The 57,671-nt window shown below is 72.8% G+C and carries 41 protein-coding genes and 1 other RNA gene (2 of these 42 running past the window's edge); 13 read left to right on the top strand and 29 right to left on the bottom strand.

Annotated features, from left to right (window positions below; all coding sequences use genetic code 11):
- On the top strand, positions 1-842 hold the 3' portion of the coding sequence (murA, locus tag AC0VY3_RS05310) for a UDP-N-acetylglucosamine 1-carboxyvinyltransferase (RefSeq protein ID WP_007450559.1). 499 nt of this gene lie to the left of the window's left edge; the window shows 842 of its 1,341 coding nt (coding positions 500-1,341); its start codon lies off the left edge, out of view; it ends in the stop codon at positions 840-842.
- Positions 843-894: 52 nt separating this feature from the next.
- Here murA and AC0VY3_RS05305 read toward each other — a convergent pair whose 3' ends face one another.
- Positions 895-1,716: a helix-turn-helix transcriptional regulator gene (locus tag AC0VY3_RS05305; RefSeq protein ID WP_103506922.1), complete on the bottom strand. Its 822-nt coding sequence runs from the start codon at positions 1,714-1,716 to the stop codon at positions 895-897.
- A 49-nt stretch (positions 1,717-1,765) separates the two neighbouring features.
- Between AC0VY3_RS05305 and AC0VY3_RS05300 the strand changes: the two genes are divergently transcribed.
- Complete coding sequence (locus AC0VY3_RS05300; RefSeq protein ID WP_103506923.1) at positions 1,766-2,221, top strand: DUF2000 domain-containing protein; 456 nt, start codon at positions 1,766-1,768, stop codon at positions 2,219-2,221.
- A gap of 115 nt (positions 2,222-2,336) precedes the next feature.
- On the opposite strand, the gene AC0VY3_RS05295 is transcribed toward AC0VY3_RS05300, so the two are convergent.
- The 6 genes from AC0VY3_RS05295 to AC0VY3_RS05270 form a co-directional block, all read right to left on the bottom strand.
- Entirely contained in the window at positions 2,337-2,618 is a 282-nt protein-coding gene (locus tag AC0VY3_RS05295) for an HU family DNA-binding protein (RefSeq protein ID WP_003968811.1), read from the bottom strand.
- 376 nt (positions 2,619-2,994) lie between these two features.
- Positions 2,995-4,431, bottom strand: a complete 1,437-nt coding sequence (locus tag AC0VY3_RS05290) for an NAD-dependent malic enzyme (protein WP_103506924.1) — start codon at positions 4,429-4,431, stop codon at positions 2,995-2,997.
- 414 nt (positions 4,432-4,845) lie between these two features.
- Positions 4,846-7,227: a HelD family protein gene (locus AC0VY3_RS05285; protein WP_475549064.1), complete on the bottom strand. Its 2,382-nt coding sequence runs from the start codon at positions 7,225-7,227 to the stop codon at positions 4,846-4,848.
- A gap of 131 nt (positions 7,228-7,358) precedes the next feature.
- Positions 7,359-8,297 (bottom strand): anti-sigma factor family protein, encoded by a 939-nt coding sequence (locus AC0VY3_RS05280; RefSeq protein ID WP_103506926.1) that lies wholly within the window; start codon positions 8,295-8,297, stop codon positions 7,359-7,361.
- On the bottom strand, positions 8,294-8,881 hold the full coding sequence (locus tag AC0VY3_RS05275; protein WP_063751866.1) for a sigma-70 family RNA polymerase sigma factor: 588 nt from the start codon (positions 8,879-8,881) through the stop codon (positions 8,294-8,296). The genes AC0VY3_RS05280 and AC0VY3_RS05275 overlap by 4 nt, the downstream gene beginning before the upstream one ends.
- A 66-nt stretch (positions 8,882-8,947) precedes the next feature.
- A complete protein-coding gene (locus tag AC0VY3_RS05270; RefSeq protein ID WP_103506927.1) occupies positions 8,948-9,616 on the bottom strand; it encodes a CGNR zinc finger domain-containing protein in 669 nt (222 codons plus the stop codon).
- A 98-nt stretch (positions 9,617-9,714) separates the two neighbouring features.
- On the opposite strand from AC0VY3_RS05270, the gene AC0VY3_RS05265 reads away from it, so the two are divergent.
- Positions 9,715-10,368, top strand: a complete 654-nt coding sequence (locus AC0VY3_RS05265) for a GNAT family N-acetyltransferase (RefSeq protein WP_475549063.1) — start codon at positions 9,715-9,717, stop codon at positions 10,366-10,368.
- Here the strand turns inward: AC0VY3_RS05265 and AC0VY3_RS05260 are convergent.
- The 7 genes from AC0VY3_RS05260 to AC0VY3_RS05230 form a co-directional block, all read right to left on the bottom strand.
- Positions 10,301-10,864: a GNAT family N-acetyltransferase gene (locus tag AC0VY3_RS05260; RefSeq protein WP_103506928.1), complete on the bottom strand. Its 564-nt coding sequence runs from the start codon at positions 10,862-10,864 to the stop codon at positions 10,301-10,303. The two genes, AC0VY3_RS05265 and AC0VY3_RS05260, sit on opposite strands and share 68 nt — an antisense overlap.
- A gap of 49 nt (positions 10,865-10,913) precedes the next feature.
- Entirely contained in the window at positions 10,914-12,056 is a 1,143-nt protein-coding gene (locus AC0VY3_RS05255) for a uroporphyrinogen-III synthase (RefSeq protein WP_103506929.1), read from the bottom strand.
- A gap of 161 nt (positions 12,057-12,217) precedes the next feature.
- The gene (locus AC0VY3_RS05250) at positions 12,218-13,549 is read right to left on the bottom strand and encodes a nitrate/nitrite transporter (RefSeq protein WP_475549062.1); all 1,332 of its coding nucleotides are present in this window, start codon (positions 13,547-13,549) and stop codon (positions 12,218-12,220) included.
- Positions 13,550-13,680: 131 nt separating this feature from the next.
- Positions 13,681-14,844, bottom strand: a complete 1,164-nt coding sequence (locus tag AC0VY3_RS05245) for an acyltransferase family protein (RefSeq protein ID WP_103506931.1) — start codon at positions 14,842-14,844, stop codon at positions 13,681-13,683.
- Entirely contained in the window at positions 14,841-16,970 is a 2,130-nt protein-coding gene (locus AC0VY3_RS05240; RefSeq protein WP_475549061.1) for a bifunctional polysaccharide deacetylase/glycosyltransferase family 2 protein, read from the bottom strand. The genes AC0VY3_RS05245 and AC0VY3_RS05240 overlap by 4 nt, the downstream gene beginning before the upstream one ends.
- Positions 16,971-17,057: 87 nt before the next feature.
- A complete protein-coding gene (locus AC0VY3_RS05235; RefSeq protein WP_242742070.1) occupies positions 17,058-17,741 on the bottom strand; it encodes a hypothetical protein in 684 nt (227 codons plus the stop codon).
- Positions 17,742-17,903: 162 nt separating this feature from the next.
- The gene (locus AC0VY3_RS05230) at positions 17,904-18,875 is read right to left on the bottom strand and encodes a LysR family transcriptional regulator (protein WP_103507731.1); all 972 of its coding nucleotides are present in this window, start codon (positions 18,873-18,875) and stop codon (positions 17,904-17,906) included.
- 102 nt (positions 18,876-18,977) lie between these two features.
- Here AC0VY3_RS05230 and AC0VY3_RS05225 point away from each other — a divergent pair, with 102 nt between their 5' ends.
- Both AC0VY3_RS05225 and AC0VY3_RS05220 read left to right on the top strand, forming a co-directional pair.
- The gene (locus tag AC0VY3_RS05225; protein ID WP_475549060.1) at positions 18,978-20,330 is read left to right on the top strand and encodes an MFS transporter; all 1,353 of its coding nucleotides are present in this window, start codon (positions 18,978-18,980) and stop codon (positions 20,328-20,330) included.
- Between the two features lie 65 nt (positions 20,331-20,395).
- Positions 20,396-22,135, top strand: a complete 1,740-nt coding sequence (locus AC0VY3_RS05220) for a protein kinase domain-containing protein (RefSeq protein WP_475549059.1) — start codon at positions 20,396-20,398, stop codon at positions 22,133-22,135.
- An 81-nt stretch (positions 22,136-22,216) separates the two neighbouring features.
- Here AC0VY3_RS05220 and ssrA read toward each other — a convergent pair.
- The 5 genes from ssrA to ftsE all read right to left on the bottom strand — a co-directional run bounded on the left by ssrA (position 22,217) and on the right by ftsE (position 26,126).
- Positions 22,217-22,603, bottom strand: a transfer-messenger RNA (tmRNA) gene (ssrA, locus tag AC0VY3_RS05215).
- Positions 22,604-22,701: 98 nt separating this feature from the next.
- Positions 22,702-23,190, bottom strand: coding sequence for an SsrA-binding protein SmpB (gene smpB / locus AC0VY3_RS05210; RefSeq protein WP_026241535.1), 489 nt, complete (start codon positions 23,188-23,190; stop codon positions 22,702-22,704).
- A gap of 18 nt (positions 23,191-23,208) precedes the next feature.
- Entirely contained in the window at positions 23,209-24,396 is a 1,188-nt protein-coding gene (locus AC0VY3_RS05205) for a S41 family peptidase (protein ID WP_475549058.1), read from the bottom strand.
- Positions 24,397-24,464: 68 nt separating this feature from the next.
- Complete coding sequence (ftsX, locus tag AC0VY3_RS05200; RefSeq protein ID WP_006124948.1) at positions 24,465-25,382, bottom strand: permease-like cell division protein FtsX; 918 nt, start codon at positions 25,380-25,382, stop codon at positions 24,465-24,467.
- Positions 25,383-25,436: 54 nt separating this feature from the next.
- Positions 25,437-26,126: a cell division ATP-binding protein FtsE gene (ftsE, locus tag AC0VY3_RS05195; protein WP_003968787.1), complete on the bottom strand. Its 690-nt coding sequence runs from the start codon at positions 26,124-26,126 to the stop codon at positions 25,437-25,439.
- A gap of 260 nt (positions 26,127-26,386) precedes the next feature.
- On the opposite strand from ftsE, the gene AC0VY3_RS05190 reads away from it, so the two are divergent.
- Positions 26,387-26,587 carry a hypothetical protein gene (locus AC0VY3_RS05190; protein ID WP_030087514.1) on the top strand — a complete coding sequence of 67 codons (201 nt, stop codon included), beginning with the start codon at positions 26,387-26,389 and terminating at the stop codon, positions 26,585-26,587.
- Positions 26,588-26,823: 236 nt separating this feature from the next.
- On the opposite strand, the gene AC0VY3_RS05185 is transcribed toward AC0VY3_RS05190, so the two are convergent.
- The 4 genes from AC0VY3_RS05185 to AC0VY3_RS05170 form a co-directional block, all read right to left on the bottom strand.
- Complete coding sequence (locus AC0VY3_RS05185) at positions 26,824-27,717, bottom strand: LPXTG cell wall anchor domain-containing protein (RefSeq protein ID WP_475549057.1); 894 nt, start codon at positions 27,715-27,717, stop codon at positions 26,824-26,826.
- A gap of 330 nt (positions 27,718-28,047) precedes the next feature.
- Positions 28,048-29,154: a peptide chain release factor 2 gene (gene prfB / locus AC0VY3_RS05180; RefSeq protein WP_030075761.1), complete on the bottom strand. Its 1,107-nt coding sequence runs from the start codon at positions 29,152-29,154 to the stop codon at positions 28,048-28,050.
- A gap of 82 nt (positions 29,155-29,236) precedes the next feature.
- Positions 29,237-30,484 (bottom strand): serine/threonine-protein kinase, encoded by a 1,248-nt coding sequence (locus AC0VY3_RS05175; protein WP_218526235.1) that lies wholly within the window; start codon positions 30,482-30,484, stop codon positions 29,237-29,239.
- Between the two features lie 163 nt (positions 30,485-30,647).
- Positions 30,648-32,345, bottom strand: coding sequence for a serine/threonine-protein kinase (locus tag AC0VY3_RS05170; protein ID WP_475549056.1), 1,698 nt, complete (start codon positions 32,343-32,345; stop codon positions 30,648-30,650).
- Between the two features lie 477 nt (positions 32,346-32,822).
- On the opposite strand from AC0VY3_RS05170, the gene AC0VY3_RS05165 reads away from it, so the two are divergent.
- The 5 genes from AC0VY3_RS05165 to AC0VY3_RS05145 all read left to right on the top strand — a co-directional run bounded on the left by AC0VY3_RS05165 (position 32,823) and on the right by AC0VY3_RS05145 (position 43,017).
- Positions 32,823-36,539 (top strand): FHA domain-containing protein, encoded by a 3,717-nt coding sequence (locus tag AC0VY3_RS05165; protein WP_475549055.1) that lies wholly within the window; start codon positions 32,823-32,825, stop codon positions 36,537-36,539.
- A gap of 365 nt (positions 36,540-36,904) precedes the next feature.
- Positions 36,905-38,269 (top strand): ABC transporter substrate-binding protein, encoded by a 1,365-nt coding sequence (locus AC0VY3_RS05160; RefSeq protein ID WP_475549054.1) that lies wholly within the window; start codon positions 36,905-36,907, stop codon positions 38,267-38,269.
- Between the two features lie 106 nt (positions 38,270-38,375).
- The gene (locus tag AC0VY3_RS05155) at positions 38,376-39,662 is read left to right on the top strand and encodes a carbohydrate ABC transporter permease (protein WP_475551642.1); all 1,287 of its coding nucleotides are present in this window, start codon (positions 38,376-38,378) and stop codon (positions 39,660-39,662) included.
- Positions 39,659-40,600 carry a carbohydrate ABC transporter permease gene (locus AC0VY3_RS05150; protein ID WP_103512590.1) on the top strand — a complete coding sequence of 314 codons (942 nt, stop codon included), beginning with the start codon at positions 39,659-39,661 and terminating at the stop codon, positions 40,598-40,600. Before AC0VY3_RS05155 ends, AC0VY3_RS05150 begins: the two co-directional genes overlap by 4 nt.
- A gap of 185 nt (positions 40,601-40,785) precedes the next feature.
- Entirely contained in the window at positions 40,786-43,017 is a 2,232-nt protein-coding gene (locus tag AC0VY3_RS05145; RefSeq protein ID WP_475549053.1) for a CDP-glycerol glycerophosphotransferase family protein, read from the top strand.
- Between the two features lie 24 nt (positions 43,018-43,041).
- Here AC0VY3_RS05145 and AC0VY3_RS05140 read toward each other — a convergent pair whose 3' ends face one another.
- The 6 genes from AC0VY3_RS05140 to AC0VY3_RS05115 form a co-directional block, all read right to left on the bottom strand.
- The gene (locus AC0VY3_RS05140; RefSeq protein WP_475549052.1) at positions 43,042-44,184 is read right to left on the bottom strand and encodes a glycosyltransferase; all 1,143 of its coding nucleotides are present in this window, start codon (positions 44,182-44,184) and stop codon (positions 43,042-43,044) included.
- A complete protein-coding gene (locus AC0VY3_RS05135; RefSeq protein WP_475549051.1) occupies positions 44,181-47,087 on the bottom strand; it encodes a CDP-glycerol glycerophosphotransferase family protein in 2,907 nt (968 codons plus the stop codon). Before AC0VY3_RS05135 ends, AC0VY3_RS05140 begins: the two co-directional genes overlap by 4 nt.
- Complete coding sequence (locus tag AC0VY3_RS05130; protein ID WP_475549050.1) at positions 47,084-50,542, bottom strand: bifunctional glycosyltransferase/CDP-glycerol:glycerophosphate glycerophosphotransferase; 3,459 nt, start codon at positions 50,540-50,542, stop codon at positions 47,084-47,086. Before AC0VY3_RS05130 ends, AC0VY3_RS05135 begins: the two co-directional genes overlap by 4 nt.
- A gap of 242 nt (positions 50,543-50,784) precedes the next feature.
- The gene (locus AC0VY3_RS05125) at positions 50,785-51,687 is read right to left on the bottom strand and encodes a TylF/MycF/NovP-related O-methyltransferase (protein ID WP_475549049.1); all 903 of its coding nucleotides are present in this window, start codon (positions 51,685-51,687) and stop codon (positions 50,785-50,787) included.
- 11 nt (positions 51,688-51,698) lie between these two features.
- Positions 51,699-52,457, bottom strand: a complete 759-nt coding sequence (locus AC0VY3_RS05120; RefSeq protein ID WP_475549048.1) for a methyltransferase domain-containing protein — start codon at positions 52,455-52,457, stop codon at positions 51,699-51,701.
- 117 nt (positions 52,458-52,574) lie between these two features.
- Positions 52,575-53,750 (bottom strand): CDP-glycerol glycerophosphotransferase family protein, encoded by a 1,176-nt coding sequence (locus AC0VY3_RS05115; protein ID WP_475549047.1) that lies wholly within the window; start codon positions 53,748-53,750, stop codon positions 52,575-52,577.
- Positions 53,751-53,851: 101 nt separating this feature from the next.
- Here AC0VY3_RS05115 and AC0VY3_RS05110 point away from each other — a divergent pair, with 101 nt between their 5' ends.
- Both AC0VY3_RS05110 and AC0VY3_RS05105 read left to right on the top strand, forming a co-directional pair.
- Positions 53,852-57,478: a bifunctional glycosyltransferase/CDP-glycerol:glycerophosphate glycerophosphotransferase gene (locus AC0VY3_RS05110; RefSeq protein WP_103512582.1), complete on the top strand. Its 3,627-nt coding sequence runs from the start codon at positions 53,852-53,854 to the stop codon at positions 57,476-57,478.
- A 141-nt stretch (positions 57,479-57,619) separates the two neighbouring features.
- Positions 57,620-57,671, top strand: partial view of a hypothetical protein gene (locus AC0VY3_RS05105; RefSeq protein WP_475549046.1) — the beginning only. 1,187 nt of this gene lie beyond the right edge of the window; only the first 52 of its 1,239 coding nucleotides appear in the window; the start codon lies at positions 57,620-57,622; its stop codon lies beyond the right edge, outside the window.

Here is a 57,671-nt window from a genome sequence, read left to right as displayed (position 1 = left end):
TGCCGTACCCCTCGGTGGGCTCCACCGAGCAGGTGCTGCTCACCGCGGTGCTCGCCGAGGGCGTCACCGAGCTGTCCAACGCGGCCGTCGAGCCGGAGATCGAGGACCTCATCTGCGTACTGCAGAAGATGGGCGCGATCATCTCCATGGACACCGACCGGACCATCCGGATCACCGGTGTCGACAAGCTCGACGGTTACACCCACCGGGCGATCCCGGACCGTCTGGAGGCGGCCTCCTGGGCGTCGGCGGCGCTGGCGACCGAGGGCAACATCTATGTGCGCGGCGCCCAGCAGCGTTCGATGATGACCTTCCTGAACACCTTCCGCCGGGTCGGCGGCGCCTTCGAGATCGACGACGAGGGCATCCGCTTCTGGCACCCGGGCGGCGCGCTCAACGCCATCGCGCTGGAGACGGACGTGCACCCCGGCTTCCAGACCGACTGGCAGCAGCCGCTGGTCGTGGCGCTGACACAGGCCGCCGGCCTGTCGATCGTCCACGAGACGGTGTACGAGTCGCGGCTCGGCTTCACCTCGGCGCTCAACCAGATGGGTGCGCACATCCAGCTGTACCGCGAGTGCCTGGGCGGCTCCGACTGCCGCTTCGGCCAGCGCAACTTCCTGCACTCGGCGGTCGTCTCCGGACCGACCAAGCTGCAGGGCGCGGACCTGGTCATCCCGGACCTCCGGGGCGGCTTCTCGTACCTGATCGCGGCGCTGGCGGCGCAGGGCACCTCCCGGGTGCACGGCATCGACCTGATCAACCGCGGCTACGAGAACTTCATGGAGAAGCTGGAGAAGCTCGGCGCGAAGGTGGAGCTGCCGGGCGGTTCGCTCGTCTGACCCCGCACAGTGCTGCCGCACACAGCGCTGCGCACCCGGTGCCCCGGCCCTCTCACGGAGGGCCGGGGCGCCGTGCTTTTCCGGCGAAGCGGCCCGGGGTGGTGCCGGCGATCCGCTTGAAGTGCCGGGTGAGGTGGGACTGGTCGTGGAAGCCGACCGCGCCGGCAGCCTCCCCCGGGGACACGCCCTCCAGCAGCAGGCGGCGGGCGAGGTCGACCCGGCGGGCCGTCATGTACTGGTGCGGCGCGATGGCGTAGGCCGCGCTGAAGGCACGTACGAGATGGGTCGGGTGCGCGTGGACCAGCCGGGCGGCCTCGGCGAGCGTGACGCCCTCCCGCAGCCGCTCGTCAAGCAGCTCGCGCAGGTCCCGGGCGACGCCCGGCCCCGGCCGGGGCCGCTCCGGGGCCTCGGCGGGCCGCAGATGGCCGCGCAGCCGCTCCTCGACGAACGCCAGGCGGCTCTCCGCCTCCAGCGCGTCTCCCGGGTCGGCGAGGGCGGTGTGCAGCCGGGCGACGCGGGCGCGCAGCAGCGGGTCGGCCAGATCGGGGGTGTCGACGGCGGGGCCGATGAGGCTCGCGTCGAGCCGGCTCATGTCCAGATAGAGCACCCGTTTGCGGAAGCCGTCCGGGGTGGCGGGCGAACCGTTGTGCGGAACGTGCGGCGGCAGCAGGCTGACGGTGCCGTCCGGGGTGCCGTGCGGATGACGGTCCAGGTCGTAGCGGACGGCGCCGTCGTCGACGATCAGGAGCGTCCAGGCCTCGTGGACGTGCATGGGGTAGGCGTGCTCGGTGAAGCGGGCGTGGAAGACCTCCACGACGCCGGCGACGGAGGGCCGCCAGGCCGAGATCTCCTGCGGGCGGCTCACGCGGGTCACGCCAAGAACGTACAAGACGCTCCGGCAGGGCGGCGGTCAGTCTCGGAGCATGGGAAACACGCACGAGAAGACCGGCGGCGGCGAGGCCGCGCCCGTCCGCTTCGACACGAAGATCGCGGTGCTGCTCCGCGACGACCTGGAGACCTGGCAGCGGCTGAACGTGACCGCCTTCCTGGTGAGTGGCCTGGGTACCGCGGCGCCCGAGGTGATCGGCGAGCCCTACGAGGACGCCGACGCGACCGCGTACCTGCCGATGCTGCGGCAGCCGGTGCTGGTCTTCGCGGGGGCGAAGGAGACGCTGACCGCCGCGCACACGAAGGCGCTCTCCCGGCCGCTGACGGTGGCCGTGTTCACCTCGGACCTGTTCGGCACGGGGAACGACCGGGACAACCGGGCGGCCGTACGGGCGGTGGGGCGCGACGCGCTCGATCTGGTGGGGCTCGCGGTGTACGGGCCGCGCAACGCCGTGGACAGGGTCCTCAAGGGCGCGCGCATGCATCCCTGAGGTCCGGGGTCCCGGACCCACCGACAGGGGCTGTGCGGGGCGCATGTGCCCCTGGCATGCGCGAGGGCGGCCACTCCTGGTCGGGAGTGGCCGCCCTCTGTTGCGCCTTTGAGGGTTACTTACCCTTGGCGGCTTCCTTGAGCTTCGAGCCCGCGGAGACCTTCACGCTGTAGCCGGCGGGGATGTTGATCGGGTCGCCGGTCTGCGGGTTGCGAGCGGTGCGAGCGGCACGGTGGGTGCGCTCGAAGGTCAGGAAGCCGGGGATGGTGACCTTCTCGTCGCCCTTGGCGACGATCTCACCGACGGTCTCGGCGAGCGCGGCCAGCACGGCGTCGGCGTCCTTGCGAGTCACCTCGGCGCGGTCGGCCAGGGCGGCCACCAGCTCACTGCGGTTCATGTTGTTACTCCCGTGTTCTTCTTGCCTGTGAGGCGTGAGATCGAAGCCGATGCTGCCAGGGCCCTCTGACAGTCCCCGGACCCGGGTCTGATGTCAGACCCTCTCGCCCGATTACGCATCCTGCCCCCACCAGCGGCGGGAAAGCCAATCCGGAACCCTTCGGGGTCAATGAAAAGCGCCACGGTTTGCTCGTGGTGACGCTCCGTCGACTTGGCCGAGCGGTCCGCAGCGGATGCCGGGCCCCGCAGGGCCCACTGCCCGCCCACCCTAAAGGGGCGTTTGGGGCGCCGCGACCCGCGACGCGCCGTACGGCACGGGCGGGTGCGGCCCTGGGTACTTCGCGCGTACCCCCCGAAAGGACCCCGAAACGGCCGGGTCAGACGGTCGTGGAGGGGGTGGTCGCGGTGGCTCCGGCGGCCTTCGCGGCGGCCCGGACGGCTCCGGCGACCGCGCCCGCGACCTTGTCGTTGAAGACCGAGGGGATGATGTAGTTCGCGTTGACCTCGTCCTCGGCGACCACGTCGGCCAGCGCGCCGGCCGCGGCGAGCATCATCTCCGTGTTGACGGTGCGGGACTGAGCGTCCAGCAGACCGCGGAAGACACCCGGGAAGACCAGCACGTTGTTGATCTGGTTGGGGAAGTCGGAGCGGCCGGTGGCGACGACCGCGGCCGTCTGACGGGCGATCGCGGGGTCGACCTCGGGGTCCGGGTTCGCGAGCGCGAACACGATCGCGCCGTCGGCCATCGCGGCGACGTCGTCGCCGTTCAGGACGTTCGGGGCGGAGACGCCGATGAAGACGTCGGCGCCGACGACGGCCTGCTTGAGGGTGCCGGTGACGCCCTCGGGGTTGGTGTTGTCGGCGATCCAGCGCAGCGGCGAGTCCGGGTCGGCGGCGACCAGGTCCTCGCGTCCGGCGTGCACCACGCCGTGGATGTCGGCGACGACGGCGTGCTTGACGCCCGCGGCGATGAGCAGCTTCAGGATGGCAGTACCGGCCGCTCCGGCACCGGACATGACGACCCGTACGTCCCCGATGCCCTTGCCCACCACGCGCAGCGCGTTGGTGAGGGCGGCCAGCACGACGATCGCGGTGCCGTGCTGGTCGTCGTGGAAGACGGGGATGTCGAGGGCCTCGCGCAGCCGGGCCTCGATCTCGAAGCAGCGCGGCGCGGAGATGTCCTCCAGGTTGATGCCCGCGAAGCCGGGGGCGATGGCCTTGACGATCTCGACGATCGCATCGGTGTCCTGGGTGTCCAGGCAGATCGGCCAGGCATCGATGCCCGCGAAGCGCTTGAAGAGGGCCGCCTTGCCCTCCATGACGGGCAGCGCGGCCATCGGGCCGATGTTGCCGAGGCCGAGCACCGCGGAGCCGTCCGTCACAACTGCGACGGAGTTGCGCTTGATGGTGAGGCGGCGCGCGTCCTCGGGGTTCTCGGCGATGGCCATGCAGACCCGGGCGACGCCGGGGGTGTAGATCATCGACAGGTCGTCACGGTTGCGGATGGGGTGCTTGGACGCCATCTCGATCTTGCCGCCGAGGTGCATGAGGAACGTACGGTCGGAGACCTTGCCCAGCACGACGCCCTCGATGTCGCGCAGACCTTCGACGATCTCGTCCGCGTGCGAGGTGGAAGAGGCGGCGATGGTGACGTCGATCCGCAGCTTCTCGTGGCCGGAAGCGGTGACGTCGAGGCCGGTGACCGAGCCACCGGAGGACTCCACGGCCGTGGTGAGCTGGGAGACCGCGGTGCCGCTCGCGGGCACCTCCAGCCTGACCGTCATCGAGTACGAGACGCTGGGCGCCGTTGCCATGGCCGAGTCCTTCGCTTTCCTTAGCTTCATTGCCGCGCATCCGGAACCCTCGTTCCGGATGCGCTTCCCGATCGTCGCACCTACCGACTGGTAGCCGGTAATGACTGCCGCCTTTCGGAAAGTAGTTTCCACCATACGAGAGATCACCCGTTCGGCGGAACCCCCAACGGGCCGGAAAGCGGCCGACGGGACCCCTGCAACGAGAACAGACCCGCGCCACCGGGAGGTGACGCGGGTCTGTCTTCTGCGTTGAGATGGCACCGACCCGCCATGCTCGCCTCGCGGCAAGTGGTCGCTCGAAGCGACGAAGGTTGGGCCCGGGGGCTTGGATCGAGCCGGTGCCAGTACCAAGGTAACAAAGACCCCGGAAAAGTGATTCCCGTGCGCCGGGTTGACTCGCGGAACTCTGCCGCATCAGTCCCTGAGCAGGTCCGGCACCCCGTCCTCGTCCGGCAGGTCCCGCTCCCCGGAGACCACCGTGAGCTGCTGTGTCGCCCGGGTCAGCGCCACGTACAGCACCCGCAGACCGGCCGGGGACTCGTCAGCGATCTCCGCGGGCGAGACGACCACCGTGGCGTCGTACTCCAGGCCCTTGGCCTCGAGGCTGCCCAGCGCCACCACCCGCTCCCCCAGCTCCGCGAGCCACTCGCGGGCCTGGGCGCGGCGGTTCATCGCGACGACCACACCGACCGTGCCGTCCACCTCCGCGAGCAGCCGGGCGGCCTCCTCGCGGACCGTGGCGGCCAGCTCCCCCTCGCGCACCGGCTCGAAGCGGGGCACCACCCCGGTCGAGCGGACCGCCGCCGGGGACTCCATGCCGGGCATCGCCAGCGCCAGCACCTTCGCGGCCAGCTCCGCGATCTCCGCCGGGTTGCGGTAGTTGACGGTGAGGGTGAAGCGGCGGCGCGGCCGGGAGCCGAGCGCCTCGTCCCGGGCGGCGGCCGCCTCGTCCGGGTCGGACCAGGAGGACTGGGCCGGGTCGCCGACGACCGTCCAGGTGGCGTGCCGTCCCCGGCGGCCGACCATGCGCCACTGCATCGGGGTGAGGTCCTGCGCCTCGTCGACGATGACGTGGGCGTACTCGGTGCGCTCCGCCGCGAGCCGCTCGGCCCGCTCCCACTGGGTCTCCTCGCGCTGCGGCATCAGCTCCTCCAGACCGGTGAGCTGGTCCAGCGGATCGGCCTCGCGCTTGCGCTTGGGCCGGGCCGGGGTGCCCAGCAGCGCCTGGAGCTCGTCCAGGAGCGCCACGTCGTGGACGGAGAGCGGACCGTTGCCGTCCGCGTCCAGCCGCTTGAGGGACCGGGCCAGGCGGCGCACCTCGCCCTGGTTGAGGATGCGCCGGGACCAGCGGGCAAGCCGCCGTTCGTCGGCCATCGCGGCCAGCACCCGGCGCGGCGTCAATTCGGGCCACCAGGCGTCGAGGAACTCCAGGAACGGGGTCTCGGTCGAGACGTCCTCGTCGAACGAGGAGCGCAGCTCCGCGACCAGCTGGGGGTCGGTGTACCGGCCACGCCCGGAGGACTTGGTCCACAGGGCGTCCAGCAGCAGCTTGCGGGCGCGCGGGCGCAGCAGGTTGACCGGGGCGGTGCCGCCCAGGGCGTTGTGCCGGATGCGCTGGAGTTCGTCGGCCTCCAGCTCGACCCGGGCCCCGAAGGCGACCACGCGCAGCCGGTTCGGGGGCGTCGTCGCACCCCGCTGCCCGGGCTCCTCGCCGAAGGCGAGCTGGCCCGCCTCCTCGCGGGGCGCGGCGGGCCTGCCCTGTTCCAGCGCGCCCCGGGCGGCCTTGCGCAGCACATGGAGCATCCGGGAGGAGCCCTTGATCCGGGCCACGGCGGGTTCGTCGTAGGCGGTGGCCCCTTCGAGGCCCGCCGCGTCGTCGGAGAGCGAGCCGATCGCGCGGATGGCGACCTGGCCCTCCTCACCGAGGGAGGGCAGCACCCCTTCGGTGTACGCGACCAGGAGCGGGGTGGGCGAGACGATCAGGATGCCGCCCGCGTACCGCCGCCGGTCCTGGTAGAGCAGATACGCCGCCCGGTGCAGGGCGACGGCGGTCTTGCCGGTGCCGGGGCCGCCGGTGACCTCGGTGACGGAGGCGGCGGGGGCCCGGATGACCAGGTCCTGTTCGGCCTGGATGGAGGAGACGATGTCCCGCATGGTGTGGCTGCGGGCCTGGCCGAGCGCCGCCATCAGCGCGCCGTCCCCGATCACCGGCAGCTGCTCGCCGTCCAGATACGCCGTCAGCTCCGGGCGCATCAGGTCGTCCTCGACCCCGAGGACCTTGCGGCCCTTGGAGCGGATGACCCGGCGGCGTACGACACGGCCGGGCTCCTTCGGGGTGGAGCGGTAGAACGGGGCGGCCGCCGGAGCCCGCCAGTCGATCACCAGCGGGGCGTAGTCGGAGTCCAGCACCCCGATGCGGCCGATGTGGAGCGTCTCCGCGATGTCGGCGGTGGCGTCGTCCCGTACGGAGTCCTCGGCCGGCTCGACGGAGGTGTACGCGCCGTCCGGGCCGCGCTCCCCGTCCTTGCCGAGCAGGAGATCGATCCTGCCGAACAGGAAGTCCTCGAACTCGCTGTTCAGCCGGTTGAGGTGGATCCCCGCCCGGAACACCTGGGCGTCCCGCTCCGCGAGCGCGCCGGGCGTACCGACCTGGCCGCGCTTCACGGCGTCGTTCATAAGAAATTCCGCCTCGTGGATCTTCTCTTCGAGGCGGTGATAAACACGGTCGAGATGCTCCTGCTCGACACCGATTTCCCGGTCCCGCAGCGATTCGACAGCGGCATCCTGCGCGGCCACCGAGGCCCCCTTCTTAACGGCACTGGGCAGCCGTCAACCCTATGCGAAGGGGGGCCCGAGCGCACCTGCCGACCGCATCCCGATCGCGCGTCGCACCGGGTGGGGGCGCAGGGAAGCGCGGCGGGCGCGGTTCAGGCCCCGATCTCCACCAGCCGCTCCCCGTCGAAGGTCCGGACCTCGAAGCGGTCGATGTCCTTCCGGTCCATCGCCGCTCCGCCGTGCACATACAGCGGGGCCTTCGCCGTCGGATTCGTGGCGCCCTCGATGCCGTACCCCCACTGCGGGACGGACCAGGAGGTGACGACCTCCTCCTCACCGGTCTTGGAGACGGCGATCAGATTGCACTTCTGCGGCCCCTTGACGTTCTTCAGCTCCAGGACCGTGTGGGTGCCCCAGGCCTTCTCCTCCATGCCGACGGTCGCGCCGACCTGTGTGGTGGGGTCGGTCGCGGAGACCTTCTCCGTCATGTGCTGGAAGAAGGCGTCCTCGGCCGGGCTGGTGGGATGCGGATCGCCCGCGGCCACCGGACCGCCGCCGCGGTCGTCGCCCGCCGTGACCGCGAACGCGGCGACGGGGCCGCCGATGATCAGGGCGGCGGCCGCGGCGACCAGATAGCGGCTGCGCCGGGTACGGCGGTGCCGCTTGCGCGCGACCTCGTCCATCAGCCCGCCGAGCACCCGGGGCGCGGGCTTCTCGGGTACGTGCGGTACGGGGCGGGCGCCGGGCACGGCGGAGGGCGCTTCGGAGAGCATCGCGAGCATGGGCTCCATCGAGGCGAACTCGTCGAGATGCGCCGCGCACCGGGCGCAGCCCGCGAGGTGTGCCTCGAAGGCGCTCGCCTGCGGGTCGTCGAGGATGCCGAGGACGTACGCGGCGGCCGCGTCGTGCTCGGTCCCTTCGGGCTCCACGCCGAACGGGCCGCCGGGGCCGGTGGGGCCACCGGGGCCGGAGAGGTGCGCGGGCCCTGAGGGGTGTGCAGGACCCGCGGTATACGGGGGACGTGAGGGACCGGACGGCGTGCGGGGGCCGGGAGGCCGGGGCCCGAACGGCTGCCACTGCTGGTCGCTCATGCCGTGATCCCCCTCTCTTCGAGTGCGAGCTTCATCGAACGCAGTGCGTAGAACACCCGGGACCGCACGGTCCCGCTGGGAACGCCGAGCACTTCGGCGGCCTCGTTGACCGTACGTCCCTTGAAGTAGGTCTCGACCAATGCTTCCCGGTGCGCGGGTGTCAAATCTTCGAGCGCGTCGGAGAGCGTCATCAGCCACAGCGCCTTGTCGATCTCGTCCTCCGCGGGAATGACCTCCAGCGGCGACGGATCGACCTCGCGCGGCCGGGCCTGCCGGCTGCGGTGGTTGTCGATGACGATGCGCCGGGCGACCGTCACCAGCCAGGGTCGGACGGAGCCGGTGGCCCGGTTGAGCCGGCCGGCGTTCTTCCAGGCACGGATGAGCGTCTCCTGCACCACGTCCTCGGCCCGCTGGCGGTCGCCCGCCACGAGCCGGAGCACGTACGCGAGCAGCGGCCCGGCATGTTCGCGGTAGAGCGCCCGCATCAGCTCCTCGTCGGGTATCCCGGAGGAGGAAGGGGGCGGCTCACTGCGATGTCGAGCCCTGTGCGGACGGTCATCGGCCACGGCCGCATCCTTGCGCACCCGAACCTCCCGGTCGAGACCTCTGAAACGAGCTCTTGGACCATCGATACGGGGGCGGGGGCCGGTTCATTCAACGCCGGGCGGAATTTCTTTTTCCGGGCCGTACGCGCCCGGTGTCTCCCGGCCGTACGCGTCGGTCGTCCGCGAAGTCCTGCGCCGGTGCCGGGCGACCCGTTCGCGGTTGCCGCAGACCTCGCCGGAGCACCAGCGCCGCCGCCCGCCGCGCGAGGTGTCCAGGTAGAGCCGGTGGCAGGCCTCGCCCTGGCAGCGGCGCAGGGCCGCCCGCGCGACCGGGTCGGTGAGCAGGTCGACCGCGTCCCGGGCCACGACGGCGAGGAGCCCCGCGCAGTCGGGCACGGCGCTCAGAGCCCGCACCAGGTCGCCGTCCGCGCCGCGCACCGCGCGCGGCCCCGGAGGTGCGCCGGACGCCAGGGAGTTGAGCCGCTCCAGGGCGCCGTCGGCCTCGGGCCCGCCGAGCCTAGCCGCCATCAGACGGCTTATGGCAGAACGCAGTTCGTGGAAGCGCACCACCCAGGTGTCGTCCAGCCCCGTCAGCGCGGTGCCCGGCGGCACGAGCCCGGCAGCGGTCAGCCACTGGGCCAGGTGGCCGGGCCCGTCGAGCTGTTCACAGGTGCCGGGCACGCCGCCCGAGCGTTCCGTGGCCACCAGATCGAGGCAGATCCGGCCCGCGTCGAACCGCCACGTCCGCGCACTCCTGCCCGCTGCCTTGCTCACGCTCACCGCCCTGGATCACCCGGTGGAACGACCCTCCCCAGAGTGCTCCTGTCGGGGCCCGGCCGGAACCCCCGCCGCCGCCCCGTACCGTGACGGTCATGGAGTACGAGGGGGAGATACGCATGGACCGCACGGGCCTGTACGACGGGAGCCCCGTGATCGGCTCCGGGGGGCTGCGGCTGCGCCGGTGGCGCGAGGAGGATCTGCCCGCGCTGCTGCGGGCGTACGAGGATCCGGCGATGCGCCGCTGGCTGGCCACCCAGGTCACCGGGCCGGACGGGGCGGCCGACTGGCTGGAGGCGCAGCGTACGGGGTGGGCGTCGGGCACCCGCTTCGCCTTCGCCGTGACGGAGGGCGGGCAGGAGGACGAACCGCTCGGCAACGTCGTGCTGAAGCGGCCGGATCCGGTGAGCGACCGGGCGGAGGTGGGCTATTGGACGACGGCCTCCGCGCGCGGCCGGGGCGTGGCCCCGCGGGCGCTGGCGGCGCTCACCGGCTGGGCGTTCCCGACCTTCGCCGAACAGGGCCTGACCCGGCTGGAGTTGCTGCACCAGGTGGACAACGTGGCCTCGTGCCGGGTGGCGGAGAAGTGCGGATACCCGTTGGCGCGCGTGATCCCGGCGCTGCCGCCCGACTATCCGCTGGACGGCCATGTGCATGCGCGGGAGGCTCCGGGGGTGGCGGTCAGCCGGCCGGCGGATCGTCGTGGAGAAGCCGCTGGAACAGGTGGTGGTCGCGCCAGCGGGCGTTGATGTGCAGATAGCCGGGTGCGGTGCCGATCCGCTCGAACCCGGCCTTGGCGAGCACCTGTTGGGACGGGGCGTTGTCGGTGACGGTGGCCGCCTCGACGCGGTGCAGGCCCAGCCGGTCGCGGGCCGCCTCGCAGACCGCGCGGACGGCGGCGGTGGCAAGGCCGCGTCCGGTGTGGCCCTCGTCGACCCAGTAGCCGAGGCGGCCGTTGCGGAAGGGGCCCCGCTCGATGCCGGAGAGCGTGAAGGCGCCCACCACCTGGTCGTCGGCGTCCGCGAGCACCCAGGGCATGGAGCGCCCGGCGTCCCGGTCGGCCAGCAGCGCGTTGAGCCGGGCGGTCTGGCCCTCGACGGTGTAGAAGGCCTCGGGGCGTACGGGTTCCCAGCGGCGCATGTACGCGCGGTTGCGGGTGAGGGCGGTGGCGAAGGAGGGCGCGTCGGTGAGGTCGGCGGGCCGGAAGGCCACGTCCGGGGCGAGGAGGTGGGTGCGGTCGGTCATCCGGTCACGCTAGCCGGGACGGCCGGACGTTCCGTACACCCCCGGGCCCTCAGCGCCCGTACTTCGTGTCCGCCGACGGGTCCAGCGCCAGCCGGTAGCCGCGTTTGACGACCGTCTGGATCAGCCGGGGCACGCCCAGCGCCGTGCGCAGCCGGGCCATCGCGGTCTCCACCGCGTGCTCGTCGGTGCCGCTGCCGGGCAGCGCCCGCAGCAGGTCGGCGCGGGCCACCACCCAGCCGGGGCGACGGGCCAGCGCGCGCAGGAGGGCCATGCCCGCGGGCGGCACCGCGCGCAGCTCGTCGTCGACGAGGACGGCGTGGCCCCGGATCTCGACGCGGTGCCCGGCGACGGGCAGGATGCGGGCGGCCGCCGGGAGGTGGGCGCACATCAGCTGGACGAGGGGGCCGAGCCGGAAGCGTTCCGGCTGGAGGGTGTCGATGCCCCGGGCCTGGAGCGGCAGGGCGGTGACCGGTCCGACGCAGGCGACCAGCACGTCGTCGCGCAGCGCGCCGAGGACCTCGGGAAACAGTCCGCGGGTCTCGGCGCGGCCGAGGAAGGAGGCGGCGGCGGGGGCGCTGGTGAAGGTGATCGCGTCCAGGCCCCGGGCGGCCGTGACGTCGAGCATCCGGTCGAGCGGGGCGAGGTCCTGCGGCGGCATCCAGCGGTAGACGGGCACGACGACGACATCGGCGCCCGCGGCCGTCAGCGACTCGACGAAGCCGGGCAGCGGTTCGCCGTGCAGCTGGAGCGCGACCCGGCGTCCCGCGACGCCTTCGGCCAGGAGCCGGTCGAGGACCTCGGCCATCGATTCGGACCCGGGCGACCAGGTCTCGGTCAGCCCGGCGGCCCGGATGGCGCCCTTGACCTTGGGGCCGCGGGCGAGGAGTTCGACCCGGCCCAGCGTCTTCAGCAGTGCGTCGCCGATGCCCCAGCCGTCGGCCGCCTCGATCCAGCCGCGGAAGCCGATCGCGGTGGTGGCGACCGCGATGTCGGGCGCGTGGCCGATGAGTTCCTTGGTGGCGGCGAGGAGTTCGCTGTCGTCGGCGAGCTGCACGATCCGCAGGGCGGGGGCGTGCAGGACGGCGGCCCCGCGGCGTTTGAGGAGCGTGCCCAGCTCCTCGGCCCGGCGGGCGGCGGTCACTCCGACGGTGAAGCCCGCGAGGGGGCCGTGCGCTGTGTCGTCGTCCTGCATGGCGTGTTCCCGGCTCCTGTGTCCCGCTGGTACGCGATGGTTCCCGCTGGTACGCGATGTGCGGAGGCCCGAGACTGCCAACGGTGCGTGACAGGCTCGGTTCCTCCGTATTTCCCGGCCGTTACGTCGTACGACTCCGGGATGTCGTCCTACGGGCTCCCTCACACCTCCGCGTAACCGAGCTGGGCCCGTGCGGTCACGGGTGCGGGGCGGCGAAGGTATACCGCCCAGGTGAGGGTGAAACACACGCCGTAGAAGGCGAGGAAGGACCAGAAGGCCGCGGTTCCGGTGCCGGAGGTCTGGAAGGACTGGCGGAAGGCGAGGTTGATGGCCAGCCCGCCGAGCGCGCCGACGGCCCCGATGAGGCCCATGGCCGCGCCGGAGAGCCGCCGTCCGTGGGCGGCGGCCGCCTCGCCGTCGAGCCCCCGGCCCAGCGCCTTGGCGTGGAAGATGCCGGGGATCATCTTGTACGTCGATCCGTTGCCGAGGCCCGTCAGGACGAACAGGGCGGTGAAGCCGGTGAGGAAGACCGGCAGCGAGGCGGTTCGCGAGGCCTGGATGACGACACCGGTGGCGGCGGCCATCGCGGCGAAGGTGGCCAGGGTGATGCGCGCGCCGCCGTACCGGTCGGCGAGCCGGCCCCCGACGGGCCGGATCAGCGAGCCCAGCAGCGGGCCGATGAAGGTGAGCGAGGCGGCCTGGAGCGGGGTGCGGCCGAACTGGGTCTGGAGCACCAGGCCGAAGGCGAAGCTGTAGCCGATGAACGAGCCGAAGGTGCCGATGTAGAGGACCGACATGATCCAGGTGTGCGGGTCGCGGACGGCCTCCAGCGCGGCCCCGGTGTCGTTCTTCACGGGCCGCAGGTTGTCCATGTACAGGGCGGCGCAGACGGTGGACAGCACGATCAGCGGGATGTACACGCCGAGGACGGTCCGGGGGTGCGAGGCGCCCAGGGTGCCGATGACGAGCAGGCCGATGAGCTGGACGACGGGGACGCCGACGTTGCCGCCGCCTGCGTTGAGGCCGAGCGCCCAGCCCTTCTTGCGCAGCGGGAAGAAGGCGTTGATGTTGGTCATCGAGGAGGCGAAGTTCCCGCCGCCGATCCCGGTGAGCGCCGCGACCGCGACGAAGGTGGCGTACGAGGTGCCCGGTTCCATCACCCAGAACGCGGCCAGCGTCGGGACGAGCAGGCTCACCGCGCTGAAGACCGTCCAGTTGCGGCCGCCGAAGCGGGCGACGGCGAAGGTGTACGGCACCCGCACCAGCGCACCGACGAGGGTGGCGGTCGAGATGAGGAAGAACTTTCCGGCCGGGTCGATGCCGTACTCCGGTCCCATGAACAGGACCATCACCGACCACAGGGTCCAGATGGAGAATCCGATGTGTTCGGAGAGCACGGAGAACCAGAGGTTGCGGCGGGCGACGCGTTCGCCCTTCTCGCGCCAGAACGTCTCGTCCTCCGGCTCCCAGGTCTCGATCCAACGGCCTGCCATCACGCGCCTCCACAAGGGGTCGGGGTGTTGTTCCCGACGCTAGGGAGCCCGCGTTTCGGCGTGGTGCCGCGAGGTGACCGGTGCGCAACCTTGCTCTCACCGGGCCGTTCCCGGCCCGGTGAGATGGAGCTCTACCGTCTGCCGTCCGGCCAGAGCCGGGGCCGGCGTTCGGCGGCGACGTCCTCCACCCAGCCCACGGCGACGATCACGAGCGCGAGCAGCGGCCAGATCAGCAGGGTCATCAGCAGCGTGTACCCGGCCTCGACCGTCGATCCCAGGTGCGCGTCCACGTACGGGATCTTCCAGAGGAGGTCGATCAGCGGGATCGTCGCCAGGATCAGCAGGTTGTGCCAGAGGTAGATCGTCACGGCCCGGTTGTTGGCGAGCGTGACCAGACGGTCGAAGCGGGCCAGCCGGCCGGGCAGCTCCTGCCAGGACGGGGCGTACTGGAGCAGGATCACGCAGAATCCGAGCGACCAGAACGCCTGGGCCAGCGGGATGTCGTTGAGGTCCCAGCCGTCCGCGGTGAGGTGCCCGGAGGCCCACCACAGCGCGAAGCCCATGCCGATCGACGCCAGCGAGATCGTGAGGTAGCGCGGCACGTCCTTGAACAGGCCGTCGTGGTGGGCGAAGCCCAGGACCCAGCAGGAGCCGAACACCGCGAAGTCGCTCAGCGCGTTGCCGGTCTCGCCCGGGATCGTCACCAGGCCGGTGCCGATCACGGCGGTCAGGCCGAGCGGGGCGAGCAGCGTCGCCCAGGGCAGCTTCCGGAACGCCCGGAGCAGCAGGGGCGAGGCGAGGACGAACCAGAGGTAGGCGCGGATGTACCAGAGCGGCCCCGCCGCCTGGACCGCCCAGGTGTCCTCCAGCAGTCCGGCCTGGTCACCGCTGGACCAGGGGAAGGGGGGTGCGCCGACCGGGAAGACGTACCAGGCCAGCTTGACGAACCACCACAGGCCGTCCTCCTTCACCGGCTGCCAGCTCAGCGCGAACATCATCGGTACGACGACGAGCGCGAACACCCACATGGGCGGCAGCAGGCGGCGGACACGGCCCCGGATGACCCCCAGGGCCGGGCGGCTCAGCGAACGGGCCATCAGCGAACCGGCCAGGGCGAACATCACGCCCATGGAGGGGAACAGGATGGTCAGCCAGGCCCAGCCGAAGATGTGGTAGATCACCACGCGGACCAGGGCGATCGTGCGGAGCAGGTCGAGATAGCGGTCCCGGCCGGGCTTCCCCGTCGCGGCGGGGGGCGCCGCGGAGGTCCCGGCAGGCACGGTGGCGGCGCTCATCCGACGGGCCTCCTCTCGGGGACGGACCCGGTGCCGCGCCGCTGGGCGGAGACGCCGCCGGGCGCCTCCACCGCGCCGGTGCGGCGGAGCTTCTGCCAGCGCAGCCGGCCGCCGGTGAGCGCGGTGATCCAGGACTGGAGCAGCACGACGTACATGAGCTGGCGGTAGAGGATCTGCTGGAGCGGCAGCGAGACCAGGTGCGTCATGCGTTCCCTGTCCAGCCGGAACGCGTACGCGGCGCAGACCGCCTGGACCACCAGGACGCCGAACCAGGCGGCGACGGTCTTGCCGGTCGGGCCGAAGACCAGCCCGTACAGCAGGAACACGTCGATCAGCGGGGCGAGCAGCGGGGCGACGACCATGAAGAGGGAGACGAACGGCAGCCCGACCCGTCCGAAGCGGCCCGAGGGGCCGCGTTCGATCACCGCGCGGCGGTGCTTCCAGATCGCCTGCATGGTGCCGTAGCTCCACCGGTAGCGCTGCGACCAGAGCTGCTGCACGGACTCCGGCGCCTCGGTCCAGGCGCGGGCGTTCTCCGCGTAGACCACACGCCAGCCGTCCCGGTGCAGGGCCATGGTGACGTCGGTGTCCTCGGCGAGGGTGTCCTCGCTCATGCCGCCGACCCGTTCCAGGGCCTCGCGGCGGAACGCCCCGACGGCGCCGGGGATGGTGGGCATGCAGCCGAGCACGTCGTACATCCGGCGGTCCAGGTTGAAGCCCATCACGTACTCGATGTGCTGCCAGGCGCCGATGAGGGAGTCGCGGTTGCCGACCTTGGCGTTGCCCGCGACGGCCCCGACCCGGGGGTCGCCGAAGGGCTGGACCAGCTCGCGGACGGTGGCCGGTTCGAAGACGGTGTCGCCGTCCATCATCACGACGATGTCGTAACGGGCGTGCCGGATGCCGTTGTTGAGGGCGGCGGGTTTGCCCGCGTTCTGCTGGCGCACGACCCGTACGCGGGGCAGCCGCATGGCCTCGACGAGGTCGGCGGTGCCGTCGGTGGAGCCGTCGTCGATGACGATGATCTCGATCCGGTGCTCGCTCGCGACGAGGGAGCGCACGGTGGCCTCGATGCACTCCCGTTCGTTGTACGCGGGGACGAGGACGGAGACCGGGCGGGTGACGGGCGCGCCCCAGCTGAAGTTCCGGCGGCGGACCTTGCGGGCGTGCAGGAAGGAGAGCAGCAGCATCAGCCCGAAGCGGGCCAGCACCAGGACGCCGATCACGGCGAGCCCGACGACCAGGATGCCGGTGATCCGCTCGGACACGGCGACGGCGGAGACGAACGCCTTGCCCTTCCACAGCGCGAACCCGGTGACCGGGGTGTGGGCGCTGGGGGCGTCCAGGGCGGTGGTGAGCCGGGTGAAGGTGTAGCCCTTCTCCTTGAGGTCGGGCAGCAGGGTGTCCAGCGCGGCCACGGTCTGCGAGCGGTCGCCGCCGGAGTCGTGCATCAGGATGATCGCGCCCTTGCCGTTCTTCGGCGTGGCCCGTTCGACGATGGCGCGGACGCCGGGGCGCTTCCAGTCCTCGCTGTCGGTGTCGTTGACGACGGTGAGGTAGCCGCGGCTGCCGATGTACTCCGTGACCGGCCAGGACTTGTTGTCCATGGCGTCCGAGAAGGAGGAGTACGGCGGCCGGAAGATCGAGGTACGGATGCCGGCCGCGCCCGCCAGCGCCAGCTGGTTCTGCGACAGCTCCCAGTCGATGCGCGCGGAGGACTGGTAGGAGAGGTCGGGGTGGTTGAAGGTGTGCAGCCCGAGCTCATGGCCCTCCTCCACCATCCGCCGGACCAGGTCCGGGTGGCGGGCGGCCATGTTGCCGGTGACGAAGAACACGCCATGGGCGTCGTACTCCTTCAGCTTGTCGAGCACCCTCGGCGTCCACACCGGGTCGGGCCCGTCGTCGAAGGTCAGGACGATCCGGCGGTCGGGTATGCGCAGGGTCTGGGCGGCACCGGAGCGGGCGTCGATGACGGGGCCGCCGGAGAGGACGTCCTTCGGCACCTGGTGGGTGGGGGCGGCGTCGCGGACCCGGTGGTCGGCGAGGATCTCGCTGTGCACGTATCCGCGCAGCATCAGCATCGCGAGCAGGGCGACGAGAAGGGTCGTCGGCAGGAGGTAGCGCATGGGGAGCCGGAGTCGGCTCCGGCCACGTGACGCCTTTCTCCTCCTGCCGTCCTTGCCGTTCCTGCCCCGCGTGGCGGGGGAGTTCATTTACGGGGCGCTCTCTTCTTGCACCGGCTGTTCGGGGTCATCGACGGGCGGGGCCGTCGGTTCGCTCGGCTCCGGCTCTGTGGTCGGCGGCGTGGGGTCGACCGGCGGCTTGGCGGTCGAGGTCGTGGGGGCCGGTTTCGTGGCGCCGCCACCGCCCGTGGCGGGCCGGGACGGGTCCGCGGAGGCGGACGCGGAGGGGCGGTCCGCCGAACCGGCGGGCACGACCACGGAGGTGGCCGACGGGGTGGCGCCCGCGGGGGCGCCGGACGCGCCGGCCGCCGGGGCGCCGGAGGCGCTGGGCCCGGGCTCCGGGGCGTCGTCGGCGAGGCCGTCGTCCACGGTGTCGGCGCTGGGCTCGGGGAGCTCCTCGACCTGCTCCGCCTTCGCCTTCTCCTCGGGTCCGGACAGGGGCAGCCAGGGGGCGCTGGAGTTTCCGCCGAGGACGGCGAAGACCAGCGTCACGGCGTAGGCGGCGCAGACGGAGGCCAGCACCCAGCCGAGGCGTCGGAAGGTCTTGCTGCGGCGGCCGCTCTCGTCGACGAAGACGGGGCCGTCGGAGCCGTCCGGCGGGGCGGGCTCGCCGGGCAGTTCGGCGAGCTGACGGCCCAGTCCGTCGAGCTGGATCGTCGCGTCGTTGGGCTCATGCGTATGCCCGGTTCTCTTGCCTTCGCGCCAATTGTCCACAGGTGCGGCCCATCCCCCACTCAAAGAATCGGGCACACCGAATTTGACTGGTTCTTTACTGCCGGACTGGGTCCCCACCCGTCCGAGAACCTGGCGTACATGCACCCGGACGATGAATGTAGCGCACGACATTGACGCCCAAGTGCCCCTGAACGGAGTTGATCAGGAACGGTTGCGCATCAGTGATAGATCGGACGCGGGCAGCCAGGAGCCGGACGGCCGGACCAGCCACCCCTCGGCAAGGGCCAACTGGTCAGTAGCGTTGCGCAGCGCGTCTACGCCCGGATGGTTCAGGCCTCTGCGCCAGACCAGCGCGAGCGGCGAAAGCGGAATGGGATCGACGAGCGGACGCAGCACCGTTCCCGGCAGCGGCGGGAAGTCGACGACGGCGAGCACGGGGTGGCCTCCCTTCGACATGACCCGCTGAAATTCAGCCACACCCACGGCGAGGGGGACGGGTGGGGCCATGGAGATGCCCCACTCGGCGAACAGCAACGCGGCGAGGTCGGTCCACTCCCGTGTCCGCTCATTGCCGGCCCCCGCGTAGACGGTCTCTCCGGACAGCTCGGCCAGGGCGACGACCTCCTGCGCGGCGAGAGGATGAGAGACGGGCAGCATCAGGGCCATCGGCTCGTACCGCACGGGATGCACGGACAGACCCGCGCGCAGCGCGGGGGCCAGTCCGGCGGCCCGGCCGAAGGAGGCGTCGAGCCGGCCGGCCAGGATCTCGGCGGCGGCCCAGGTGAGCCCGGACTCGAAGCGGGCCATCAGCTCGCACTCCGGCAGCAGCTCGCGGGCCCGCGCGAGCACCCGGGCGGCGGTCGCCCCGTCGCTGTTCAGGTCGACGAGCAGCGGCCGGGCGGGCGCGCCGCTGAAGGCCCCGGCGAGCTCGGCGTGCGCGTCGAGCACCCGGCGGGCGTACGGCAGCAGGCGTTCGCCGTCCGGGGTGAGAGCGACCTGCCGGGTGGTCCGGACGAACAGTTCGGCGCCCAGTTCGCGCTCCAGCCGCCGGATGTCCCGGCTCAGCGCCTGCTGCGCGACGAAGAGCCGGGCGGCGGCCCGGGTGAAGTGCAGCTCGTCGGCGACGGCGAGAAAGGCGCGCAGGAGTCGGGGGGCGGTGTCGGCGGGAGGCACGCGGCGAATCTACCGCGCGGGGCGCATTCACAACACGTGCGCGTGAATCGCTCCGCAGAAGGTGTTGGACCCGGGCGGCGGGGCGCGGCGAGCCTGGTCCGTATGCCGATATCCCCTGCCGCCCGCCCGGAGTCCGCGTCCCGGCCCGACCGGGTCTCCGCTCCCCTCCTCACCGTCTCCGGCGGCCAGTTGGTCGCGGCCCCGCGCTCCGCGCCGGCGATCGCCGCGCACCGGCGGGCGCGGCCGTCGTCGAACCCGTACCTCCGGCTGCTGGCGACGCCCGGGGCCCGCGCCTTCACGGCGGGGAATCTGATCGCCCGGCTGCCGATGGGGATGCTCGGTGTCAGCGCGATCATCATGATCGCCGGGTCCCGGGATTCGTACGCCCTGGCCGGGGCCGTCACCGCGACCGGCCTGGCCGCGACCGCGGTCGTCGCGCCCTTCACCGCACGGCTCGTGGACCGCTTCGGGCAGGCTCGCGTCGCGGTGCCCGCCACCGCGCTCGCCGTCCTCGGGTCGCTGGCCCTGGTGCTCTGCGTCCGCCACGAGGCCCCGGCCTGGACGCTCTTCGCCTCGTACGCCGCCACCGCGACCACCCCCAACACCGGCGGGATGTCGCGGGCCCGCTGGGCGCATCTGCACCGGGGCGATCCGGCGGCCCTGCACACCGCGAACTCCTTCGAGCAGGCCGCCGACGAGCTGTGCTTCATGCTGGGCCCGGTGCTGGCCGCGACGCTCTGCGGGGCGCTGTTCCCGGAGGCGGGCACCCTGGTGGGGGCGGCGCTCCTGATGACCGGCGTCCTGGTCTTCGCCGCCCAGCGCGCCACGGAGCCGCCCGTCACCCCCCGCACGAAGACCGTGGCCTCGCCGCTCCGCACGCCGGGAATGCCCGCGCTGCTGGCGGTCTTCCTCGCCACGGGGGCGGTGTTCGGAGCCCTGGAGGTGGTCTCCATCGCACATGCCGGGGGCGCGATCCTGGCGCTCCAGGCGGCGGGATCGTGCGCGGCGGGCCTGGTCTACGGTTCGCTGCGGCCCGCCCGGGACGTCCGCCTCAGGCTCTTGCTGTGCCTGGCCGGAATGACGGCGCTGATGTCCCTGCCGCTGCTGGCCGCCGCCGGGTCGGCCTCGCTGCCGGTCCTGGCGCTCTGTCTGCTGCTGGCGGGGGCGGCGACCGCGCCGACCATGGTCACGGGCATGACGCTGGTCCAGCGGGCCACCCGTCCGGAGCAGCTGAACGAGGGCATGACGCTCTCGGTGACCGCGCTGCTGGGCGGGGTCGCGGCCGGCGCGGCGGCCGGCGGGTGGCTGGTCGAGCACGCGGGGACGGTCCCCGGCTATGCGGCCCCGATGTCCGCGGCGGCCCTCGCGCTGGTCATCGCGGGCACGGGAACGGCCACAACGGCTTCGCCCGGCCCCGTGCGGCGGATGAAAGCAGCCATGCCGAAGGGGAGTTGACCTGGACGGATGGCTGGGAGAGGCTGATCAGGCCGCTGTTCACGCGTACCGGGGGGACTTCTCGCATGGCGACCACGACCGGAGGTCTGCGCGTCGGACCGGATCCGGCCCCCGACCGATACCGGCTGCGGCGGTCCATCGGACGCGGCGGCGAGGCGGTCCTCTATCTCGCCGACCTGGAGCTGTCCGGGGAGGCCGAGCCCGTCGTGGTGAAGGTCCTGGACACCCGGACCACCATGACCGCCGAGGGCTTCGCCCGGATCAGCGCCGCGTGGAGCGAGCAGGCGGAACTGCTCCGCTTCGTGCACCGGGTCGGCGTGATCGGCGTACGGGAGCACTTCGAGGGCTCGCCCCCGCACCCCCAGGGCCGGGCCGAGGAGGTCACCGGCCGCTGCCTCTACCTGGTGATGAACCATGTGGAGGGCCTGGACCTGCGGGACTGGCGGGCCGAACGCACTCTGGAGACGCCCGCCGAGCGACGCGAGGCCGTCCGCTGCCTGGAGCAGCTGGCCGAGGTTCTGGACCGGCTCCACTCGGGCACCGCCACCCCGTCGGGCCGCGTGGTGGTGCACGGCGACCTTTCGCCCGGCAACGTGATGGTCGACGCCGACGGACAAGCCACCCTGGTCGACTTCGGGCTGAGCAAACTCGCTCCCGAACACCGCACGACCGACGTCTGGTTCACTCCGGGGTTCGCGGCACCCGAGGTGCACGAGGGCGTACGTTCCCCGGCGGCGGACCGGTACGCGTTCGGCGCCATCGCCTACTTCCTGCTCAGCGGCGAGACCCCGCCCGCGGCCCCGGAGCAGCTGCGCGAGCGGTTCACCGCGCTGCCGGAGGTCGCCGCCCTGCCGCCCGAGCGGCGGACCGCTCTGCTCGCGCTGTACGACGCCGACCCGGCCCGCCGGCCGGAGTCGCTGACCGGCTGGGTACGGCAGCTGCGCCCGGCAGTGGTCACGACGACGTCCCGCGCCCGCACCGCCACGGCCCCTCCCTCGCCCAGGACCCCGCCGCCGGGAGCTGTCGCGCCCGGGGCGGCGCCCTCCGCGCGCCCGCACCACGTCGCGCCGCAGCCACCGCCGGCACAACCACCGACCCAGCCGCCCGCGACGGCGCCGGCCCCGGGGCGGCGGCCCCGCCCGAAGTACCTGTTGCCGCTGGGCGCGGCGGCAGCCGTGGTGCTGCTGGTGACAGGCGGCTTCCTGGGCGCCCGGCTGGCCTCCGGCGGCGACGACGGCGACACCACGTCCGGCAAGCGCCCGGAGACGTCCCGCACAGCCACCGAGAGCCCCACGGCCGAGCCCGGCACCTCGTCGGAGACACCCGAGACGCCGACGGACGACGCGTCCGGCGCCCCGGACGCGACACCCTCTGCGGAGCCGGAGCCGGAGCCGGAGCCGGAGCCCGACGCGAGGGAGCCTCAGTCCCTGACGGCGCTGACGCCGGTCGACGGCTCCACATGGAACACCGGACCTGCCGTCCTGAACACCCGGGAATTCGAGACGGCGCTGACCAAACGCCTGCCCTGCTTCAGGGAGACCAGTGCCACCGAGTACAACCTGGAACGGGCCTGGACCTCCCTCCGCCTCACCGGCGGCATCACGGACGACTCCCCTCAGTCGCAGGGCAAGGTGACGTTCCTCGGCGATGGAAAGATCCTGGCGTCCGGAACCCTCACCCTGGGCAAGGAACGGACCTTCGACGTACCGGTCGCCGACGTACTGCGGCTGCGCGTCACCCTCACCACCGCGTCCGGCGACTGCAAAGGCATCGCCGCTTTCGCCGAACCCGTACTGGAACCCTGACAGGTCCCGCCACGGGTACCCCTGACATGGAAAAAGCCTCCGCCCCGCGAGTGAACTCGCGGGGCGGAGGCTTACATGGGGTGGTGGAGATGGCGGGAATCGAACCCGCGTCCAACGGTGCGGAACCAGGGCTTCTCCGAGTGCAGTTCGCTACGCTTTTCTCGGCCCCGGAGGTCACGCGAACAAGCCTCCGACAGGCCCAGCCACTGTTTGATTTCCTTCTCGGCCCCGTGGCCGGGCCGAGAAGTTTAGATCCCTAGTTGATGCCAGGATCCGGGTCGGGATCACCCCCGGGCTGACACTCCGCAGAGTCTTCGCTAGCTGCTAATTAGGCAGCGAGGGCGAAGGCGGAGGAATCGCGCTTGGAATTGGCGATTATTGTTTGCGACATATGGTTTACGAGATCATTGCCGCTTCCTCGACTCGCTTCCCCTGCTTCGACATCCGCTGTCGAAACCGATCATCCCCATGTTGATTTTTCAAAACGCGCACCTTCGCTGAGGTGCACGGCCCATCGTACGTGACCAACGCCGGACGATGCCAGCGTATTCCCCGTGGGGCGATCCTCAGGCGCTGCGCTGCCGCCGGCGGGCCGCCGCGATGGCGCGGTTCGTCTCTCGCGTGTCCTGCTTCTCGCGGAGCGTCTGTCGCTTGTCGTACTCCTTCTTGCCCTTCGCCAGCGCGATCTCGACCTTGACCCGGCCGTCCTTGAAGTACAGCGCGAGCGGCACGATCGTGTGACCGCTCTCCTGCGACTTCGACTCCAGCTTGTCGATCTCGGCCCGGTGCAGCAGCAGCTTGCGCTTCCGCTTGGCCGCGTGGTTGGTCCAGGTGCCCTGGACGTACTCGGGTACGTGGATGTTGTGGAGCCACGCCTCGTGGTCGTCGATCTGCACGAAGCCGTCGACCAGGGAGGCCCGCCCCATGCGCAGGGACTTGACCTCCGTGCCCATGAGGACGAGGCCGCACTCGTAGGTGTCGAGGATCGTGTAGTCGTGCCGCGCCTTCTTGTTCTGCGCGATCATCTTGCGCCCGGTGTCTTTTTCCTTCGCCATAGTGCGGTCATTTTCGCACTACGACCCACCCCCGAGGCCACTCAATACCGTCTCGGCCCGCTGCTGGGCCCGCTCCCCCACCACGAGGTCGGGGGTGATGCCCCGGCCGTCGACCGTGCGGCCGCCCGGAGTGCGGTAGTGGCCGACGGTCAGCTCGGCCACCGAACCGCCCGGAAGCTCGCTGGGCATCTGCACGGAGCCCTTGCCGAAGGTGGGCGAACCGACGGTGACCGCACGGCCCCGGTCCTGGAGCGCGCCGGTCAGCAGCTCGGCGGCGCTCATCGTGCCGCCGTCGACCAGGACGACGACCGGCCGCTCCGTGTCACCGCCCGAATCGGCGTACAGGGCCTGTTCCTCGCCGCGCACGTCGTACGTGGCGACCAGCCCGCCGTCCAGGAAGGCGGAGGCGGCGACGACGGCCTCGGCGACGAGCCCGCCGGAGTTGGCGCGCAGATCGAGCAGTATCCCGGCCCCTTCGGGAGCGTCCCGCACGGCGTCCCGGACGCCGGCCCCCGCACCCTTGGTGAACGCGGCCACCTTGATCAGGACCGCCGACGAGGGTTCGGCCCCCAGCCGCCGCACGGTGACCGGCTCGGTCGTCAGCCGGGCCCGCCGCAGGGTCTCGGTCCAGCTCCGGCCCTCCCGGACCAGACCGAGCTCCACCCGGCTGCCCTCGGTCGCTCCCGTACCGTCTCCGCGCAGTAACGCGACGATCTCCGCGACGGGGCGCTTGCCGACCGCCCGGCCGTCCAGGGTGCGCAGCAGGTCGCCGGTACGGATGCCGGCCCGGTCGGCGGGACCGCCGGGCTGGACCCGGGACACGGTGACGCCGCCGTGGGCGGTGCGCCGGGCGGAGAGCCCGACGCCGGTGTACGTACCGTCCAGCGCCTGCTCGAACTCCTCGTACTCCCGCTCGTCGTAGACCGCGCCCCAGCGGTCCCCGCTGCGGCTGACGACCTCCTCGGCGGCGTCCTTCACGGACTTCCCGTCGGCCACGGCCTCGGCGGCGGCGTCCTCGATCTCCTCACGGTCGACCGGGGCGACGGTGGAGGAGACGGCACGGGTCTGCGGCCCGGCCCCGGGCTCGGGGTCCTGCGGCAGCGAACCGGTCGCGGCGGCGGTGGCGAGAGCGCACCCGAAGACCAACGTCAGGGCCGCCCCGCGGCGAAGACCGCGGGGCCCGAAGCGTTGAGCGGAGCCCGACATGGCGACGAGTCTAGGACAAACCCCCTGGGGCGCACGGGCGATCGCCCGTGCGCCCCAGGGGGCACATGTCACACCTTCAGGTACTTGCGCAGCGCGAAGAGAGCGGCGACGGCGGGCATCAGCAGACCGATCGCGAGCACCAGCGGAAGCTTGGTGAGGACCGCGTCCCAGCCGATGAAGTTGATCAGGTTCAGCTTCTCCTGGAGCGCGAGGCCGCCGTCGATCAGGAAGTACCGGCCGCCGAGCAGCATCGCGCAGGCCAGCACGCCGCCGATCAGGCCGGCGACGGCCGCCTCCATGATGAAGGGGGCCTGGATGTAGAAGCCGGAGGCCCCCACGAGGCGCATGATGCCCGTTTCACGTCTCCGGCTGAACGCGGAGACGCGCACGGTGTTGACGATCAGGATCAGCGCGATGACGAGCATGAGGATCATCACGTAGATCGCGACGACGTTCATGCCGTTCATCAGCTCGAAGAGGTTGTCCAGGATGGACCGTTGGTCCTGGACGGACTGCACCCCGTCGCGTCCGGCGAAGGCCGTCGCGACGACCTTGTACTTCTGCGGGTCGTCCAGCTTGACCCGGAAGGACTCCTGCATCTGGTCGGGCGTGATGTTGCCCGCCATCGGGGAGTCGCCGAACTGCTCCTGGTAGTGCTTGTACGCCTCGTCGACCGTCTCGAAGTGGACCGTCTGGACGGCGTCCATCTTCTCCAGATCGGCCTTGATCTCCGCCTTCTGCTCCTTGGTGACAGCCCCCTTGGCGCACTTGGGCATGTCCTTGGCGTCGTTCTTGTTGCAGAGGAAGATCGAGACGTTGACCTTGTCGTACCAGTAGTCCTTCATCGTGCTGACCTGCTCGCGCATCAGCAGCGCACCGCCGAACAGGGCGAGCGAGAGGGCGACGGAGACCACGACCGCGAAGGTCATCGTGAGGTTGCGGCGGAGACCGACGCCGATCTCCGACAGGACGAACTGGGCGCGCATGGCGTCCTTTCAGTACTCGATGCTCGAAATGCACGAGGGGCCGGAGCCCCTCGGTCAGTGCTGGTAGCCGTAGACGCCGCGTGCCTGGTCGCGTACGAGACGGCCCTGCTCGAGCTCGATGACGCGCTTGCGCATCTGGTCGACGATGTTCTGGTCGTGGGTCGCCATGATCACGGTGGTGCCGGTCCGGTTGATCCGGTCCAGCAGCTTCATGATGCCGACCGAGGTCTGCGGGTCGAGGTTGCCGGTCGGCTCGTCCGCGATCAGCAGCATGGGGCGGTTCACGAAGGCGCGGGCGATGGCCACACGCTGCTGCTCACCACCGGAGAGCTCACCGGGCATCCGCTCCTCCTTGCCGCCGAGGCCGACGAGGTCGAGCACCTGGGGCACGGCCTTGCGGATCTCGCCGCGGGGCTTGCCGATGACCTCCTGCGCGAAGGCCACGTTCTCCGCGACCGTCTTGTTGGGCAGCAGGCGGAAGTCCTGGAAGACCGTCCCCAGCTGGCGGCGCATCTGCGGCACCTTCCAGTTGGACAGCCGCGCGAGGTCCTTGCCGAGCACATGGACCATGCCCGTGCTGGCGCGCTCCTCGCGCAGGATCAGTCGCATGAAGGTCGACTTGCCGGAGCCCGAGGACCCCACCAGGAAGACGAACTCACCCTTCTCGATGTCCAGCGAGACATCACGCAGAGCCGGTCGGGTCTGCTTCGGGTAGGTCTTGGAGACGTTGTCGAATCGGATCACGGATGCACCACGGTCGGCCGGGAGTAGGTGAGCGTGACCATACGCGAACCGGGCTCACGCGTGCAGGCGGCGTCCGGCAATGGGTGATTTATGACGGATCGACCGCCGGAACGAAACGGGTCGTGCCGGACCTTGTCCGGCGGGCCGCGCCGAAATCGCCGCGAGCTGGCACAGTGGTGAGGGGAACGGTTGCGTTTCCGTGAGCGTTGTGCGGAGAGAAAGCAGGCAAGCGGCTCCGCCGCGCGGGAGGAGGAATGCGCATGACCTATGACCGACTGGTGTGCGCGAACTGCGCGGCGCCCGTGAGCGAGGGCCGCTGCCGTGTCTGCCGTGCCGTACGGCAGCAGATGCTGGAGGAGCAGGGCCAGGGCCCGCTGGCCGGGATGAGCCCGGCGATGCTGATCGCCCTGATGGTGGTGCTGCTGACCGCCCTCGCGCTGCTGGCGCACCAAGCCGCCTGAGAGATCCGGCCCGCACGCCCGTACGGCCCCTGGGGGCCGCCCCTCACCGCCCCGTCGGGGGCTGACAGACGTATGCGTACGGCCGCCTGAGCGGTTCGGGCGCGCAGAAGGGCCCGGGAGGCGTCGCACGCCCTCCCGGGCCCTTCGTCATGCCGTGCCGTGCCGTGTACGGGTTGCATACGGGCCTGACCTGCGCCCTCTACGCGCCGGTACGGTCCGCTGCGGTCCGCCGCGGACTAGGCGACCGTGCGACCGCCGCCGACGAGGCGCGGCAGGATGCGGAAGCCGATGCCGCCCGCGATCATCGTCGCGGCGCCGATGACCAGGAAGGTCGTCTCGGCCGCACCGGTCTCGGCGAGCTCTTCCTTGCCCTTGCTCTGCTCGACCGGCTTGTTGCCGACACTGTCGGTGTCGGTGCCGTCGGTGCACTCGGCGCCGTCGAGATCGACGGTGCAGGTGCCGGCGTCGTCGCCACCAGTGGTGGAACCGGAAGTGCCGGTCGCGCCCTGGTCGCCACCGGAAGCGCCCGAGGTGCCGGTGGTGCCCGAGGTACCAGTGGTGCCCGAGGTGCCGGTGGTGCCCGAGGTACCAGTGGTGCCCGAGGTACCGGTGGAGCCGGTCTGCCCCTCGGAGGTGTCACCGGTCGAGGACGTCTCGCCGGTGGTCTCACCCGTGGTGGTCTCACCCGTGGTGGTCTCACCCGTGGTGGACGTCTCGCCGGTGGTCTCACCCGTGGTGGTCTCACCCGTGGTGGTCTCACCCGTGGTGGACGTCTCGCCGGTGGTCTCACCCGTGGTGGTCTCACCGGTGGTGGACGTCTCGCCGGTGGTCTCACCCGTGGTGGACGTCTCGCCGGTGGTCTCACCCGTGGTGGTCTCACCGGTCGTCGAGGTCTCACCGGTGGTCTCACCCGCCGCGCCGCCCGAGTCGACGCCGCCCGGGTCGCCGCCACCGATGAGCTCGCCGATGAGGCCTTCGCCCTCGGTCTGGTCCTGCGTAGTGATGGTGGGCTCGCCGGAACCATTGAGGTCCAGCGCCTGCGCCGCACCGGCCGCAGTCAGCGAGGCACCCGCGGCGATAACCGCACCAGCGGCTATCCGCGCGACGCGAATACGCGTCTTCTTCGTCATGTGTTGCTACCCCCAGTAGCCGATCTCGTCATTGGAGCAGCCATATGCGGGCCGTGGCCCTGCGGGGAATCGCTCTCGGCAAGGCCACGTCGTGTCGTGGTCACCCCGCCCGCCCCCCGGTTCACACCCGTCCCAGACATACGCATGCTGCTCTAGCACCCTGGCCAGAGTTAAGGATTACGTCAAGGCCGTTCCGTGCACTAGGCACCGATATGGGGGTTCTTGACGGCTATTCGGAAGCCCGACTGTGACGCATCGGGCACAGATCCTCCGCAACGCAGGCGGGCCCGGACAGTCACCTGTCCGGGCCCAACCTCCGTACCGCCGAGGCTACTTCTCGCGCTGCTTGCGCCAGCGGATGCCCGCTTCGACGAAGCCGTCGATCTCGCCGTTGAAGACCGCTTCGGGGTTGCCCATCTCGAACTCCGTACGCAGGTCCTTGACCATCTGGTACGGGTGCAGGACGTACGAACGCATCTGGTTGCCCCAGGAGTTGCCGCCGTCGCCCTTGAGCGCGTTCATCTTGGCCTGCTCCTCCTGGCGGCGGCGCTCGAGGAGCTTCGCCTGGAGGACGTTCATCGCAGACGCCTTGTTCTGGATCTGCGAGCGCTCGTTCTGGCAGGAGACGACGATGCCGGTGGGCAGGTGGGTCAGACGGACCGCGGAGTCCGTGGTGTTGACGCCCTGTCCGCCGGGGCCCGAGGAGCGGTACACGTCCACGCGCAGCTCGGACTCGTCGATCTCGATGTGGTCGGTCTGCTCGACGACCGGGAGCACCTCGACGCCCGCGAAGGACGTCTGGCGGCGGCCCTGGTTGTCGAAGGGCGAGATGCGGACCAGGCGGTGCGTGCCCTGCTCGACGGAGAGCGTGCCGTAGGCGTACGGGACCTGCACGGCGAAGGTGGTCGACTTGATGCCGGCCTCTTCGGCGTAGGCGGTCTCGTAGACCTCGGTCTTGTAGCTGTGCTGCTCGGCCCAGCGGAGATACATGCGCTGGAGCTTCTCCGCGAAGTCCGCGGCGTCGACGCCGCCGGCCTCGGCCCGGATGGTCACCAGGGCCTCGCGCGCGTCGTACTCGCCGGAGAGGAGCGTGCGGACCTCCATCTCGTCCAGCGCCTTCTTGACCGACTCCAGCTCGGACTCGGCCTCCGCCTGGGCGTCGGCGTCGCCCTCGTCCGCGGCGAGCTCGAAGAGGACTTCGAGGTCGTCGATGCGGCCGCGCAGGGTCTCGGCCTTGCGGACCTCGGCCTGGAGGTGCGAAAGCTTGCTGGTGATCTTCTGGGCCGCTTCCGGGTCGTCCCACAGGGACGGCGCCGCAGCCTGCTCCTCGAGCGCGGCGATGTCCGCCCTCAGCGCATCCAGGTCCAGGACGGCCTCGATCGACCCCATGGTCGAGGAGAGGGACTTCAGCTCTTCGGAAATATCGACGACTGCCACGGGTCCAGCGTAACGGCTGACCGGATGAAGCTTGCCCTCCCCCGGGAACCGGTCCGGAAACCCGCCCGGGGAAGGGGTGCGCTCAGGGGGTCGCCGGGGCCGAGTTCTCGCTGTCCTGGGGCGCCCCGTCCCCGTCTCCGCCGCCGGTGGCCAGCCAGCCGCCGACCGCGACGGCCGCGCAGAGGGCGAGGGCGGCGACACCGAGGGTGAGGCGGCGCTTGCGGACGGCGGCCGCCTTGTTGCGGGCGGAGCCGGGCCGGGGCCTGCCCGGGGCGCGGGGGGCGCGGGCCGTCCCGAGCGGGCCGCCCGCCAGCTCGTCCGGGGCCGGGACGCGCATGCTCGTATGGGTGTCCCGGTTGGAGTCGGGCGCGGAGCCGGGCACCAGCGGGACCGCGCCGCGGCGGCGGGGCTCCTCGGCGGCCGGGGTGTACTGCTGCTCGTCGTAGCCGGCGGGCTGCTGGTCGCTCTCCTCGGGACCCGGCTCGTCCACCTCCAGCGGGGGTATCCCCGCCAGCAGGGGCAGCAGGTCGCGCAGCCGTACGGCGAGCTCCGAGGCGCGCAGCCGGGATGCGGGGGCCTTGGCCAGACACTGGACGAGGAGCTGCCAGAGCTCCTCGGGGATGCCGGGGAGCGGGACGACGGTCTCGGTGACATGGCGGCGCAGGACCGCGCCGGGGTGGCCGCCGCCGAAGGGCGTGAATCCGGCGAGCAGCTCGTAGAGCACGGTCGCGAGCGCGTAGATGTCGACGGCGGCGCGCGGCGGGAGGCCCTCGACGATCTCGGGGGCCAGGTAGTCCGGCGTGCCGATGATCTTCGTGGCCTTGGTCCGGCGCGGGGTGTCGATCAGCTTGGCCACGCCGAAGTCGGTGAGCAGGGCGGGGTGGGCTCCGCCGGGGCCGAGCGGGCCCTCCATGTCGAGCAGGATGTTCTCCGGCTTGACGTCCCGGTGGACGATCTGGGCCTTGTGAGCGGCGGCCAGCCCGTCGGCGACGTCCGCGATGATCGCGACGGCTGCCTCGGGGGCGAGGCGGCGCTCGCGGTCCAGGCGGGTGCGCAGGTCGGTGCCGCGTACGAGCGTCATGACCAGGGCGAGGTCGTTGCCGTCCACGACGAGGTCCCGGACGGCGACCACGTGCGGGTGGTCGAGCCCGAGCAGGGCGGTGCGCTCCTGTACGAAGCGGCCCACGAGCTCCTGGTCGGACGCGAGGTCCTCACGGAGCAGCTTGATGGCGACGGGGCCTTCGGGCCCTTCGCCGAGCCATACCGTGCCGGCGCTGCCGCGCCCCAGGATCTGGTGGGCCGTGTACCGGCTGCCGATATTCCGTGCCAAGACTGCTCCCTCAGCGGCTGGCGGTGGACCCCCGGTCGACAAAGCTACGCCGCGTTCGGGGTGTCACGTGCCCTGGATGGCGCCGACCTTCACTTCTCCGGGCCAAATAGGCCCGGAGAAGTCGACAAAGGGACAGCGTTGCGTGGCCGGTCCTGGTTGCGGGTCAGGCCCCGCCCGAGCCTCCGGCGCTGTCGCCGAGCGCGGAGAACCAGTCGGTGACCTTGCCGATGGCGTCGCCGATCGCTTCCCAGTAGCCCTTGCCCTGGGCGACCCAGTCCTGGAGCGGGGTCAGCTCCCAGATGAGCCAGCCGGCGATGATCAGGAGCACCACGGTGAACAGGCAGCCCTTGAGGCAGCCGAGTCCGGGGATGCGCATCGGGTTGGCGCCGCGCTGCCTCGGCGGACGCGGTTCGCGCGGCGGACGCGCGGCCGGCTGCTGCGGCTGCGGGGGCGCGTACTGCTGCCGCTGGGGCTGCTGCGGCTGCTGGTAGCGCTGCGGCTGTTGCTGTTGCTGTTGCTGTTGCTGTTGCTGTTGCTGTTGCTGCTGCTGGCGCTGCGGCGGGTACTGCTGGTGCTGCGGCGGCGGCTGGCGGCGCTGGGGCGGCTGCTGCTGGTGCTGGGGCGACGGTGCCTGGCGCTGGGGGCGGCGGCGCAGCGGGTCCTGGCTCGGGTCGAGGTACTGGACCTGGGTCTGCTCGTTGCGGTCGCGGGCCGCCTGGAGCTGCGACTGCCAGGGGTGCGGGCCGTCCGGCTGCGGCGGCCCGTCGGGGCGCTGCGGCACGGGCGGCAGGACGGCGGTCGGGTCGGCGTGGCCGCCGGGTCCGCCCTGGCCGCCGGGTCCGGTCTGCGGGAGCACGCTGGTGGCGGCGGCCGGGTCGTAGGAGCCCGCGTTGCTCGGCAGCACCTGCGTGGGGTCGGCCGCGCCCGGGGTCTCCGGGACCGCGGCGGGCGCCGGGTCGGGGGCGAGCAGGGCGCCCACCCCGTCGGCGGCGGCGATCTGGGCGGAGTTCGCGTGGACGCCGATGCCCGCCGCGACCGTACGCAGACCGCGGGCGAGGTTCTCGGCGCTGGGCCGGCGCTCCGGGTCCTTGCTCAGGCAGCGCTCTATGACCGTCCACAGCGGGGCGGGCACGGTGGAGGGCCGGCGGGGCTCCTCGCTGAGGTGCCGGTGCAGGACCTCCAGGGCGGTGCCCCCGGCGAACGGCGGACGGCCGGTGACCAGCTCGTACAGCAGGATGCCCGCGCCGTAGATGTCGACGGCGGAGGTCTGCGGGCGGCCCTCGGCGGACTCCGGCGCCACATAGGCGGGCGTGCCGACGAACTCATGGGTCCGGGTCAGGCCCGGGGAGTCGGCGAGGCGCGCGATACCGAAGTCGGTGAGCATCGGGGTCATGCCGCCGTCGCGCTCGTCGAGCAGCACGTTGGCGGGCTTGAGGTCGCGGTGGACGACGCCGTCGGCGTGGCTGGCGGCGAGCGCGTCCGCGATCTGCGCGGTGAGCAACGACGCGGCGACCGGGGTGAGCGGACCGTTCTCGCGGAGGTAGCGGTGCAGGTCGGGACCGTCGATCAGGTCCATCACGAGGGCGAGGAGATCGCCCTCGACGACGAGGTCACGGGTGCGCACGATGTTCGGGTGCGTGAGCCGCAGCAGGACGGAGCGCTCCCGCAGGAACCGCATCACGACATCGGCGTCGTTGGCCAGCTCCTCCTTGAGGACCTTGATGGCCACGGTCTCGCCGGGCTGACCCGCGACGGCCGCCTCGGCGCCCGCGGTCTCCCGCTGGCGGGCTCGCCAGACGGTGCCCGTGGCGCCGCGCCCGAGCGGCTCCTCGAGCAGGTACTTGCTGCCTACCGGCCGCACGTCATGCGCTCCCTGCTGATCGTGGTGCTTGCGGTCCCCCGAGAGGGTGCCCGAATGTTCCGGCCCACTGTAGTGCCGCCGAACGGGGCATGTGGGGGCTCGCGTTTCGGGGGAAGACGCGCGGACGGGGCGGAAGGTTGCCGCACGGCCGCCCCCGGGGCGCACGAACGTTCGGATGCGCCTACGGGTTCCGGCCCGGCAGCGGGCAGGTAACTGCCAGGGAAGCCTTCCGAGCGGCAGGATCCGGACGCAAGCAGGCACTTTTGCGCCCACAGCCGACCATTCAAGATCATTTAAAGGTGACCGCCGGGCGTGTTGTCAGTGGCAGGTGCGAGGATGCCTCCAGCACGGATCTGCGGGCTCGGAGTCTCGCGGTGCGTGACGACCTGTACGGACGACGTGTCCGTGCCGGGTGGGGGGAATCACAGGGCGTTTCCCCTGCCGGGCACCCCCGCGCAGAAGGGACCGCTGACGGCGATGCAGATCCGGCTGACCGTCCTCGCGCCGCGCAGCGGCCAGACCCCGGCGCGCACCTGCGACGTGCTCGTCACCGCCCCCGCCGGGACGGCGCTGGCCGCCGTCGCCTCGCAGCTGGCCGCCGCCGTGTCGGGGCCCGAGAGCTCCCAGGGCGGCGGGGCGGTCGTGCTCTTCGCCGGCCGGGAGCGGCTGGACGGGCACCGCATCGCCCTGGGCGAGCCGCCCCTGGTGGACGGCGCGGTCCTCTCGCTCCAGGTGCCCGGCGACGACGAGGCGGCGGACGACGCCGTTCCGGCCCAGTTGCACGTGGTGGCGGGGCCGGACGCGGGCGGGGTCCATCTGCTGCACGGCGGGCAGATCCGGATCGGCCGCTCCGCCGACGCGGACGTCCCGCTCGACGACCCGGACGTCTCCCGGCTGCACTGCACGGTGACGGTCTCCGACGACGGCCGGGTCTCGGTCGCGGACCTCGGCTCGACGAACGGCACCTCGCTGGACGGCGTCGAGGTGCGCGAACGGCCGGTCCGTCTCGTCCCCGGCGCACTGCTGCGGCTCGGCGAATCCGCCCTCCGCCTCACCGCGGGCTCCCGTCCGGCGACCCTGCCGACCGCCCCGGACGGCGAGGGCCACCTGCGGGTGACCCGCGCCGAGACGGGGCTCTCCGCCCCGGGCCACGGCAACGGTGCGCCCTTCGCCGCGCACACCCCCGACCACGGCGGCCCGGGCCCCGGCCAGGGGTACGGCGCCTCGCCCCGGCCCCCCGGCCCCGGCGCGTCCGCACCGGCCTCCCCGTTCTCCGCCTCCGCGTCCGCCGCCCCTTCCGCTTCCTTCGCTTCCTCCGCCCCCGACGAGGGCTGGCCGGAGCGCGCCGAGGCCGGACACGGCGACCGCGGCCGCGACGAGGAGTTCACCGGCGCCCCGGCGCCCCGGCGCGGCATAGGGGCCTGGGCGAGGCGGCTCAAGGGCGGCGCGAAGGGTGAGCAGACAGCGGGCCCGGAGACCGGGGGCGGCCGGTCCAGGACCTCCGGCGGCCCGGACGTGCACGGCGGCCCCCGCACCCCGGACGACCCGGGCGCCGCGTCGGCGTACGGCTCCGGCACGCATGGATCCTCGGGGCCCTCCGGTGCGCACGGCTCCGGCACCTCCGGAACGTACGGCTCCCAGGGTTTCCCGGACGGGTCCGCCGACCCCTCCGGCGAAGCGGCGTCGGGCGCCGGGCACCTCGCCTCGCCCGTCTCCCCCGGTTCGCCCTTCTCCGCGCTGCCCTCCGCCCCCGAGGGCACCTGGCCCGACCCGGCCGCCGTGCTGCTGACCGCGCTCGGGCCCGGCCCCCGGCTGTGGGAGCGCCACCCGGAACACCCGGAGGCGCTGGTGGTGCGGCTCGGCACGACCGACCGGGCCGAGGTGCCCGCCGTGCCGGTGACCGTGGGGCTGCGGGAGGCCGGTTCGCTGGGGCTCGCCGGTCCGCGCGCCCGGCTGGCGGGGCTGGCCCGCGCGACGGTCGCACAGCTCGCCGCGCTGCACTCCCCGTTCGACCTGGAGATCGTCCTCATCAGCACGGACCGCGCCCGCCCGCTGGAGGAACGGCGGCGCGAGTGGTCCTGGCTGGGATGGCTGCCGCATCTGCGCCCGACGCACGGGCAGGACTGCCGGCTGCTCCTCGCGTACGACCGTGATCAGGCGGCCGCCCGTACGGCCGAGCTGGTGCGCCGCCTCGACGAGGGCCCGCTCGGTCCCGGCTGGCCGCATCTGGACCGGGCGGCGGTGGCCGAGGCCGCCCGCGCCCACAAGGGGCCGCACACGGTGGTCGTCCTGGACGGCGACCCCGGTACGGCGATGCTGCGCGAGACCACCGCACGGCTGGCCGGGGCGGGCGCGGCGGCCGGGATCCATCTGATCTGCCTGGCCGAGACCCCGGCCGCCTCCCCCACCTCCCCGGTGGCCGCGACGTACGAGGCCGCCTGCCGGGCCTCCATCGCCTTCCGCGAGTGCGGGGCGGTCGCGATGCTGAGCGGCGACGTCGCCACGGCGTTGCGGCTGCTGCGCACGGCGGGCGGGCAGGCGGCGGGGCACGGGACGGTGGCCGCGGTGGACGCGGTGTCGTCGGCCTGGGCCGAGCGGTTCGGGCGGGCGCTCGCGCCGCTGCGCGAGGAGGGCTCGGCCGCGCTGGCGGGCCGCCCGACGACCGCGGCGCTGCCGCCGTCCGCCCGGCTGCTGGACGAGCTGGGCCTGGCCCGTGCCACGCCGGCCTCGCTGATGGCCCGCTGGGCGTCCACGGCGGAGGCCCAGCCCGGTGCCTCGACGCCCAGGGCCTCGGCTGTCTCCGCGCCCCGCCAGGAGCTGGACAGCCCCAACTCCGGTCGCACCCTCAGCGCGGGCCCGCGCGTCGGCCCCCAGCGCACGGCGGCCTCCTCGGAGCGCGACTCCGGCCGCACCCCGTACCCGGCGGCGGGCACCCCCGACCCGGGCCGCACCCCGTATCCACCGCTGGACGCCCGCGACTCCGGCCGCACGCCCTACCCACCGCCGGACGCCCGCGACACCCGTGACTCCGAGCGCACGCCCTACCTCGGCGCCCAGCGCTCGGGGCCGGGCCGGGGCTCCGGGGCCGGTGAGCAGGGCGACGCGGTCGCGGACCGGCCCACCGTGCACTCCGGCCGGCCGGTCCTCGTGCTCGGGGCGGGCCCCCGGGGCCCTCTCAGCGTCGATCTCGCCGACGAGGGCCCGCATCTGCTGATCGAGGGGCCACCGGGCAGCGGCCGTACCGAACTGCTCCGGGCCGTCGCCGCCTCGCTCGCCTCCGCGGCCCGGCCCGACCGGCTCGGCATCCTGCTGGTCGACGGCGCCGGCGGCGAGCAGGGCGAGCGCGGCGAGGGCCTGCTTCCCTGTACGGAGCTGCCGCATGTCTTCACGCACCTCGTCGCGTGCGACCCGGTCCGGATGCGGGAGTTCGCGCAGGCCCTGGGCGGCGAGCTGAAGCGGCGCGCCGAGCTGCTCGGCGACCTGGACTTCGCCACCTGGCACGAGCGGTACGCCCAGCAGGAGGCTCAGCAGGAGGCCTCGCCCCGCGTCGTGGGCCAGCGGCCGCCGAGCGGCGCCGAGCGGCGGGGCGATCTGGACTCCCCGGCCAGCGGCACGCTGCGGCTGCGCCCCGCCGCCGCCCGGCCCGCGGACCCGGGCCCGTCCCCGCTGCCCCGGCTCGTCGTCCTCGCCGACGACTTCGACGCCCTGGTCGCCCCGGCACTCGGCAGCCCTGGCCGGCCCGCCGCCGGTTCGGTGGTGCGGGCGCTGGAGGCCGTGGCCCGGGACGGCGGACGGCTCGGGGTGCATCTGGTCGCCACCTCCGCGCGCCCCGACCGTACCGAGGACACCGAGCTGGCCCGCGGCGCCCGGCTGCGCATCGTGCTGGACGCCCCGGTGCTGCCGCCGTCCCCGGACGAACCGGCGCCCGGCCGGGGCCGGTTGGGGCATCCGGACGGCCGGGTGACGCCGTTCCAGGGGGGCCGGGTCACCGGCCGCATCCCGCGCACGGCGACGCTGCGCCCCACCGTGGTCCCGCTGGAGTGGGAGCGGATGGGCGATCCGCCGACCCGGCGCCCGGTCCGGGAGCTGGGCAACGGGCCGACCGACCTGGCGCTGCTCGCCAGTGCCCTGGAGCGCGCGGCCCGTTCGGTGAACGCCGAGCGGCTTCCCGCCCTGATCCCGTTCACGACCTGACACGGCCACCGGCGCAGGGCACCGGCACCGGCACACGCACAAGCACGCACACCGGCACCGGCACACGCACAAGCACCGGCACTGGCACCGGCGCGCACACAGGCCCGGTCACAGGCACGGGCACGATCCATCTCCGGCGCACGCGCACGGCCACCGCCCCGGCGTACGGCTGCCACTCCTCCCTGCCCCTGCCCTGGGCCGTGTCCGGCATTCCCTGACACGACGTCACGAGGCGATCACGATCACCATGTTGGGACCTACGGCGGTATTGCGGGGCCCGTGCGCCGGGCGTAGGACTGTGCGCACGGACGACGTAGTCCGGGCATGCGACGTGGCCGGGCGCGTACAGAAGAGACGGGGCAGGAATGCGCACAACCTTCTCGATACGCAGGGCCGCACTCGTGTTCGCGGCGGTCGGCGCTCTGGCGCTCACCGGCTGCGGAGGCGACGGCGACGGCAAGAAGAAGTCGGGTGACGGTTCCGGCAAGGGCACGGACAGCGCGTCCACGGTCGACCTGCCGAAGCTGGACGGGGAGAGCATCTCGGTCGCCGCGGTCTGGACCGGACCCGAGCAGGCCAACTTCACGAAGGTGCTGGACGAGTTCGAGAAGCGTACGGGGGCGGACGTCACGTTCGTCCCGGCGCAGGACCCGATCATCAACTTCCTGGGCACGAAGATCGCGGGCAAGCAGCCGCCGGACGTGGCGATGATCCCGCAGGTCGGCGCGATCCAGCAGGCGGCCGCGAAGAAGTGGGCCAAGCCGGTCGGCCCCGAGGCGCGGGCCCAGCTCGGCCAGAACTACGCCAAGGTCTGGCAGGACCTCGGCGCGGTGGACGGCACCCAGTACGGCGTGTACTTCAAGGCCGCCAACAAGTCGCTGATCTGGTACAACGCCGCCGCGTTCGACAACGCGGGGGCCACTGAGCCGAAGACCTGGAAGGACTTCCTGGCGACCGCGGAGACCATCTCCGCCTCCGGTGTCACCCCGGTCTCGGTGGGCGGCGCGGACGGCTGGACCCTGACCGACTGGTTCGAGAACGTCTATCTCTCGCAGGCGGGTCCGGAGAAGTACGACCAGCTGGCGAAGCACGAGATCCCGTGGACCGACCCGTCCGTGAAGGACGCGCTGACCACGCTGGCCGAGCTGTTCGGGAAGCCGGAGCTGATCGCGGGCGGCGCGGACGGGGCGCTCCAGACGGAGTTCCCGGCCTCGGTCACCCAGACCTTCACCGGGGGCGACCAGCCCAAGGGCGCGATGGTCTTCGAGGGCGACTTCGTCTCGGTCAACATCGCGCAGACCGAGGCGAAGATCGGTACGGACGCCAAGGTCTTCCCGTTCCCGGCGGTCGGCGCGGACTCCCCCGTGGTGACCGGCGGCGACGCGGCGGTGGCGCTGAAGGACACCAAGGGCGCGCAGGCGCTGCTGACCTGGCTGGCGTCGTCGGACGCGGCGAAGATCTGGGCCGAGGCGGGCGGGTTCATCTCCCCGAACAAGGGCCTGGACCTGAAGGCGTACCCGAACAACGTGCAGCGCACGATGGCCCAGGCGCTGATCGACGCCGGCGACGACGTCCGGTTCGACATGTCCGACCAGGCCCCGCAGTCGTTCGGCGGGACGCCCGGGAAGGGCGAGTGGAAGATCCTCCAGGACTTCCTGAAGAACCCGAAGGACATCGCGGGGACCCAGAAACAGCTGGAGTCCGAAGCGGTCAAGGCGTACAAGAGCTGACGCCGTGACGACAGCGACCGCGGGGGGCGCCGGTGCGGCGCCCCCCGCCGACGAGACGAGTCCGCGCCCGTCCCCGCCGCCGGATCCGAAGAAGCCCGGCCGGGGCGTGACCGGCACCCGCAAGCTCATCGCGGCGGCGTTCCTGCTGCCCGCGCTGGTGCTGCTGGGCGCGCTGGTCCTCTATCCGATCGGGTACTCGGTCTACCGGTCGTTCTTCGACCAGGCCGGTACGGGCTTCGCCGGGTTCGACAACTACACGGCGCTGTTCACCGACGCCACGATCCTCACGGCGGTGAAGAACAACGCGATCTGGGTGGTCTTCGCCCCGACGGTCGCCACCGCGCTCGGGCTGATCTTCGCGGTGCTGACCGAACGGATCCGCTGGGGCACCGCGTTCAAGCTGATCGTCTTCATGCCGATGGCGATCTCGATGCTGGCGGCGGGCATCATCTTCCGGCTGGTGTACGACCAGGCTCCGGAGCGCGGGGTCGCCAACGCGGTGGCGGTGAGCGTGCACGACACGTTCAACGAGTCCGCCGGCTTCCCGAAGGCCCGCCCGCTGCCCGTGCACCCGCTGGAGAAGGGTGACGGCGGGACGTTCGTGTCCAAGGAGCCGATCCGGGCGGGGCAGCCGCTGCGGGTGCCGCTGGTCGGCGTGGCTCCGGCGAAGATGCCGGGCGACGCGAGGCCCGCCGAGGGCGCCCCGGCGGCCTCCGGGGACCAGATCTCCGGCACGGCCTGGCTGGACTTCACCCGGGGCGGCGGCGGCAAGCCGAATGTCGTCGACCCGGAGGAGCTGGGCCTGAAGGGCCTGAAGGTCGAGGCGGTGCGGGACGGCAGGGTCGTCGCCACGGCCACGGCCGGGGCGAACGGCGTGTTCACCCTGCCCGCCTCGGCGGACGGGGCCCAACTGCGGCTGCCCGCCGACAACTTCCGCGAGCCGTACAACGGCGTCGACTGGCTCGGTCCGTCCCTGGTGACGCCCGGGATCATCGGCAGTTACGTGTGGATGTGGGCCGGGTTCGCGATGGTCCTGATCGCGGCGGGCCTGGCCGGTCTGCCGCGCGAGCTGCTGGAGGCGGCCCGGGTGGACGGGGCCAACGAATGGCAGGTGTTCCGCCGGATCACGGTGCCGATGCTGGCGCCGGTGCTGGCGGTGGTCCTGGTGACGCTGATGATCAACGTACTGAAGGTCTTCGACCTGGTGTTCATCATCGCGCCGGGCTCCTCGCAGGACGACGCGAACGTGCTGGCGCTCCAGCTCTACCGGTCCTCGTTCGGCACGGACGCGGACCTCGGCATCGGCAGCGCCATCGCGGTGCTTCTGCTGCTGCTGGTGATCCCGGTGATGCTGGTCAACATCCGCCGGATCCGGAAGGAGGGACGCCGATGAGCAGCGCACCGGAAGTGAACACCGCGCGCATCGGCCGCCAGAAGGCGGTCACCCGGCAGCCGGGCGCTCCCGAGGCGCCCAGGGCCAGGCAGTCCCTCGGCGCCCGGATCGCCGCCCGGGCCGGCGGCGGGGCGATGCGGGTCTTCCTGGTCCTGGTCGCCCTGTTCTGGCTGATGCCCACGATCGGCCTGCTGCTGTCCTCGCTGCGCGGTCCGCAGGACATCGCGGCGACCGGCTGGTGGAAGATCTTCACCGCCCCGTCCGAGCTGACCTTCGACAACTACCAGCGACTGCTGGACAATTCGACGATCACCGGATCGCTCGTCAGCACGATCATGATCACCGTGCCCTCCACGGTGCTGGTGGTGGTGATCGGCTCGCTCGCCGGATACGCCTTCGCGTGGATGGACTTCCCGGGCCGCGACTGGTGGTTCCTGCTGGTCGTCGGACTGCTGGTGGTTCCGGTGCAGGTCGCGCTGATCCCGGTCTCCGAACTCTTCGGCACCATCGGGATCTTCGAGACGACGCTCGGGGTGGTGCTGTTCCACACGGCGTTCGGCCTGCCGTTCGCGATCTTCCTGCTGCGGAACTTCTTCGCGGAGATTCCCCGTGAGCTGCTGGAGGCCGCCCGGCTCGACGGGGCGGGCGAGATCCGGCTGTTCACCCGGGTCGTGATGCCGCTGGGCGGTCCGGCGATCGCCTCGCTCGGCATCTTCCAGTTCCTGTGGGTGTGGAACGACATGCTGGTCGCACTGATCTTCGCGGACTCCGAGTCGCCGCCGATCACCGTGGCGCTCCAGCAGCAGGTACGCCAGTTCGGCAACAACATCGATGTGCTCGCGCCCGGCGCGTTCGTGTCGATGGTGATCCCGCTGGCGGTGTTCTTCGCCTTCCAGCGGCAGTTCGTCTCCGGCGTGATGGCGGGCGCGGTCAAGTAGCTACCGCGGCACGGCCGTACGGCTGCGTACCTGCACACACGTACGTCAACAAGGAGCGGCCCGGCTCCCCGGAACCGGGCCGCTTCGCCACGCACTTCCCCCGAATGCCACGTCCGGCGTAACCCTGTCATTCCATCCGACGTTTGCGGGCCACCTGGTTCCCGCGAACGACCCATGGATGTGTAGTGCCCCGGTTCACTGTCATCGTGCCCGCATTCCGGGTCCAGGCGTATCTGCACGCGTGTCTGGATTCCGTGCTGAGTCAGTCCTTCAAGGACTACGAGATCATCGTGGTCGACGACTGCTCCCCCGACGCCTGCGGTCCGATCGCCGACGAATACGCCCGCCGGGACCCCCGCGTCACCGCGCTGCACCTGCCCCGCAACATCGGCCTGGGCCCGGCCCGTAACGCCGGGATGGCCCGGGCGGGCGGCGACTACCTGGTCTTCCTCGACGGCGACGACACCCTGCTGCCGGACGCGCTCCAGACCATCGCCGACCGGATCGACGCGACCGGCGAGCCCGATGTCCTGATGTACGACTACGCCCGTACGTACTGGACGGGCCGCAGCGTCCGCAACGTCCTGGCCGCCCATCTCGACGAGGGCGGCCCGGCCCGTTTCCGGCTCACCGACCGCCCCGAGCTGCTGCAACTCCTCATGGTCGTCTGGAACAAGGCGTACCGCCGGGCGTTCGTCGAGGCCGAGGGGTTCGCCTTCCCGCCGGGCTACTACGAGGACACCCCCTGGACCTACCCGGTGCTGATGGCGGCCGATTCGATCGCGGTGCTGGACGCCGTCTGCGTCTCCTACCGGCAGCGGCGGCGCGGCAACATCCTCTCCACCACCAGCGAGAAGCACTTCGACGTCTTCGACCAGTACGACCGGGTCTTCGCGTTCATCGACTCCCGCCCCGAACTCTCCCTGTGGCGGCCGGTGATGTTCCGCCGGATGCTGGACCACTTCTCGGCGCTGTTCGCCTCCCGGGACCGGCTGCCGCCGCACAGCCGCACCGCGTTCTTCCGCCGGGCGACCGCGTCCTGCCGCCGCTATCACACCCCCGGCGCCCCGGTCCCGCGCCGGGCGCTCCTGCGGCACGGCCTGATGCATCTCGGCGCGCGCCGAACCTACCGGGCGCTGTCGGCGGCCCAGCGCCTCGGCGGCCGGCTGCGCAAGGCGGCGGACGCCGTGCGCCGGGCGGTGCGGGGCGCGGCGCTGCGCGCGCACTACCGGATCCAGCTGCGGCTGCCGCTGCGCTCCCGGGACGCGGTGTTCACCGCCCAGGGCGGCCGGGGGTACGGGGGCAGCCCGGCGGCGATCGAGGCGAAGGTCCGCGAGCTGGTCCCGGGGGTGCGGACAGCCTGGATCTGCCGGGCCGTCGACGCCCACACCGTGCCGACCGGCAGCCGGCACCTCACGCCCGGTACCTTCGCCCACTGGACGGCGCTGGCCCGTTCCGCGTATCTGGTGAACGACGCCTCCTTCGACCGGGGGCTGGTGAAGCGGCGCGGCCAGGTGCTGCTGCAGACGCACGAGGGCACGCCGCTGCGGTCCGTGGGCACCGATCTGCTGGACCGGCCCGCCGCCGCCCGGGGCACCGACTTCGAGCAGCTGCTGCGCTCGGTCGACACCTGGGACTTCTCCCTCTCGGCGAACCCGCACTCCACCCTCGTACGGGAGCGGGCCTATCCGTCCGCGTACACGACGCTGGAGTACGGCTCGCCGCGCAACGACGTGTACCACCGCACCGGCCCGGCCGAGGTGGCGCGGCTGCGCGAGACGCTCGGCATCCCGGCGGGCAGCACGGCCCTGCTGTACGCACCGACCCACCGCGACTACCGGCTGGTCCAGCGGCCCGCCCTGGATCTGGAGCGGCTGATCCGGGTACTGGGCCCGCAGTTCGTGATCCTGGCCCGTGCGCCCCGCCCGCCGGGGCCCGGCGGCGTCCGCCGTGCGCCGCATCCCCGGATCATCGATGTCACCGCGCACCGGTCGGTGGAGACGCTGGCACTCGCCTCGGACGCCCTGATCACGGACTACGCGTCGCTGATGTTCGACTACGTGAACCTGGACCGCCCGGTGGTGCTGCACCTGGACGACATCGAGGCGTACGAGGCGGCCCGGGGCACGTACTTCGACATCACGGCGTTCCCGCCCGGCATCGTGGCCCGGAGCCAGGACGAGCTGTTCGACATCTTCGCCACGGACCACTGGCGGGGCTCCCGCTCGGCGCAGCTGCGGGCCGCGTTCCGGGCCCGGTTCTGCCCGTACGACGACGGGTACGCCGCCGAGCGGGTGGTGCGGCGGGTGTTTCTCGGGGAGACGGACGGGCTGCCGCTGCCGGTGCCGTCCGCCGCGCGCCGGACGCCCGCCGCCCGGCCCGCGCAGGACGGGGCCGGGGCGACCGTCGCAGGCTGACCCCGGCCCGTCCCCCGGGTCCGCTCAGCGTTCCAGGAACGCGAACAGCTCCTCCCAGCGGCGCAGGGTCTCCGGCTCGGAGAACCGCTGGACGCCGGACCGGGCCCGCGCGCCCATGGAGTCGCGCAGCCGGGGGTTGCCGGTGAGCCGCCGCAGCCGGTCGGCGAGGGCGGCGACGTCCCCGGCCGGGGCCAGGAGCCCGTCCTCGCCCTCCCGGACGATCTCGCGCACCCCGGGCGCGCAGTCGAAGGCGGCGCAGGGCACGCCGCTGGCCATCGCCTCCAGGAGCGCGAGCGGGAAGCCCTCTCCCCGGGAGGACTGGACGAAGACGGAGGCCTCCGCGAGGGCCCGCTCGACGTCGTCGGTGCGGCCCATCCACTCCACGGACCCGTCGAGGCCGAGGGCGGTGCACTGGGCCTTCAGCGCGGCCTCGTCCTCGCCCGCCCCGTACACCCGCAGCCGCCAGTCCGGGCGGAAGGGCGCGACCAGGGCCCAGGTGTCCAGGAGCAGGTCGATGCCTTTCTGGTCGCTGAGCCGGCCGATGCTGGCGACGGTCCGCTCGGTGCGCGGGGAGGGCACGGCGGGGAGGCGGGAGAGGGCGTTGGGCAGGAAGCCGACGTTGTTCATGCCGTCCCCGGCCCACCGGTCGGCGTCCTCCTCGGTGAGGACGAGCCAGTGGTCGAGGTCCCTGTAGTGGTTCATGATCCAGCGGTAGCGGTGGCTCGCGCGGGAGTAGCCGTAGGACTCGTGGCTCATGCCGATGACCCGCAGCCCGGTGGTGTCGGCCTCCCCGACCCACTCCATCGCCCAGACCTGGGTGACGATGACGACCGCGCCGGGTCGGGCGGTCGCGAAGATCTCCGAGAGCCGGCCGACCGCCCGCTTCTTCGCGGCGACGCGGGCCGCCTCCTTGCGCCGGGCGGGGATCCGGAAGCGGTCGCGGATGCCGTGGGGCGTCCAGGGGGTCGGTGGGTGGGCGGGGTAGAGGGCGGTGACGGGGTGGGCGGGCGGTTCGGGCAGCACCATCGTGAGGTCGGAGGCGTGGATGCCGATGGCGTGCACCCGGTGCCCCTGGCCGGCCAGGAGGCGGGCGGTCTGGTGCATCCAGCCGGTGACGCCGCCGAGTTCGTCGGTGCTGTTGGAGACGATGAAGATGTCGCGGCTCATCGGCCGGCCCCCCGGTCGTGGTCGGTGGTGTGGCGGGAGCCCCGGCGGACTGCGGGGCCGAAGACGGCCGCGACGGTCCTCCGGGCCGCGTCGCCCAGGTCGTAGGACCCGAACCGCTCGGCGAATTCGCGGCGTTGATCGGCGTACCGGGTGTCGGACTTCTTGAGTTCCGCGAGGGCGGTGAACAGCTCGTCCTGGGTCGCGGTCACCGGCCCGGGGGCGTTCTCCCGCAGGTCGAAGTAGCTGCCGCGCTCGTCCGCGTAGGCGTCGAGGTCGGGGGCGAACAGCACGACGGGCCGGTCGAGCAGGACGAAGTCGAACATGATGGAGGAGTAGTCGGTGATCAACACATCGGTGAGGGCGAGGAGTTCACTCACGTCGTGGTGGCGTGAGACGTCGACGACGGTGCCGGGCGGGCAGACCGGCAGCCGAGCGGACTCCAGGTAGTGGGACCGCACCAGCAGGGTGTGGGTGTCACCGAACCGCGCCGCGAACTCCCGTACGTCCAGCAGGAGTCGGCTCCTTCGCTGCTTGCCGGGGCCGCCCCGGAACGTCGGCGCGTACAGCACGGTCTTCTTGTGATCGGCCAGGCCGAGCGCCTCGGCGAGCGGCGGGCGCGGCAGCCGTCCTTCGGTCTCGGACCGGTTCCGCTCGGCGATCAGGGCGTCGTTGCGCGGGTAGCCGGTGCGCAGGAGCCGTTCCCCGGGCAGCCGGTAGGCGCGGGCGAGGGTGTTCACGTCGTGCTCGGAGCGGACGAGGAAGTGGTCGAAGCGGTCCACGGCCCGCTGGAGCCGCTCGCGCTGCGGGGCGTTCTGGAGCCGTACGCGGCTCTCGTCGAAGCCCATCCGCTTGTACGCGGAGCCGTGCCAGGTCTGGAGGTACGTGGTGTGCCGGGGCTTGCGCAGATGCTGCGGGAAGCCCTGGTTGTCGACCCAGTACTCCGCGCGGGCCAGCGCCCACAGATAGCGCCAGGACCAGCGGCGTACGAGGCGGGCGTCGTCCGGGAAGCCGGCCGGGTCGGGGTCGTAGGACCAGGTGGCGTGCAGTTTCAGGCCCTGGCGGCGGATCTCCTCGTACAGGGCGCGCGGGCTGTCGCCGTAGCAGGTGCCCATGTGGCTCTCGAAGACGACGGAGCCCCGGCGTACGGGGAGCCGGGTGAGCCAGGTGTTGTAGGCGGGGGCCTTGAAACCGCGGGAGCGGTAGCGGTCCAGCCGCCTGCGCAGGCCGCGGACGAGGAGTTTCGCCTTGCGGGCGGGCCGGAAGCGGGTGGCGTAGCGGACCAGCCGGTGGGTGGTGCGGGCCGGGCGGCGGCGGGCGGTCAGCCGGAGCGCGAAGTGGTCCTTGAGCGTGATGTAGGGCTCCCAGGTGTCCCCGGCGAGCCGTCCGAGCCGGGGCCGGGCGGCGAACCGTACCGCCCCGGCCACCTGGTCCTGCGGCGCGAACAGATCGCTGACGGACCGGGGCCCGTCGGCGCCTCCGGCGGTCACGGTCAGCCGCGCGTCCCATGCCGTGTCGCGGACGCCGACGGGGCGCAGGCGGCGCGAGACGTCGGCCCGCGCGCGCCAGATGATCCCGTTGCCGTCGTGCCGGACCTCCTCGACCGGGAACGCGACGGCGCGCACCCCGCCCCGGGCCCGGAACTCCAGGGTGGCGGTGAGGGGGGTGCCGGGGGTGGGCCCGCTGTGGCCGGGCAGCACGAGGCGCCCTTCGAGCAGCAGGCGGCCGTCCTCGGCGGTGGAGCAGCGGGTGAGCCGGTTCATCAGCCGGAGTTCGCCGAACGGGCGTTGCTGGTAGCCGAGTTCGGTGATGTCGAGAGGCGGGCCCGCGATGTCACGGCCGCCGCCCTCGCCGCCGCTACTGCCGTTGCCGCCCCAGGTCACCCGCCCGTCGGCGTCCGTCGTCAGCGGCGCGCACACGGTGGCGGGCCGGCTCAGCGCGTACGCCGCCGCGAGGGCCCCTTCCGCGTCGCCCCGGGCCAGCAGGGTCACGGCGACCCGCTCCAGCGGCGGCAGATCCGGCGGTACGGGCCTGGTCAGCGTGCGGGCGGCCGCCGCGGCGACCCGGGCGCGGCGGGCGGCGGGCAGCCCGGGGAAGGAGCGGACCAGCGGCACCAGATGATCCCGGGCGAACGCCCTCTCCCGCTCCTCGCGCAGTTCGGGCAGCCCGCGCGCGAGGAGGGTGTTGGCGACCCGGCGGTGGGCCTCGACCAGGGCGGTGAGGTCGCGGGCCCGGTCGGGGACGGCCCGGCCGGTCACGATCAGCCGCCGGACCAGGGCGATCCGGCCGACCGCTGCGGCGGCGAGCGGGCCGAACAGGATCTCGCCGTGCGCCAGGTCCTCCTCGTACCGCAGACCGTGCCGCCGGGCGGCCTCGCGGCGCAGACAGAATCCGGTCACCAGGGCGTCCCTGACGACGAGTTCGGGGGCCTCGGTGAAGCGGGCGAGGGTACGGGAGCGGGCGAACAGCTCGCCCTGCCAGGACGGTTCGCGCTCCTTGCCTCCCTCGTCGGCGGCCCGGCTCCAGCGGCCGGCGATCAGGTCGGCGCGGCTGGTCTCGCCCGCCTGCCAGAGGTTGCGGCAGGCGTGGAGCTGGAGGCGTTCGCCGGTGGTGAGGACCAGGACGTACCGGCCGTTCGCCGCGTCCAGGCCCGCGTTGCGCAGGGCGCCGGTGGTGCGGACGGCCGGGTCGGCGTGGACGAGGAGGATCCGCCCGGGGGCCCGCTCGGCGAGGATCCGGGCGACGGTGCGGACGGCCGGGTCGGCGGCGGCGGCGAGGACCACGACGGCCTCGGCCCCGCGCAGCGACTGACCGAGCACGGACTCCACCGAGGCACGCAGGGCGTCGGCCCCGCCCGGTCCGTCGTTGTCCCCGCCGCCGGTGATCACACAGCTGAAGTCGCTCATGCCTGCTCCCCCTTGAGCATCCGGTCGACGACCCCGGCGGCGGCGCTCCCGTCGTCGAGGTCGCAGAACGCCTCCCGGAACCGCGCGTAGGCCTCCCGGTGCCCGGCGGTGGCGGCCTCCGGGTCGCGCAGGGCGGCCACGATTCCGGCGGAGTCGGGGATCAGGGGGCCGGGGGCGCGGTGCTCGAAGTCGAAGCAGAAGCCGCGCAGGGTGTCGCGGTAGTGGGCCAGGTCGTGGGTGTGGAAGAGCATCGGGCGGCCGGTCTGCGCGAAGTCGAACATGATCGAGGAGTAGTCGGTGACCAACACGTCGCTGATCAGCAGCAGTTCGGAGACGTCCGGGTGGCGCGAGACGTCGCGTACGAAGGCGGTGTCCGGGACGCTGCCGCCGACGAGGTAGTGGCGGCGGACCAGCAGCACCCGGTCCTCGCCGAGGGCCTGCTGCGCCTGTTCCAGGTCGAGCCGGAGATCGAGCCCGTAGCGTCCGCCCTGCCGGGGCTGGTCGTCGCGCCAGGTGGGGGCGTACAGGATCACGCGCCGCCCCTCGGGGATCGCGAGCTGTTCCCGTACGGCGGCGGCGACCTTGTCCCGGTCGGGGGCGTACAGCAGATCGTTGCGCGGGTAGCCGCACTCCAGGACCTCGCCGGAGTAGCCGAACGCGCGGCGCAGGACGGGGGTGGAGAAGCTGTTCGGGGAGACGAGCACGCTCCACTGGGCGGACCGGTGCTCCATGGACGCCATGTACGCGGCGTCGGCGTGCGGGGTGCCCGCGAGGTCGCGGCCGATGCGCTTGAGCGGGGTGCCGTGCCAGGTCTGGACGACGCACTGGCCGTCGGCCCGCTCGAACCACTCGGGGAGATGGGTGTTGGTGACGATCCACCGGCTGCGGGCCAGCGCCTGGTACCACTCGGCGCTGTGCAGGGCGACGGGCCGCACCCCGTCGGGCACGGCCGCCTGCTGGTCGCGGACGACCCACAGGTGCTCGATGTCCGGTTCCCTGGCGGCGAGTTCGCGGTGGATGGCGCGGGGCGAGTCGGAGAACTGGCGGCCGTCGTAGCTGGAATAGAGGACGGTGGGGCGCGTCGCTGCCGGGGCGACGGTGCGGACCACGGCGTACCGCTCGCGCCGGACGCGCTGCCCGTACGGCCCCCGGTCGACGGCCGGGAGCGCGCTGCCGGACTCCAGGACGAGCCGGTCGTGGTGGCGGCGCTGGAGGGTGAAGTCCCGGCCGCCTTCGTGCCGTTGCCGGGGCAGGGTGCTGTGCAGGGGGGTGACCGCCCGGAGCGGCCGGTACGCCTCCGGGTCCCGCTCCCCCGGTGCGCGCAGGAAGAGGTACCAGCGCCCCTCGGCGAGCGGCAGCGCTCCGCCGGGCCCTTCGACGGCTGCGGGTGCGATGACGGCCCGGAAGCCGTCGCCCCCGGCCCGCTCCATGTCGACGACGGCTTCCTCCTGGTGGCCGCCGTGGCGCAGGACGAGTTCCCGTGCGGTGCCCGTGGGCTCGGGGAAGGTTCCTTCGAGCACCAGCTCGCCCGATTCCTCCCAGGCGGCGGAGGTGACGACGGGCTGGACGGCCCGGTCGGTGAGGACGAGGTCGCCGGAGGGGTTGGGGGCCGCGTACAGCTCACGGCCGCCGGGCAGTGGGTAGCGCCCGTCCTGGCCGTCGGGGCGCGCGGCGACGGTCAACGGCTCGCCCTCGCCGATGAGTTGCACGCCCCAGATGTCGTTCTCCCCCCGGAACACGCTGAGCGGGATGTCCGCCGCCCGGGAGCCGGGCGAGCCGCGCAGGGCGAACTCCCGGGTCTCCTTGGTCCGCCACTCGGTGAGCCGCAGCGCGACGGGCCCGGCGTCGCGGAGGACCTTCACCTCCAGGCGCACGGTGTCCTCGACCGCCGACTGCCCGGTCAGGACGGCGGCGACGCGTTCGGTGCGCAGCTCCAGCTTGTTGCCGGACAGGACGGGGACGATCCGGGTGCGCTCGTCGGTGTACGTCACGGCGGGCGGGGCCGGGGTGCCGACGAGCCGCATCGGACCCCGGCGCGGCCGGCCCGCGCCGACGACGACGGCCTCCGGCTTCCAGGTCGTACGGTCGCCCTTGGTGGTGAGCCTGCGCGGGTCGACGACGGCCTCGAACCCGGCGCGGTCGTACCGGTGCAGGGAACGGCCGGACCGGGCGGTGGCCTCGTCGCCGCCGACGGGCCGCAGCCGCAACGGGATCAGCCGCTTCCCGGATCGCAGCCAGCCGAGCCGCGGGGTCCCGCCCGGGGCGTTGCGCACATAGGCGTACCCGGTCAGACGCAGCAGCCCGTCCCGCCAGACGGCCTCGGTGAGGTGGGCGTGGACGGGCAGGTCGGCGGCGGTCAGGGCGGTGGTGGCGGGCGGCAGCGGGTCGCGGACGGCGGGGTGGTGGGCGCGCGGGCGGAGCAGTCCGCGCACGTGGAAGGTGTCCCGGTCCTTCTTCTCGTCGGCGAGGAGGGCGAGGAGTTCGGGCAGCCGGCGTTCGCGGATGAGCTGCCACTTGACCCGGAGATGCAGGGGCAGTTCGGCGAGGACGCCGGGTTCGACGGCGGCGGCGAAGGCCCCGGCGTGCTCCAGGAAGGCTTCGTGGAACTCCGCGTCGCCGTCCGGCAGGGCCTCGATGAACAGCCACAGGTCGCCGGAGAGCGCGTGGGCGTCGTAGCGGCGCTTGGCCTCGGCGGCGCCGGCCGCTGCCCCGGTGGTCTCCGCCCGGTCGGCGAGGAAGCGGCTGACGGTGGTGACGGCGGTGACCCGGTCGCGGATGCCCCGGGGCACGGCCCGCCGGGTGGTGATCGAGCCGTCGCGGTCGCGCCAGTGGTAGACGGGTTCTTCGACGACGTCGACCGAACTCGCCAGGAAGTGGGCGGGCAGGACGACGGCGATGTCCTCGTACAGCACACCCGTCGGGAAGGCGAAGGCGTGCTCGTCCCAGAAGGTGCGACGGAAGACCTTGTTGCAGGCGATGCGGTCGCCGAGCAGGATCCAGTCCCGTGTGACATGGGTGGCCGGGCGAGCCTTCTCCATCGGCTTGCGGAACATCGGGGACTGTTCGAGCTCGCCGCCCGCGCGCAGCCGGAGCACGTTGCCGGTGGCGAAGTCGGAGCCGGAGCGGTCGAGTTCGGCGAGCATCCGGGCGTACGCACCGGGCGGCACGACGTCGTCGCTGTCGACGAACGTCAGGAACTCCGCCTCGGGGTGGGCCTCGCGGATCCCGGCGTTGCGGGCCGCGCCGAGCCCGGCGTTCTCCTGCCGGAGCAGCCGGAAGCGCGGGTCGCGGTCCACGAACTCCTGCGCGACGACCGGGCCGTTGTCCGTGGATCCGTCGTCGACGAGGACGATCTCCAGGTCCGGCATGGTCTGTTCGGCGAGCGAGGAAAGGCAGGCACCGAGGTACTCCTCGACGTTGTAGAGGGGGACGACGACGGTGAGACGGGGTGCCATCGCGGCGCACGATCCTTCCGGGGACTGGGGCTTCGGGGGCGTGGAGAGGCCCGCCGGGGGCCATGGGGTACAACCCGCGCCGGGGGGACGGGTCACCCGAGGGGGTCCGTTCGGGTGACGCGGAGGGCGGAGTCGGGGTGCCCTGGGGCGTGCCGCGAGCGCGTTCGAGCCCCGTACCGGAAAGGGCACGGGGCTCGGTGCTCCGGCACCGCCCCGAAGGGCGCGGGCCTCGGGGCGGAGCGTCAGGGTTTGACGGCGATGCGGCCCTCGTCCATCCGCAGCAGGAGGAGCTGCTCACCGGTCTTGTCGAGGAACTCGTCGACCGCCTGCCGCGAACCCTGCCAGTAGCCGTAGTCGTCGATCAGCAGGACTCCGCCGCTGACCAACCGGGAGTACAGATGCTCCAGTTCGCGCTTCGTGGAGGCGTACCAGTCGGTGTCCAGGCGCAGGATGGAGATCTGCTCGGGGGCCTGCGCGGGGACGGTGTCCTCGACCCGGCCCTGCACGTAGTGGACGCGCTCCTTCGGGTACGGGATGTTCTCGAAGCCCGCCTTGACGTCCTCCAGCGAGGCGACCGCCCAGATCGGCCGGTCCTTGCCCTGGGCGTCCAGCAGTTCCCGGGCCGGCCGGCCGTCGCGCCGCAGGTCCTCGGCGGTGGGCGGGGTCATGCCCTCGTACGTGTCGAAGAGGTACAGATCGCGCTCGGTCTCCCCGACGGAGAGCAGGGTCCGGGCGCAGGCCTGCATGGAACCGCCACGCCAGACGCCGCACTCGACGATGTCACCGGGGATGTCGTGCCGGGCGATGTGCCGGGTGGCGAGGATGAAGGCGTTGAGCCGCTCCGGCGAGGTCATCGAGTACGGCTTGACCGCACGGATGATGTCCTTGGCCTCGTCGTCGTAGTCCTCCGGGAGCGCCGGGGCGGGCTTCCTCGCCTTGGGCTTCGCTGCCGCCGGGGACACATGGGCGGGGGCGGGGGCGATGGCCGGAGCGGCGGCCGACGCCGCTGCGGGACCGGCGGGGGCGGTGCGGGCGGCGGGCACCGTGACGCGCCTGAGCTGATATCCGGTGAGCTGCTGAAGGACGCCGTTGACGGCGTTGCGCCAAGCCATGCCCCGGGACAGTACGCGCGATTTGTGGCTCATGTCACCTTTCGTCAACCTGCCATTGATCGGGGCGGGTCCTGTTCGACCGAGGCGGCCGGCGCGGGCACGGCCCTCGGGCGTCCGCACTCCGCGCGGCCGTCGAGCGGCGCGGGCAGCGGGACGGAGTCGACGCCGCCGACCCGGTTCGCCCACCAGACGGCCAACTCCCGTACGGCGAACATGGTCAGGCGCGGATAGCGCTGCGGCTTGCGGAAGACGCCGACGGAGTCGCCCCAGTAGGCGGCCTTCCTGTCGATGGCACGGTAGTCGTGCCAGATGCCCTTCTGCGGCGGGAAGTCGGTGTAGGCCTCGCGCAGTTCGAGCCGGGAGTGCGCGGCGAGCGCCCGGAAACCGTCGGGGTAGTAGCGCCAGCAGTCCTGCGCGTCGTGGACATGGCCGCGCGAGGGGGCGGTGACGAAGGCGTGCCCGCCCGGCTTCAGGATCCTGGCGATCTCCAGCATGGAGGCCCAGAAGAACGGGATGTGCTCGAACGCCTGCCCGGACAGCACGACATCGGCGCTGTTGGAGCGGGCGGGGATGCGGTACGGCTTCTTCATCACGGCGTCCACGTTGGGCCCGTCCTGCACATCGACGCCGAAGTAGTCGACGGGATGTCCGGCGAGGAGCGCCCGGTGGGTGCGGGTCTGCTTGCCGGAGATACGCGACCCGAGGTCGACGACCCGGTACGCGCCGTTGCCGGAGGCAGGCCCTTCGACGGGCAGGTACTCCTTGACGCAGAGTTCCATCTGCTCGTAGGCGGACCGGTGCATGGACGTCTCCCAACATGGCGGAGTGAGCGAACTGTTGGGCACAACGACCGCGCGGGTCGGAGGAATCGGCGCGGGGAGCGCGCCGTGGGCCATTCGGGTGGCGGGCACGCCCCCGGGTCACCCGGCCGGGGCGAAGAACCTCCGGACGACGCGTTCCGCCGCGTGCCCGTCGTCGTACGGGCAGAACCGCTCCCGGAACGCGGTGCGCAGCGCGGCCGACGCGGGCGAGCGCCACTCTCCCGTCCGGAACGCCTCCGCCAGCTGTTCGGGGGTGGTGGTGACGGGCCCCGGGGTGTCGCCGGACCGCCCGGAGAGCAGGTCGACGTAGGTGCCGCGTGCGGCACGGTAAGCGGTCCAGTCGGGGGCGTGGACGACGATCGGCCGGTCCAGGCAGGCGTAGTCGAAGATCAGGGAGGAGTAGTCGGCGATCAACGCGTCTGCGGCGAGGCAGAGTTCCTCGACCCGGGGATGCGCGGTGACGTCGAGGACGCGCCCGGTCGGCGCGCTCTCGACGAGTCCGGCTGACCGCCCGTAGAAGTAGTGGGCGCGGACCAGCACCACGTACGCCGGGCCGAGTTCACGCGCCAGCCGCTCCGGGTCGAGGTCGGGCTCGAAGCCGGTGCGGTAGTCGCGGTGGGTCGGGGCGTAGAGCAGGGCCGTCTGCCCCTCGGCGATGCCCAGCTCGGCACGGATCTTCGCGATGTCGTCGGCGGTGGCGGTGAAGTAGACGTCGTTGCGGGGGTATCCGAGGTCGATCCGTTCGTACGCGCCCGGGTAGACGCGGTCCCACACCTCGGTGCTGTGCGGGTTGGCGGAGAGGCTGAAGTCCCACTGCCGGACATGGGCGAGGATCTTGTCGAAGTCGGCCTTCCGGGCGAGGGCGGGGTAGGCGCGCTGGTCGAGCCCCATGGTCTTGAGCGGGGTGCCGTGGTGGGTCTGGAGATAGCGCTGACCGGGCCGTTTGGTGAACCCGCCGGGAAAGCTGGAGTTGTTGACCAGATAGGTGGCGGTGGCGATGGCCCGCCAGTAGGGGCGCGAGCCCTCGATGACGTACGGCACACCGGCGGGCATCCGGTCGCGGTGCCGGGAGGAGACGGCCCACACGCCCCGGATGTGCGGGGCCAGTTCGCGGGCCTTGGCGTGGATCGCGGCCGGATTGCAGGCGACGCCCCGGTTCCAGTACGCCCCGTAGACGGCGAGGTCGGGGTCGAGCGGGCGGTGCAGGTCGGCGCGGTAGACGGCCCGCATGGCCTGGCGGCGGACGAACCGCTTCACGGAAGCTCTGGTGGGCATGGCAGCCGAGCGTAATCGCCTGTCCGGACGGCCGGGGGCCCGCGTTCACCCGTTCGGGTCAGCGCCGGTGACCCCGGGAGCCGCCCCCTGTTGACCAGGACATGAAGTCACCCCTCCTCAGCGTCGTCGTCCCCGTCCACAACGTCGAGGCCTACCTTGAGGACTGCCTGCGGTCGGTGGCGGAGCAGACCCTCGCGGCGATCGAGGTGGTCATGGTCGACGACGGTTCGACGGACGGCAGCGCCCGGATCGCGGCGGAGTTCGCCGCCCGGGACAGCCGCTTCCGGCTGATCCGGCAGCAGAACGCCGGCCTGAGCGCCGCCCGCAACACCGGCGTCCGCCACACCACCCCCGCCGTCCCCTACCTGGCGTTCGCCGACAGCGACGACATCGTCGTGGGCGACGCGTACGAGCGGATGACGGCCTCGCTGGAGTCGACCGGTTCCGATCTGGTGACCGGCAACGTGTGGCGGCTGACCGGGCAGGGACGGCAGCAGGCCTGGCAGTACCGCTGGCTGACGGGCACCAGGGCGCGTACGCACATCACCCGGGATCCGCGTCTGCTGGCCGACCGGGTGGCGTGGAACAAGGTTTTCCGGCGCTCCTTCTGGGACGCGCACGGCTTCGCGTTCCCCGAGGGCAGGCTGTACGAGGACACCCCGGTGATGATCCCCGCGCACCATCTCGCGGGCTCGGTCGACGTCCTCGCCGAGCACGTCTACTACTGGCGGGTGCGGGAGGGTTCGATCACCCGGCGACGGACGGACGTCACGGGCGTACGGGACCGGATCGCGGCGTGCGAGCAGGTCAGCGCGTTCCTGGGCGGCCGGGACGCGGGACAGCGGCGGGCGTACGACGCTTCCTGTCTGCGCGACGACTTCGGGTACTTCCTGGACGGCCTGCCGATGGGCGGCGAGGCGTACCGGGCGGCGTTCCTGGAGGGGGCCGGGGCGTTCGTCGACCGGGCGGGGCCCGGGGTGCTGGAGGGGCTGCCGGTGGAGCTGCGCATCAAGTGGCAGCTGGTGCGGGAGCGGCGCCTCGCGGAGCTGCTGGAAGTCCTTGCCTTCGAACGGGCCAACGGGGCGGGCACGTTCGCCGTCGAGGGTCTTCCGGGGCGACGCCGGGCGGTGTACCCCGGCGTGCGCGGCGCGAGCGCCCGGCTCGCGGGCAGGGACATCCCGGCGGTGGCGCGGCTGTCGGAGGCGCGGTGGGGCGTGGACGGGAAGCTGCGGCTGCGCGGGTACGCGTATCTGCGCAACCTTCCCGCCGCCTCCGCCCGGCAGCGGCTCACGGTGGGAATGGTCCGGGCGGAGCGGGGCCGGCAGGTGCGGCCGGTGCCCGTGCGTTCCGTGTCCGCGCCCGAGGCGACGGTGAACTCCGGTCAGGAGCTGCACGATTACGGCCACGCGGGCTTCGAGATGACCCTCGACCCGGACCGGCTGCCCGCGACGGCGGGCGGCGGCTGGCTGGTAGGCCTGGTCCTCGCCGGGCCCGGGACGGTCCGCCGGGTCGCGGTGCGCGCCCCGGACGCGGGTGCGGACCAGCCGCTGACGCACGACCTGGGCGACGGGCGGCGGGCGGTGCTGGACTTCCGGGCCGGCCGGCTCCGGCTGACCGTGTCACGGCTGCGGGCCCTGGCCGAGGGCCACCGGGCGGTCGAGGCGGAGGGATCCCCGCTGGACATCACGGGCCGGCACTTCGACGGAAGCAGGCCCACGGCACTGCTGCTGACACGCGACGGGGGCGAGGAGCGGTCCTGCGGGCTGGAGTACGCGGAGGGCGGGGCACACGGAGAGCACGGGGAGGGCGGGGCGCAGGGGGTCGCGTTCAGGGTGCGTGTGCCGCTCGCCGAACTCGCCGACGCCCCGCCCGCCCCGCATCGCGCCCCCCGCGAGGTCGAGGCGGCGAGCGGGCCGGAGAGCGGGGCCCGGTGGCGGGTCCGGCTGCTGCTCGCCGACGGCAGCCGCGTACCGCTGCCCGCGGCCCCGGACCTGCCGCCGCCCGCGTACGCGGATCCGGCGGGCGACCTGGTGCTGGACCTGGCGGGGCTGCCGTACGCGGACGGGGTGGAGTGCACGCCGGAGGGGGGCGTACGCATCCGGGGGGCGTGCGCGGGTACGGCGACCGCGCCCCCGTCCGCGTACGGCGGCCGCCTGGTCCTGCGCCACGAGACCCTGCACGAGACGGTCCCGGTCACGGAGTCCGTCGTGAACGCGAACGGCGCTTCGGACGAGCGTCCGGGCGGGGCTGAGGCCGGGGAAGGCTCCACGGTCGGGGCCGCTGCCGAGGGCGGGACCGGCACAGCGGCCGCTGCCGCTGACGGCTCAACGCCCCGGCCGCCCGCCGCCGCTCCGGGCCGGTTCTCCGCGCTGGTCGTCCCGCCGCTTCCGGAAGGCCGCTGGGAGCTTCGCCTGGACGGGCGCCCGGTACGCGTCCTCGGTTCCGTCGCCGCGCGGTTGCCCTGTGCCGGAGGCGTCGAGGGCGCGTTGCGCCTGGACCGGCGGCACGGTGACCGGCTGTCCGTGGTCGCGGGGCCGGAGTCGCCGGCGGCGGGCATCGGGCGGAGCGCGTACGGAAGGCGGCTCCTGCGCGCCGCGCACCACCGCGACCGGCGCACGAACCTCCCGCTCCGCGACACCGTCCTCTACGCGGGCGGCGACTCCCCGCGCGCCGTGCACGCCGAGCTCGTGCGCCGGGGCACGAAGGCCGAACACCTGTGGGTCACCGGTACCACCCCCGGCCGCATCACCCACGTCCCGCCCGGCGCGCGGGCCGTCCCGGTGCACAGCCCCGCCTGGTACGAGGCGCTGGCCCGCTCCCGCCGGATCGTCACGGACGAGCAGCTGCCCGGGTGGTTCGAGCGACGGCCGGGGCAGACCGTCGTCCAGACCTGGCACGGCACCCCACTCGGCCGGTTCGGCGGCGGCCTGGCGGACACCCTCTACGCCGACCACCAGTACCTCGCCACCCTGCCGCAGCGATCGGCCCAGTGGTCGGTGCTGGTCTCTCCGAGCCGCTTCGCCACCCCGTGGCTGCGCAGGTCGCTGGCGTACGAGGGCGAGGTGCTGGAGGCCGGGTCGCCCGCCAACGACGTGCTGTTCCCGCCCGTCCGGGACAAGGCCGCCGAGGAGGTGCGGCGCGGACTCGGCATCCCGGAGGACCACCGCGTCGTGCTGTACGCGCCGACCTACCGCGACCACCTGGCCCATCCCCCGGCCGCCTCCGCCGACCGCACGGCCCCCGGCCCGTACCGCTGGGACCCGGCGCTCGACCCGTACGCCCTGGCGCGGTCGCTCGGTCCCGGCCACACGGTCCTGGTGCGCCGCCACCCCCGGGTCACCGGCGACGTCCCGGCCGGGCCCGGTGTGCTCGACGTGTCCGGACACCCGGGGGCGGCCGGGCTGCTGCTGGTGGCCGACGTGCTGGTGACGGACTACGCGGGGCTGATGTTCGACTTCGCGCTGACGGGCCGGCCGATGCTGTTCCACACGTACGACCTGGAGCACTACCGCGACACCGTGCGCGGCTTCTGCCTGGACTTCGAGACCCGGGCGCCGGGGCCGCTGCTGGTCACGACGGACGAGGTGGCGCAGGCGCTGCGCGACACCGGGTCGCTGGCGGCCCGGCACGCCGACGCGTACGAGAGCTTCCGCCGCGACTACTGCGACCTGGACGACGGCGGCGCGGCGGCCCGGGTCGCGGACCGCCTCCTGGCGGACGCGCCGTAGGGCGGGCGGGCCGTAGGGCGGGCGGGTCGTAGGGCGGGCGCACCTCAGGGCGGACACACCGTGGGGCGGACGTCTCCATCCCTCATCCCCCGGACGAGTGGCGGCGGGGAGAACGGTCCCGCCGCACGGAACCCATGAGACGTGCCCCTTTTCTCCGCTGCCTCCTCCGCCCCGTCCTCCGACCTGCCGCCCT

The organism is Streptomyces sp. iso_384, from assembly GCF_056172905.1.
Note: the sequence above shows the minus strand (reverse complement) of the source record. Positions and strands in the feature narration are given on the sequence as shown.

Coding starts and splice junctions, on each gene's coding strand:
- AC0VY3_RS05255 (WP_103506929.1), bottom strand. CDS start 12,056: ATGCAGGACGACGACACAGCGCACGGCCCCCTCGCGGGCTTCACCGTC.
- AC0VY3_RS05250 (WP_475549062.1), bottom strand. CDS start 13,549: ATGGCAGGCCGTTGGATCGAGACCTGGGAGCCGGAGGACGAGACGTTC.
- AC0VY3_RS05125 (WP_475549049.1), bottom strand. CDS start 51,687: ATGAGCCACAAATCGCGCGTACTGTCCCGGGGCATGGCTTGGCGCAAC.
- AC0VY3_RS05290 (WP_103506924.1), bottom strand. CDS start 4,431: ATGGCAACGGCGCCCAGCGTCTCGTACTCGATGACGGTCAGGCTGGAG.
- AC0VY3_RS05140 (WP_475549052.1), bottom strand. CDS start 44,184: ATGAGCCGCGACATCTTCATCGTCTCCAACAGCACCGACGAACTCGGC.
- AC0VY3_RS05205 (WP_475549058.1), bottom strand. CDS start 24,396: ATGTCGGGCTCCGCTCAACGCTTCGGGCCCCGCGGTCTTCGCCGCGGG.
- AC0VY3_RS05295 (WP_003968811.1), bottom strand. CDS start 2,618: ATGAACCGCAGTGAGCTGGTGGCCGCCCTGGCCGACCGCGCCGAGGTG.
- AC0VY3_RS05265 (WP_475549063.1), top strand. CDS start 9,715: ATGGAGTACGAGGGGGAGATACGCATGGACCGCACGGGCCTGTACGAC.
- AC0VY3_RS05220 (WP_475549059.1), top strand. CDS start 20,396: ATGGCGACCACGACCGGAGGTCTGCGCGTCGGACCGGATCCGGCCCCC.
- AC0VY3_RS05280 (WP_103506926.1), bottom strand. CDS start 8,297: ATGAGCGACCAGCAGTGGCAGCCGTTCGGGCCCCGGCCTCCCGGCCCC.
- ftsX (WP_006124948.1), bottom strand. CDS start 25,382: ATGCGCGCCCAGTTCGTCCTGTCGGAGATCGGCGTCGGTCTCCGCCGC.
- AC0VY3_RS05185 (WP_475549057.1), bottom strand. CDS start 27,717: ATGACGAAGAAGACGCGTATTCGCGTCGCGCGGATAGCCGCTGGTGCG.
- AC0VY3_RS05165 (WP_475549055.1), top strand. CDS start 32,823: ATGCAGATCCGGCTGACCGTCCTCGCGCCGCGCAGCGGCCAGACCCCG.
- AC0VY3_RS05240 (WP_475549061.1), bottom strand. CDS start 16,970: ATGCGCTACCTCCTGCCGACGACCCTTCTCGTCGCCCTGCTCGCGATG.
- AC0VY3_RS05190 (WP_030087514.1), top strand. CDS start 26,387: ATGACCTATGACCGACTGGTGTGCGCGAACTGCGCGGCGCCCGTGAGC.
- AC0VY3_RS05300 (WP_103506923.1), top strand. CDS start 1,766: ATGGGAAACACGCACGAGAAGACCGGCGGCGGCGAGGCCGCGCCCGTC.
- AC0VY3_RS05115 (WP_475549047.1), bottom strand. CDS start 53,750: ATGCCCACCAGAGCTTCCGTGAAGCGGTTCGTCCGCCGCCAGGCCATG.
- AC0VY3_RS05150 (WP_103512590.1), top strand. CDS start 39,659: ATGAGCAGCGCACCGGAAGTGAACACCGCGCGCATCGGCCGCCAGAAG.
- AC0VY3_RS05120 (WP_475549048.1), bottom strand. CDS start 52,457: ATGCACCGGTCCGCCTACGAGCAGATGGAACTCTGCGTCAAGGAGTAC.
- AC0VY3_RS05110 (WP_103512582.1), top strand. CDS start 53,852: ATGAAGTCACCCCTCCTCAGCGTCGTCGTCCCCGTCCACAACGTCGAG.
- AC0VY3_RS05135 (WP_475549051.1), bottom strand. CDS start 47,087: ATGAGCGACTTCAGCTGTGTGATCACCGGCGGCGGGGACAACGACGGA.
- AC0VY3_RS05260 (WP_103506928.1), bottom strand. CDS start 10,864: ATGACCGACCGCACCCACCTCCTCGCCCCGGACGTGGCCTTCCGGCCC.
- AC0VY3_RS05245 (WP_103506931.1), bottom strand. CDS start 14,844: ATGAGCGCCGCCACCGTGCCTGCCGGGACCTCCGCGGCGCCCCCCGCC.
- AC0VY3_RS05225 (WP_475549060.1), top strand. CDS start 18,978: ATGCCGATATCCCCTGCCGCCCGCCCGGAGTCCGCGTCCCGGCCCGAC.
- AC0VY3_RS05160 (WP_475549054.1), top strand. CDS start 36,905: ATGCGCACAACCTTCTCGATACGCAGGGCCGCACTCGTGTTCGCGGCG.
- smpB (WP_026241535.1), bottom strand. CDS start 23,190: ATGGCGAAGGAAAAAGACACCGGGCGCAAGATGATCGCGCAGAACAAG.
- AC0VY3_RS05130 (WP_475549050.1), bottom strand. CDS start 50,542: ATGGCACCCCGTCTCACCGTCGTCGTCCCCCTCTACAACGTCGAGGAG.